Source organism: Roseococcus sp., assembly GCF_965227005.1.
GTDB lineage: Bacteria > Pseudomonadota > Alphaproteobacteria > Acetobacterales > Acetobacteraceae > Roseococcus.
Map to the genome: position 1 here is coordinate 1 of NZ_CBDDFJ010000032.1, position 54,659 is coordinate 54,659.

The window sequence follows — 54,659 nt, forward strand, 5'->3', positions numbered from 1 at the left end:
CCACCCCTGCCCGGTCGCCCAGGCCCGCATCCCCGCGCGCATGCCGAACTGGAAGAGCCGCGGAAAGGGCGCGGCAACCGGCCGTCCGACGATCAGCTGCTGGAGGATGGCGATGCCAGGCTCGGCATCCAGCGCGGCGACCAGCTTCAGCACGGCCGCCGGGGTCATGACGGAATCCGCATCGAGGCAGAGGAGGTAGTCGTAATCCGCGCCCTCGGCCTCGAGGAACTCCATGACATTGCCGGCCTTGAAGCCGGCATTGGCGGAGCGGCGGCGCAGATGGAGGCGCGCGGCATCGTCCGGCCGCGCGAGGCGGAAGGTCGCGATGGCCGCATCCTCCGCCGCGCGGAATTCCGGCTCGACGGTGTCGGAGAGAAACCAGAGTTCGAAATGGGTCGCGGGCAGGCCATCGAGCATCGGGCCGAGCGGCTGGAGCACGGGCGCCATGGCCTCGTTGCGCAGGCACAGGGCGATGGCCGTCCGCCCGCGCGGCGGGCCGGGCCGCAGGCCGCGCATCGCCGGCACCACATGGGCGGGCGGGTCGGGCGTGAAGAGCAGGATGGAGAGCCCGATCAGCGCATTGCCGGAGGCGAGCGCGATCCAGGGGCTCAGGAACAGAAGGGCCGCCAGGAAGGCGACGTCGAGCGGCGAGACGCCGTCGATGGCCAGGAGGCGAAATGCCACGAGGCCGGTGGTTCCGCAGAACAGGAGACCGAAGAGGAGAAGGGCGATGCGCCGGATCAGCATCGTCCCTGCATAGCGGGGATCCGCGCCGCAGGCACGGCGCATTCCATGACCGGGATCAGGCGGAGATGATCTTCCAGGCGACGTGCCCGAGAACGCCAATGAGGGCGGCCGCGGCGGCCATCAAAGTGAGGCGCAGGGCCAGCAGGACAATTTCACCGCGCTGGTTTTCAGAACGCCGCCCGAGTTTCTGGGACATATCTTCATTTCCTTGCACTGACAGGATCGCCTGCATCCCCCATACAGAAGAAATGCTGGATTCAAATCTGATATATCAAAGAAACCGCATTACATTTTCTTGTTGTATTCCGCTTCTTTTCCGGAAATTTCGGCAAAGGTGGGATTATGGCGCTAGTTCGCCGCGGAATACATCGAGCAACTTGAGTGTCCCGTCGCGTTGCACGTGATGCCAGAAGGTCCAGCCATTGCAGGAGGGCGCTTCCTGCACCGCAGCGCCCACCGCATGGATCGAGCCGCGCGCCGTGCCGCAGCTCACCGTCCCGTCGGGCATCACCGTCGCCGTCCAGCGGCGATGGCGGTCGGTCAGGGCCTCGCCAGCGGCGACGAGGCCGCGCTCCACCAGGTTCCCGAAGGGAATGCGCGGCTGCTCGCGGCGTGTCGGGGTGGCCATCGTCACCTCATCGGCAAGGGGCTGGATCGCGTTGACCCGCGCCAGCGCCGCGGCAGCATAGGTGGGATCGCGCTCGATCCCCACGAAATGACGCCCCAGCCGCCGCGCGACCGCCGCCGTCGTCCCCGAACCCAGGAAGGGGTCGAGAATCACGTCGCCGCGCTGCGTGCAGGAGAGGATGACCCGGTGCAGCAGGGCTTCGGGCTTCTGCGTCGGATGCACCTTGCCGCCCGTCTCGTCGCGCAACCGCTCATTGCCGGTGCAGAGCGGGATGAACCAGTCGCTGCGCATCTGCAGATCGTCGTTCAGGGCCTTCATCGCGGCATAGTTGAAACGGTACTTCGCCTCCTGCCCGCGCGCCGCCCAGATCAGCGTCTCGTGGGCATTGGTGAAGCGCCGGCCGCGGAAGTTCGGCATCGGATTGGCCTTGCGCCAGATCACGTCATTCAGGATCCAGAAGCCGAGATCCTGCAGCGCGGTGCCGAGCCGGAAGATGTTGTGATAGCTGCCGATCAGCCAGAGCGTCCCGTCCTTGCGCAGCACGCGGCGGCACTCGGTCAGCCACTCGCGCGTGAAGCGGTCATAGGTCGCGTAGTCGGCGAAGCGGTCCCAGTCGTCGTCGACCGCGTCGACGAGGCTGTGATCCGGCCGAAGCAGCGCGCCCCGCAGCTGCAGGTTATAGGGCGGATCGGCGAAGATCGCGTGCACGGAGGCAGGCGGAAGCCCCCGCAACTCCTCGATGCAGTCGCCCACCAGAATTTTGTCGAGCGGTACGTCGAGCCCAGCGCCCAAGAGACGGTTTTCCTTTGCGAATCGGGGCCGACAATGCGGTTGGCCGAGTCGCGTCGTCAACCGCCAGACGCGACCGCGACGAACCTTTCCGAAAATCCGTGGCGGAAGAGTCGCCCCTGCCTGGCACGACCGGGATCAGGCGGCGAGGCGCAAGGCCTCTTCCACCGGCGCGAAGCCGCGGCGGTGATGGGGGCAGGCGCCATGCTCGCGCAGGGCGGCGCGATGCTTCGCCGTCGGATAGCCGAAATGCCGCCCGAAGCCATAGGCGGGCCAGCGCAGGCAGAGCTTCTTCATCCCCTCGTCGCGCACCGTCTTGGCGAGGATCGAGGCCGCCGCGATCGACAGGCTCAACCCGTCGCCGCCCACGACGCATTGCACGCGGCAGGGCATGCCGGGCGACCGATTGCCGTCGACCAGCACCGCCTCCGGCGCCACGGCGAGGCGCTCCACCGCCCGGCGCATGGCCAGCATGGTCGCCTGAAGAATGTTGATTCGGCCGATCTCGGCGACCGAAGCCGCGCCGAGCGCCATCGTCAGCCAGCCCTCGCGGGCCGCCTCGCGCAGGGCCAGGACGGCGCCGAGGCGCTGCGCCTCGGTCAGGCGCTTCGAGTCATCGAGGAGATTCGCCAAAGCGGGCGGGCAAGGACGAAGGAAGAGGACGGCGCCGGCCATCACCGGCCCGGCGAGCGGCCCGCGCCCGGCCTCGTCCACTCCCGCGACGAGCCCTCCGATCGAGACTTCCAGGCTGAAATCCGGCATGGCGCTGCTGTAGCGCCGCCCGCGGGCCTCGCGCGAGTGATTCGCCGACACTTCCAGGCCTGAAGCACCAAAAATACAGCTAAAGGTTGCTGGAGTGTTAACGGCGTCGCGCGGCATCGTTCGAGGCATGATGCTCAACCAGATCCTCGCCGCGACCGCCCGGGCCGGATTTTCCGGCCAAAGGCGGGGCATCTTTACGAAGCCTTCATCCCTTCGATGGAAGGTGGTGCACATGATCAGCACCAACGCCCTCGCGGCCTTCCCGCAGGAGGTCTCGCGCATCCGACCCGGCGTGGAGCCCTCGCCGGTCCAGCGCAACGCCCGTGCCGATGACACGGCCGCCGAGCAGGTGGCGCAGCGCAAGCTGGAAGCCGTTCCGCCCGCACCGAATCGCCCCCTTCCGAGGGGTTCACTCCTGGACCTGCGGGTTTGAGGCCCCTTCCGGAGACCGCCCAGCCGACCGCATCACCTTCAGGCATAATGCCTGATTTATAATCATATCGCTCAGTCATGTTGCTGTCATGCAACACTATGCCTCTTTTATAATCTTCCGGCTTGCCGTTTACAGGTGTTTCCCGCCTTCATGGTCGCAGCACGTCCGACCAGAAAGGTTCTGAGAACTCATGCGCAAGCTCCTACTCGCCGCCCTCGCAGCGACCGGCCTGGCCACCGCCGCGCCAGCCTCGGCCCAGATCACCCTCGGTGAGGCCGGCCTGACCCTGTCGCCCACGGCCACGGTGGCCAGCGACTATCTCTTCCGCGGTATCAGCCAGACGCGCTCACGCATGGCCTATCAGGGCTCGGCCGAGCTGGTGCATTCCAGCGGCTTCTACATCGGCACCTTCATCTCGAACGTTCGCTTCGCGGGCACGGACGCCCGCCAGGAGATCGACGCCTTTGGCGGCTATCGCTTCGCGATCGGCCCGGTGAACCTGGATGTCGGCGCGCAGGGCTATTTCTATCCCGGCTTTTCGCGCGCCCCCGGCGTGCAGGAGATGGATTTCTACGAAGGCTATGTGAAGGGGACCTATGAGATCGGGCCGGTGAACCTGCTCGCCGCGGTCAATGTCTCCCCGAACTATTACGGCCGCTCGGGCACGGGCGTGTACATCGAGGGCGGCGCCGACTGGAAGACGGGCATCTGGGATCTCACGCTGGGCGCCCGCGTCGGCCACCAGTGGATCGAGCGTAACCCGCGCTTCGGCACGCCGGACTACGCCTGGTGGGGCATCAGCGTGAGCCGCGACTTCGTCCTGCCGGTGCTCGGCAACACGATCACGGCCAGCGTGGGCTATTACGACACCTCCATCAGCCGCGGCGACTGCATCTTCGGCACCCGCCAGGACATCTGCGGCGCGCGCGCCGTGGGCTCGCTCACCTTCAAGTTCTGACCCGTCCATACCCGGCCCGCGACAAGGCGGGCCGGCCCCTCCCCTGGCGTCGTTTCGCGGTCCGGCCATTGACCGGACCGCGACTCAGGGTCGAGGCTGCACGGCATCAAAGAGGATGCCTCACGATGCGTTTCCTGCCCCTCGCTTTCGCCTGCGCCCTCACCGCCTTCCCCGCTTTCGCCCAGGACCGCCCGGCCATCACCCCGACGCGCGACGTGTCGGTCGCCTATCGCACGGCCGGCCAGGGCCCCGCTGCCGGCGCCGAGCTGCGAATCTCCTGGAGCGCCGCCAGCGGCCTGATGCGCGTCGACATGCCCGGCGGCCAGGGCTTCATGGTGGCCGACATGCGCGGCACCACCCCCGGCTTCATGGTGATGGAGGGCCAGCGCATGATCATGGACGTCCCGGTCAGCCAGCTCCCGGCGACGGGCATGCAGCCCAGCGCCAGCGCCCGCTTCACACGCGAGGGCGCGGCGCGCATCGCCAATACCGACTGCGTGATCTGGCGCATGGAGGACCAGGGCCGGACCGGCCGCGCCTGCCTCACCGCCGACGGCGTGATGCTCCGCGCCGAGGGGGACGGCCGCCAGGGCCAGATCGAGGCCACCTCGGTGACCTATGGCACGCAGGACCCCGCGCGGTTCCAGCGCCCGAGCGGCTATCAGACCTTCCAGATGCCGGCGGGCATCCCGGGCGCGGCCGGCGGCATGCCCCGCGGCACCGCCCTGCCGCCGCCGGGCGTGACCCCGCGGTAAATCGCGGCGCGAATCGACGCCCAGGGCCTTTCTTTGGCCCTGGAGGAGCCCCACAAACATAAGATGAAACGCCGCACGCTCCTCGCCGTCCCCGCCCTCCTCGCGCCTGCCTCGCTCGCCGCCCCTGCTTTGGCGCAAAGCCAGGCCGAGGTGATCGGCCGGGTGGAGGCCTATTTCAACGCGATGACCACCTTCAAGGCGCGCTTCCTGCAGATCGCGCAGGGCGGCGGCTCGGCCGAGGGCACCGCCTGGATCTGGCGGCCCTCGCGCATGCGCTTCGAATACGATCCGCCGGAGCCGACCCTCCTGATCGCGGCCGACAACCAGTTCTTCCATTACGATCGCGAATTGCGGCAGCCGACCGTGGTGCCGCTTTCCTCCACCCCGCTGAGCGTGCTGCTGCGCTCGCCGCTGCGCCTGTCCGGCGACGTGACCGTCTCGGGCGTCGAGCGCGCGCGCGGGCTGGTGTCCGTCACCGTGTCGCGCACCGCCCAGCCGGCCGAGGGGCGCATCACCCTCATCCTGGAGGAGGACCCCATGGTCCTGCGGCAATGGTTGGTGGTCGACGCGCAGGGGCGCAGCACGCGCGTGACGCTGAACCAGATCGAGACCGGCGGGCGCTTCGCCTCCCTCCTCTTCGCCTTCAACGACCCCCGCTTCCGCGAGGAACTCGAACAGCGCCGATGAAAAAACCTGCCGGCATCGCTGTTCCCGCCTTGAATCCGCCGCGACGACTTGGTTTGTTGCGGATATGAGACCGCTGATCGGAATCTCCTGCTGCGTGAAGGCCTTTGGCGCCTTCAACACGCCCAATCACGCCGCTTCGGACAGCTATGTCCGGGTGGTGCTCGGGCCTGTGGGCGGGATTCCCGTGCTGCTTCCCGCCGCCGGCGAGGCGCTGGCGCCCGAAATGCTGCCGCGACTCGACGGCCTCATCCTGACCGGCAGCCGCAGCAACGTCTGGCCCGGCCATTACGACGGCCCCGCCCATGCGGAGGGCACGCCGGAAGACCAGCTCCGCGACTCGACGACCCTGCCGCTCATTCGCGCCGCCATTCAGATGGGCGTGCCGCTGCTGGCCATCTGCCGGGGCATGCAGGAGCTGAACGTGGCCCTGGGCGGCAGCCTCGACCAGCGCATCCAGGACCTGCCGAGCCGGATGGATCACTCCACCCCTTCCGACCAGCCGATCCCCTCGGTGCGGACGGGCAAGGCCCATGGCGTGCGGCTGGCCGCCGAAGGCATGCTCCACGAGCTGGCCGGGACCACCCAGATTCCGGTAAATTCCCTGCACAATCAGGGCGTTCAACGCCTGGCGCCGCGGCTCGACGCGATGGGCTGGGCGCCGGACGGCACCGTCGAGGCCGTGAAGGTGCGTGATGCGCGCGGCTATGCCTGGGGCGTGCAATGGCATCCGGAATACGATTGGGAGCGCGACGAATTCAGTCGTCGCATCTTCGAACGCTTCGGCGAGGCCTGTATGGCTTGGTCGCAGACGAGGTATGCGCGTCAGGCTGCAGAGTAACTGTCGGAATACACTTTGCGCCCGGATTAAGGCTGCGCTATGCTGCGCGGTGTCGATGGTAGTTCATCCACCGACAGGACGCGTCGGTTCCCCCTAATCGGCTCGCCCGACCATTGCGATCGCAAGTGAACTGTTGGGCGCCCGACCACCCCCCTGGTCGGGCGCTTTACGTTTCGGGGCCTCGTTTCCGAAGCCGCCGCCGGTCCCCCATTCGCAGAGCGCAAAACTGTCACCGCTTCCGAAGCCGGGTCAAGCAACAATCGCCCCCGATTTCCCTCCAGATCATTCTGCTTTAGACGCGACGGTGGATCTGTCCAGGAGCGTCTTGTGCCCGATTACGTGATCACCCCGCCCGCCACATCCGCCGTCCCCATCAAGGGCAGCGACAAGCTTTTCCCGGTCCGCCGGATCTTCTGCGTCGGCCGCAACTACGCCGAGCACGCCATCGAGATGGGCAGCGATCCGACGCGCGAGCCGCCCTTTTACTTCACGAAGCCCTTCGACGCGATCGTGACCGGCGGGGCCGACATGCCCTATCCCAGCGTCACCAAGTCGCTGCACCACGAGATGGAGCTCGTCGTCGCCATCGGGAAGGGCGGCAAGAACATCGCCATCGCCGATGCGCTGACCCACGTCTGGGGCTATTGCTCCGGCCTCGACATGACGCGCCGCGACATCCAGAACGAGGCCAAGAAGACCGGCCGTCCCTGGGACATGGGCAAGGGCTTCGACCTGTCCCGCGCCCATGGGCGACCTGATCCCGGCCGCCGGCTTCGACCCCTCGAAGGGCAAGATCGAGCTCAAGGTGAACGGCAAGGTCACGCAGACCTCCGACCTCTCCAAGCTCATCTGGTCGGTGCCCGAGGTGATCGCGAACCTCTCCGAGCTGGTCGAGCTGCAAGCCGGGCGACCTCATCATGACCGGCACGCCCGAGGGTGTGGCCGCCGTGGTGAAGGGCGACGTGCTGGAAGGCTTCGTCGAGGGCGTCGGCACGGTCACGACCAAGATCGTCTGATGTCGCGGACCCTCCGGGTCCGCGACCTGGAACATCAACTCCGTCCGCCTCCGGCTCCCCTTGCTACGGGAGCTGGACGCGCAGCTGCGGCCCGATGTCCTCTGCCTGCAGGAGACCAAGTGCCCGGACGACCTCTTTCCGCATGAGGGCATCCGGGAACTCGGCTTCGAGCACGTCGTCGCCAGGGGGATGAAGGGCTATAACGGGGTCGCGATCCTCTCGCGCATTCCCTTCACCCATCGCGGCAATGATCCCGACTGGTGCATGAAGGGCGATTGCCGCCATGTCGGCGTGACGCTCGACGCGCCGGGCGGGCCCATCGACCTGCACGACTTCTATGTCCCCGCCGGCGGCGATATCCCCGACCGCGAGTTGAACGTGAAGTTCGGCCACAAGCTCGACTTCATCGCCGAGGCCACCGCTTGGTTCGCGGCCCAGGGCGAGGCGAAGCGCTCCATCCTGGTGGGTGACCTGAACATCGCGCCGCTCGAGCACGACGTCTGGTCGCACAAGCAGCTGGTGAAGATCGTCTCGCACACGCCCATCGAGGTCGAGGCGCTGACCCAATGGCAGAAGGCCGCGAACTGGGTGGACGCGCTGCGCCACTTCGTGCCAGCCGACCAGAAGATGTACACGTGGTGGTCCTACCGCGCGAAGGACTGGGAGGCGGCCGATCGCGGCCGGCGACTGGACCACATCTGGGTCAGCCCGGACCTGAAGGGGAAGCTGGTGCGCCAACAGATCCTCAAGCCCGCGCGCGGCTGGACCCCGGCCAGCGACCACGTGCCGGTGCTGATCGAACTCGCGCTCTGACGCCGTGGCGGCGGGCTGACAGGGAGTGGGAACGCTCCTAAGCTCGCCGCCATGAGCCGCACCTTCCGCTACGTCACCCTCGATGTCTTCACCGATCGCCGCTTCGGCGGGAATCAGCTCGCCGTCTTTCCGGACGCGCGCGGCATCACCGATGCGGAGATGCAGTCGCTCGCGGCGGAGATGAACTACAGCGAGACGACCTTCGTCCTGCCCCCGGCCGATCCGGCGAATTCGGCGCGCGTGCGCATCTTCCACCGCACGGCGGAGATGCCCTTCGCCGGCCACCCCAATGTCGGCACGGCCTTCGTGCTGGCGGATCGGGCCAAGGACGACGTGCTGCGCTTCGAGGAGATCGCGGGCCTCGTCGAGATCAAGCTCGCGCGCGATGCCGCGGGGGCCGTGACCAGCGCCACCGTCGCCGCGCCGCAGGCGCTCACCGTGGGCGTGGAGATGCCGGTCGAACTAGCCGCCGCCTGCGCCGGAATCCCGGCCGAGGGCGTCGTCACCACCCGTCATGCACCGACCATCGCGCATGACGGCGGCAATCCGCGGCTGCTCTTCGAAGTGACGCCGGAGGCCATGGCGGCCGCCTCGCCCGACCTAGCCGCCTTCCGCCGCGCCGTGGCGGCGACGCCATCGCTCGGCGGCAAGCTCTCCGTCTACTTCTACCGCCCGGAAGGCACGGGGCTTCGCGCGCGGATGTTCTCGCCCCTCGCCGGCACCTGGGAAGATCCCGCTACAGGCAGCGCGGCCACGCCGCTCGCCGGCTTCCTGCTGAGTCTCAGCGGCGCCGAAACTGGGTCCTGGGACATCCAGCAGGGTGTCGAGATGGGCCGGCCGAGCCTGCTGCGCGCCGCCGCGAAGCGCACGCCGGGCGGCATCCGCGCGACGGTCGGCGGCGGCTGCGTGCCGATGTTCGAGGGATCGGTCACCCTTTAGCCGGAGGTGGTGCGGGAAATGGTTACCTCGCGATAGCCAGTGGGCGCGCGCGCCACCTTGCCGAGCTCGATGATCGACAGCGGCTTGTCCGGATAGCGCGCGCGGAAGCGCTCGATGGAATGGGCGCGGCAGGTGGGGCAGCAGTCGATTTCCGACACCAGGGTCACGGCCTTCACCGCCTGCACGGCCGGCAGCGCCTGCGCGCGGATTTGCGCCTGGCGTCGCTGCCCGGCCACGAAGTCGCGATAATCGGCAATGAGCTGCCCGGGAGGTACCGCGGCATGCTCGACCGGGGCGAAGGGTTGCTGGCGGATGGCGGGCTGCGCCGTCAGGAAGTTGAGGAGCTTCGGTTCGGTGTGGAGCTGCGCCATGCCGTCGCAGCCGAAGCGGCTGCCGGCGGGCAACAGCGCGTAGGTGTCCGGCACGAGGTCCAGATGCAGCCGCAGCGAATGCGGGATGGCGGAATCATTGGAATAGGCGGCCATGACCTGACTGCCGCCCGTCGTGAGATCGACCAGCGCGAGGCAGAGGTTATGACCGTCCGCGTTGTATTTCCTGCGGTAGGAAAGCGCCCGGTTCAGCTCCTCGCGCAGGATCGCGATGGCCATCTCCGCCTCGGCGCGTCGTGTCTCCACAGATGCCTGCAGGGCCATGGCGCCCTCCTCGTTCCCGAACGAGCAAGGCTAGGCCCGGCGGAACGTCCGCTTCAAGGCGTGGGAATGTATCGTGGGTCGCGCGGCCTCAGCCGCGCCGCTTCTCCTCGATGGCGTCCCAGATCGCCTTTTCCAGATGCACGCCGTCGAAGCGCGCCAGCTCCTGCAGGCCGGTCGGCGAGGTCACGTTGATCTCGGTGAGATAGCCGCCGATCACGTCGATCCCCACGAAGATCATCCCGAGCGCCTTCAGCTCCGGCCCGATGCGCTCGCAGATCTCGCGCTCGCGGTCGGTCAGCACGGTCTTCTCCGGCCGGCCGCCGACATGCATGTTGCTGCGCGCCTCGCCGGCGGCCGGGACGCGGTTGATGCCGCCCATGGCCACGCCGTCGATCAGGATCACGCGCTTGTCGCCCTGCCGCACGGAGGGCAGGTATTTCTGCACCATCAGCGGCTCGCGCGAGCGTTCGGTGAACATCTCCAGCAGCGAGTTCAGGTTGGAATCGTCGGGCTTGAGGTGGAAGACGCCCGCGCCGCCATTGCCGAAGAGCGGCTTCACGATGATGTCGCCGTGCTTGTCGCGGAACTTGCGGATCTCGCGCACGTCCGAGCTCACCAGCGTCTCGGGCATCAGCTCGGGGAACTTCAGGACGAAGAGCTTTTCCGGCGCGTTGCGCACGCTGGCCGGGTCGTTCACCACCAGGGTCTTGGGGTGGATATGCTCCAGCAGGTGCGTGGCCGTGATATAGGCCATGTCGAAGGGCGGATCCTGGCGCATCAGCACCACGTCGATGTCCTTGGCGAGGTCGAGCTCGACCGGCGCGCCGAAGGTGAAGTGGTTGCCCTTCTCGCGCCGCACCTCGACCGGATGGCCATGGGCGATGACGCGCCCGCCCTCCATCGAGAGATGCTTCACGTGATAATGCCAGAGCGCATGGCCGCGCGCCTGGGCTTCCAGCATCATGGCGAAGGTGCTGTCGCCATCGATGCCGATGCTTTCCATCGGGTCCATCTGGACCGCCACGCGCAATGCCATGCCCTCAATCTCCGCAAAACCTGACGGAGATGTGCCATGCGCCGCGGATCACGCCAACAGGCTGGTCCCGGTCATGGCCTCGGGCTGCGTCACGCCCATGAGATGGAGCAGCGTCGGCGCGAGATCGGCCAGGCGGCCATCCTGCAGCTTGCCGCCCGCCGGGCCGCCCATCAGCACGACCGGCACCGGGTTGGTGGTGTGCGCCGTGTGCGGGCCGCCGGTGACGGGGTCCTTCATCAATTCGGCATTGCCGTGGTCGGCGGTGAAGAGCAGCGCGCCGCCCATCTCCTGGATGGCGTCCGCGATGGCGCCGAGGCCGGTATCCACCGCCTCGCAGGCCTTGATGGCAGCAGCCAGGATTCCCGAATGGCCCACCATATCGGCATTGGCGAAGTTCAGGACGATGAGGTCCTGCTCACCGGATTTGATCGCCGCCACGGCCTTCGCGGTCAGTTCGGGCGCGCTCATCTCCGGTTGAAGGTCATAGGTCGCGACCTTGGGGGAGGCGACCATGATCCGCGTCTCGCCCGGATAGGGAACCTCCTCGCCACCGTTCAGGAAATAGGTGACGTGCGGGTACTTCTCCGTCTCGGCCATCCGCAACTGCTTGAGCCCGGCCTTGCTGACCACCGCGCCCAGGATGTCCGCCATGGATTGCGGCGGGAAGAGCGTGCCGAGCAGGTGGTTCAGCTCCGTCGAATACTGGGTCATGCCCAAGGCGGCGGCGAGCTTCACGACCCTCGGCCGTTCGAAGCCGGTGAAGGCGGGGTCGAGCAGCGCGGCCAGGATCTCGCGCACGCGGTCGGCGCGGAAATTGAAGGAGAGGAGGCCGTCGCCATCCCGCATCCCGGCATAGTCGCCGATGACGGTGGCGGGGATGAACTCGTCCGTGACGTCGCGGTCATGCGCCGCCTTGATGGCGGCCTCGGCATCCGGCGCGGTGGCCTCGCCCTTGCCCAGGGCGATCGCGGACCAGCCCTTGGAGACGCGCTCCCAGCGGTTGTCGCGGTCCATGGCGAAGTAGCGGCCGGTGACGGTGGCGACCTTCGCGCCCTCGGGCAGGGCCGCTTCCAGCCGCGCCATGAAATCAGGGGCCGAGCGCGGTGCGGTGTCGCGCCCATCGGTCCAGGCATGGAGCGCGACCTTGATGCCCGCCCCGGTCAGGATTTTCGCCAGCGCCGCCGCGTGCCGCTGGTGGCTGTGCACGCCGCCGCCCGAGACCAGCCCGACCAGATGCGCGGTGCCGCCGCTCGCCTTCATCTTCGCGATGAACTCGGTCAGCGGCGCCATCTTCGCCATCGAACCGTCCTGGATCGCCGCGTCGATGCGCGGCAGGTCCTGCATCACCACGCGCCCGGCGCCGATGTTCAGATGCCCGACCTCGCTATTGCCCATCTGCCCGTCCGGCAGGCCGACGTCGTGGCCCGAGGGCTTCAGGAAGGCGTGGGGGCAGCCGGCCCAGAGGCGGTCGAAATTCGGCGTTCTCGCCTGGCGGACGGCGTTGTCCGCCACCTCCTCGCGCCAGCCCCAGCCATCGAGAATCACGAGCATGACGGGGCGGGGAATGGACATTGCGAACCTTAACGCAGCGAAGGAGCGTCCGGTTTAACCCCGAAGCTGGGGATTGTCGAAAACCGGCTCGCGGTAGCGGCGCAGCGCGGATTCCAGCACGCGGGCCAGGTCCTCGCGCTCCTCGGGGGCCAGGAAGCGGCCGATCTCGATGGTCCTCTGGCGCTGGCCGATCAGCAGCTTCGTGCCCTCCCAGCGCAGGCGCGCCCAGAAGGGGTCGAAGCTCGCCTCCTCGCGCCGGCCGCCCTCGCGGCGGCGGATGATCAGGCGGCCCTCCAGCAGCGTCACCGTCTCGCTGCTGCCCCGCGCCCGGCGGCGGTAGAGCGCCATGAGGCCCAGGAGCAGCACCGCCTCCGTGCCCGCGAAGGCGGTGACCGGCCAGGCGCCCATCAGCGTCACCACGGTCCCGGTGAAGGTGAAGCCGAGCAGCAGCAGGCCCGCGAAGATCCGGAAGCCGCGCGCATCCAGACTGCTGAGCGGCGCCGAGCGGGCCTCGAACAAGGCGGGGGTTTCGGGCATCACCGCATCAGATAGGATGATGGCCCGCGATGAAAACCCCAAAACCTCTTCATGGTTCGGCCACGGAACCGCGCCGCGCCCGGATCATGTCGCGCGAGCAGGTGGGCCAATTCATCCGCGCCATCGCCCAGGAGAATCCGGCCCCCGAGACCGAGCTTCTCTACACCGACGCCTTCTCGCTGCTGGTGGCCGTGGTGATGTCCGCCCAGGCGACGGACGCCATGGTGAACAAGGTGACGCCGGGCCTCTTCGCCGCCGCGCCCGATCCCGCCGCCATGGCCGCGCTCGGGGCCGAGGGGATCGGCCAGCTCATCAAGCGGATCGGGCTCTGGCAGGGCAAGGCGAAGAACGTCGCCGCGCTCTCGCAGATCCTGGTCGAGCGCCACGGCGGCGAGGTGCCGCACGACCGCGAGGCGCTCGAGGCCCTGCCCGGCGTGGGCCGCAAGACGGCCAATGTCGTGCTGAACGTGATGTTCGGCGAGGCGACCATGGCGGTGGACACGCATATCTTCCGCCTCGGGAACCGAACCGGCCTCGCCCCGGGAAAGAACGTCCGCGAGGTGGAGGACGGGCTGGTGAAGCGCATCCCGCCCGAGCTGCTGCGCGACTCCCACCACTGGCTGATCCTGCACGGACGCTACATCTGCAAGGCGCGCGCGCCCGACTGCTGGCGCTGCAAGGCCGAGCCGTACTGCAACTACCGCGACAAGGTCCTGCACCCGCCGCTGAAGGGCTGAAGCGTTGCGCCGATCGTATTTTCCGGCATGAATTGCGGCCATGAGAAAGCTCCTCGCCGCCGCGCTGGCCCTGGGCCTCGCTTTGTCCCCTGCTCCTGCCCCGGCGCAGGACAAGCCGGCCGGCGTCCACCGAACAGAGATCCTGAATCGCGCGGCGCTGGAGCGGCTGCGCCGCAACAGCGGCCTCTCACTGCAATGGATCTCCTGGGACAATTCGCGCGGTCGCGTTCGGCTGGAGGAGCAGGACGGGCTCTTCCATCTCCGCGGCTCGCAGCAGCAGCGCAACGGGCCGGGCCGGCTCGAGATGGACGGGGTGGTGACGCGCATCGACGCGACGAGCTTCATCTTCCAGGGCCGCGTCGCCATGCGCCAGGCGCCGGAGAACCGCGCCGAATGCCTGCGCGAGGGCCAGCTGCACTTCCGCGTCACCGGCACCCGCCGCTATTGGCGCATGCAGGAGATGGAAGCCTGCGCGGGGCTGACGGATTACGTCGACATTTACTTCTGACGCCTGCGCTTCAGAAATCCCTCACCCGCACGATCGTCACCGAGCAGGGCGCATCCCGTGCCACCTCCGTCGGCATGCTGCCCAGCACGCGCTGGGTGATCCCGCCCGCCTTCGCGCCCAGGATCAGATGGTCCACCCGGTTCTGCGTGGCGTATTCGAGGATGGCGCCGCTCGCGCTCACCGCCTCCAGCACGTGATGGGTCAGCCGGTGTTCCGGCAAAGCGAGCGGCGCCGACCAGTGGCGCAGCTCCAGCAGGCGCTGCACGTGCTTGTTTCGCCCCTCGCGGTCGAGCGTGTTGTCCGGCCGCAGCAGGTTGGTGCGCAGCACGTTGAGGCAGGCGACGCGCGCATTGGGCCGGATGGCGAGGATGCGGCCCACCGTGTCGCGCAGCGCGGCGGACATCTCCTTGGAGATGTCGTCGATGTCGAGCGCCACGGCCATGATCGGCGCGTCGCGCTGCGGCAGGGCCTCGGCCTTGCGGCGCAGCCTGGGCTGAAACTCCGGGTTGAAGCGCCGCTGGATGCGCTTCGTCCAACCGTCGCGCTTCAGCTTCGCCGCACGCGGGCCGAGCGCGACCGCCTCGGGGTGCCGAAGGTCGAAGGCGAGATGCGCGGCGCTGGCGTGGCGGCGCTCGGGCGCGGGCTCCAGGCAGCGCAGGATCACCTCCTGCAGCCAAGGCGGGCATTCGGGCACGATGGCGCGCGGCGGCGTCGGGTCCGACCAGAGGCGCTGCTTCAGATCCGCCATGCGCTGCGGGTCGCCGAAGGGGCGCTTGCCGGTGAGGAAGAAGTACATCAGCACGCCGAGCGCGAAGAGGTCCGAGGCGGGGTCGCCGCGGATGCCCATGACCTGCTCGGGCGCCATATAGGGCGCGGTGCCGTAGGGGAGGCGGAACTCCTCCTCCATCAGGTCGGGCAGCAAGGCGGCGCGCGACAGGCCGAAATCCACCAGCACCATCGGCCCGTTCTCGCTGCCGCGACGCAGGATGTTCGAGGGCTTCACGTCCAGATGCACCACGCCCTGGCGGTGCAGCCCGTCCAGCGCATCGGCCACGCCGGCGCCGAGCAGGGCCACCTCCTCCGGCGCGCGCGGCAGGCGCTTGAGCAAGGGCAGCAGCGAGCCGCCGGAGATGCGCTCCATCACGATCCAGGGGACCGGCTCATGGCCCGCGCCGTAGCATCGGGGGACATGCGGGCCGGTGAGGCGGGGCAGGATCATCTGCTCCATCTCGAAGCTGACGATGGCGGCGGGGTCCTCGCCCTCGGCCATCTTGGGCATCTTCATCAGCAACGGCCCCGGATGGTCCGGATGGGTCGCCTCGCGCAGCACCGCCATGCCGCCCCGATGCACCACGGGGCCCAGCGTATAGCCGCCGATGATGGGCAACTCGCTCATGTGCCCTCGCTCATGTGGCCTCACTCATGTCCCGGTGAAGAGTCGCTCGGCCAGGAATTCCGGCAGCCCCGCCGCACGGATCTTCTGGGCGGCGGTGGCGATGTCATAGGGCACGCGCATCCAGCCGCATTCGCTGGTGTCGGTGTCGAGCAGGCCGTAGCAGGCGGCCGGATTGCCGTCGCGCGGCTGGCCCACGGAGCCCATCACGGCCAGCCAGCGCCGCGGCTGGAGCAAGGGCAGCATGAGGTCGGGCGTCGGGCGGTGCGCCACCAGCTTCTCCGTCGCCGTCAGCCCGAAGAGCGCGGGGCTGTGCGTGTGGCCGCAGAAGGTGAGTCGCGCCTGCGTCGCCTCCAGGCTGACGCGCGCGACGGCGGCGTCGGTGACGTAGATCCAGCCTTCCGGGTCCGAGCCCTCGGAATGGACGTAGAGGCGGTCCTCCTCCTCGTGGCTCATGGGCAGGCCGGCGAGGAAGCCGCGCGCGGCGGGGGTGAGCTGGGTCGCGGTCCATTGGATGGCGATGGCCGCCATGCGGGAGAAATTGCGCGGTCCGGTCAGCGCCGCCTCGTCGTGATTGCCGCGCAGCGCGACGGCGTCGCATTCCATCAGCTCCTGCACGCGCATCGTCACCTCGACGGGGTTGGCGCCATAGCCCACCAGGTCGCCGAGGAAGACCAGGCGCTCGACCCTCTGCGCGGCCGCATGGGCCAGGCAGGCTTCCAGCGCCTCCAGATTGGCATGGATGTCCGCCAGAAGGGCGATCCGCATTCCTTGGTGCTCGCTTGTTCGTCGGGCCGATGATGCGCCAAGCCGGGCCGGGGCGCATCCCCGTTCGCCGGATCGCGCCCTCGCGGCCCGCCTCGACACCTTTGCCGCAGTGCCGCAAACTCGTTCCGTCAGCGCGCCGGAAGCACAAGAAGCATGCCCATTCCCCTCCTCGTCCAGATCCCTCTCGACCCGGTGCGCCTCGCCCGGATCGCGGAGGCGGGCTTCGAGATTCACCTGGCCCCCACCCCGGCCGAACGGGCCGAGGCGATCCCCAGGCTGGCCCCCGTCCTGCGCGCCGTGCTGACCAACGGCGCCACCGGACTGACCGCCGAGGCGATCGCCGCCCTGCCCAGGCTGGAGATCATCTGCTGCGTCGGCGTCGGCCATGAGAACGTGGACCTGCGCGCCGCCAAGGCCCGCGGCATCAAGGTCACCAACGGGCCGGCCACCAACGACGTCACCGTCGCCGATCATACCTGGGCGCTGATCCTCTCCATCGCCCGCAACATCCCCTGGGCCGATGCGGCCGTGCGGCGCGGCGAGTGGATGCAGTCGCGCTCGCCCCGGCCGATGGTCTTCGGCAAGAAGCTCGGCATCATCGGCCTGGGCAATATCGGCCGCCAGATCGCCGAGCGCGGCGAGCGCGGCTTCGACATGGAGATCGCCTACCACAACCGCTCGCCCCGGCCGGAAAGCCCCTATGCCTATATGGCCTCGGTGAAGGCGCTGGCCGAATGGGCCGACTTCCTGGTGATCGCGACGCCCGGGGGCGCGGACACGCAGCACATGGTGGACGCGGCCGTCCTCGACGCTCTGGGGCCCAAAGGCTTCCTGATCAATATCGGCCGGGGCAGCGTGGTGGATACGCAGGCCCTGGTTGCCGCCCTGAGCGAGGGGCGCATCGCCGGCGCGGCGATCGACGTGGTGGATGGCGAGCCGGAGGTGCCCCCGGCGCTGGCCGCCGCGCCGAACCTCATCATCACGCCGCATATCGCCGGCCGCTCGCCCGAGGCGATGATGGCCACCGCCACCCTCGTCGCCGCCAATCTCAACGCGCATTTCGCCGGGGAGCCGGTGCGCACGCCGGTCGCCATGCCGGTGGACTGAGCTGTTGTTTCGACGCCGGCAGAAACCAGGCTGGCTCCGCCGGCGAATGCGGTAGCGTCACGTCATTGCCGCGGGCGCTTCGGCCGCGATTGGGAGATAACGCGATGTCCATGATCACCCGCCGCACGTTCCTGGCCCTCGGCGCCGCCATGGCCGCCAGCCCGGCCTTCTCCCCATGGGCCCAGGCCCAGACTCCGGCCCAGACTCAGCCCGGCCCCACCCGCATCCGCGGCACCATTCTCGAACTCGAGGGCAATGCGCTCGGCATCACCACCCGCGCCGGCGAGCGGGTCATCGTCAACCTCGCCGAGAACACGACCGTCGCGGCCCTGCGTCGCGTCACCCTGGCCGAGATCACGCCGGGCACGGCCGTGGGCGTCGTCGCCGAGCCGGGTCCGGATGGCGAGCTGCGCGCCACCGCCATCACCGTGCTGCCGCCCGGCATGCGCATCACCGAGCTCCAGAACGCCTGGGACACCGCGCCCGGCGCCACCATGAACAACGGCCCGGTCGAGGCGGCGGTCGACAGCGGCTCGGGCCGCGACCTGACGCTGAGCATCCTCGGCCGCCGCGTGCTGGTCCGCGTGCCGGCGCAGACGCCGATGCTCATGCCCATCGCCGCCGCGCGAAGCGACCTCGTGCCCAATGCCACGGTCTTCATCAATGCGACGCGCGGCGAGGATGGCCGCCTCTCGACCAACCGGGTGATGGTCAGCAAGGACGGCGTGGCGCCCGTTATCTGAACGGGTCATCCGGGCAGGTGGCCTGGGGCGCCGTCCCGAAGCGGAAGGCCGATTGATATTGGGCGCTCATAGGCCCTATCGGGGAATTGGGGCTAAATCGCCTCGATCGAAGCCACGTATGCTCGTGTCGATGCTGAGCGTCTCAGGTGGTTCAATCGGGGCGCCACCCCGTACTTGATCATCCTGAGATGTTCGTAACGCGACGCGAACAGACGCCGGCGACCGGCCAACCGAACTGGAGAGGGCCGATCGACACTTCTTACAGCACCCGTTCTGCCTTTCCGCTGGGCCAGACCTGCTTTCGAAACAGGCATGCGCCGGTGAAGCGAAATCCATACTTCGCGCAAACCAGCCGCGGCCCCGAAGATCGTCTGTGGACGCCCGCGCGCTCTGACCTGATAATGACTGGCCCGGCCGCCCTTGGCGGCGGGGCCCGTTGACTTGCGGAGGTCCCCGATCGGTGCCGGTCACTTTCGACGCTCGCAAACCCGCATGACCCGACCTCCTCGCAGCATGGCGGCGGGGGACGGGCCGACGCAACCTTTCCGCACCGAAGTTCCCGTATGATCTCCCTCGTCCGCATCGCGCTCGCACGGCCCTACACCTTCGTCGTGATGGCGGTGATGATCGTCATCGGCGGCGTGCTCGCCGCGCTCCGCACCCCGGCCGACATCTTCCCCGCCATCCCCGTCCCGGTGGTCGCCGCGGCCTGGTCCTTCAACGGGCTCTCGGCCGAGGACATGTCGGGGCGCATCCTCACGCCCTACCAGCGATCGCTGACCACCACCGTCAACGACATCGAGCATATCGAGGCCAATGCCATGCCCGGCCTGGGCATCGTGAAGGTCTTCTTCCAACCGGGCGCCGACGTGCGCCTGGCCAATGCGCAGATCACCGCCATCTCGCAGACCCTGTTGCGCCAGCTGCCGCCGGGCACCACGCCGCCGCTGATCCTGAACTACAACGCCTCGACCGTGCCCATCCTGCAGATCGCCCTCGCCGGGCAGGGGCTGAACGAGCAGCAGCTCTTCGACCTCGGCGTGAACTTCATCCGCCCGCAGCTGGTCACGATCCCCGGCGCGGCCATGCCCTTCCCCTTCGGTGGGCGCACGCGCCAGATCCAGATCGACATCGACCCCAACGCCCTGCAGTCCAAGGGACTGTCCGCGCAGGACGTCGGCAACGCCATCGCCGCCCAGACGCAGATCACGCCGGCCGGCTTCGTGAAGATCGGCGAGTTCCAGTACAGCCTCAACCTCAACAACGCGCCGGGCACGGTGGCCGAGCTCGCCGCCCTGCCGATCCGCACCGTCAACGGCGCCACCATCACCATCGGCGACGTCGCCAATGTCCGCGACGGCTCGGCGCCGCAGCAGAACGTCGTGCATGTGGACGGTCAGCGCTCGGTGCTGCTGACCGTGCTGAAGAACGGCTCGGCCTCGACCATCAACATCGTCAACGGGATCCTGGACCTTCTGCCGACGCTGCGGCCGAGCCTGCCGCCCAACCTCACCGTCACGCCGCTGAACGACCAGTCGATCTTCGTGAAGGCCGCCATCGAGGGCGTGGTCCATGAGGGCGGGCTGGCCGCGGTGCTGACCTCGCTGATGATCCTGGTCTTCCTGGGCTCCTGGCACTCCACGGTCATCATCGCGATCTCGATTCCGCTGGCCGTGCTCTCCGCGGTCTTCATGCTGGCGGCCTTCGGCCAGACGCTGAACGTGATGACGCTGGGCGGCCTCGCGCTCGCGGTCGGCATCCTGGTCGACGATGCGACGGTGACCATCGAGAACATCAACTGGCACCTGGAGCAGGGCAAGGACGTCCGCACCGCCATCCTCGACGGCGCGGAGCAGATCGTGGTGCCGGCCTTCGTCTCGCTGCTGTGCATCTGCATCGTCTTCGTGCCGATGTTCTTCCTGCCGGGCGTCTCGGGCTTCCTCTTCGTGCCGATGGCGCTCTCGGTCGTCTTCGCGATGATCTCGTCCTTCATCCTGTCGCGCACCCTGGTGCCGACCATGGCGATGTACCTGCTGCGCCCGCATGCCGGGGGCCACGGACACCACCGCCCGCCCACGCATATCTTCGGCCGCTTCCAGCGCGGCTTCGAGCGTGGGTTCGAGAGGATCCGCATGGCCTATGCCGGGCTGCTGCGCTTGGCCATCTCGGCCCGCGCCACGACCATGACGCTGTTCCTGGTTTTCTCCTTCGGCAGCCTCGCGCTGGTGCCGATCCTGGGCCAGAACTTCTTCCCGGCGGTGGATAGCGGCACCATCGCGATGCATATCCGCGCGCCCTCGGGCACGCGGCTGGAGGAGACCTCGGCGCTGTCCGACCGCATCCAGAACGAGGTGCGCCGGCTGATCCCGCCCGAGCAGATCCGCACCATCGTGGACAATATCGGCCTCTCCCAGAGCGGCATCAACGTGATCTACAGCGCCTCGGGCACCGTCGGCCCGATGGATGGCGACATCATCATCAGCCTCAACCGCGACCACACGCCCACCGCCGATCACGTGCAGCGCTTGCGGCTGGAGCTGCCGCGCCTCTTCCCGACGGTGACCTTCTCCTTCCTGCCGGCCGACATCACCAGCCAGATCCTCAACTTCGGCTCGCCCGCGCCCATCGACATCCAGGTGACCGGCCCCAACCCCGCCGAGAACCAGGACTTCGCGCAGCGCATCCTGCGCGAGGTGCGCGGCATCGACGGCCTGGTGGATGCGCGCATCCAGCAGCCCGCCAGCAGCCCCTCGCTGCGCTTCATGGCCGACCGCACGCGCATCAACGCGCTGGGCCTGGACGAGCGCGACGTGACGACGAGCCTCGCGGGCTCGGTCGCCGGCTCGTCGCAGACGGCGCCGGTCTATTGGCTCAACCCGGCCAATGGCGTGACCTATGCCGTCGTCGCGCAGACGCCGGAATACCTGACCGACACGATGGAGGAGCTGGAGGCCACGCCCGTCACCGGCCCGCGCTCGCCCGAGCCGCAGATGCTGGGCGCGCTCGGCAATCTGGTCCGCATCCCCGCCCAGGCCGTGGTCTCCCAGTACAACATCCAGTCGCTCATCAGCGTCTATGCCGCGACCCAGGGGCGCGATCTCGGCGCCGTCGCCGCCGATGTGCAGCGCGCCATCGCCCGCCTCGACGCCGACAAGCCGCCCGCCATCCGCGTCACGCTGCGTGGCCAGTACCAGACGATGAACATCGCCTTCGCGGGGATGGGCTTCGGCCTGCTGGGCGCGGTGGTGATGATCTACCTGATCATCGTCGTGAACTTCCAATCCTGGGCCGATCCCTTCGTCGTCGTCGCGGCCCTTCCCTCGGCGCTGGCGGGCATCGCCTGGATGCTCTTCGTGACGGGCACGCCGCTCTCGGTGCCGGCGCTGACCGGCGCCATCATGTGCATGGGCGTGGCGACGGCGAATTCGATCCTGGTGATCAGCTTCGCCCGCGAGAAGCTGGCCGAGCTCGGCGACGGGCGCATGGCCGCCTTCGAGGCCGGCGTCGCCCGCTTCCGCCCCGTGATCATGACCGCGCTGGCCATGATCATCGGCATGGGGCCGATGGCGCTGGGCCTGGGCGAGGGCGGCGAGCAGAACGCGCCGCTCGGCCGGGCCGTGATCGGCGGGCTCATCGTCGCCACCTGCGCGTCGCTCGTCTTCGTGCCCACCGTCTTCGCCCTGATCCACGGCCGCCGCCCGGCGCCCCGTACCGCCCGCCCCGAAGGTGTCGTCCATGCCTGAAGCACCCGTTCCCCACACGATCGAGCCCCAGGCGACGACCCCTGACACCATGTCGGCACCGGCCATGGCCAGCCCGCGCCGCGTCGGCCTCTTTTTGCTGCTCGGTCTGGCGGGGCTGGGCGGCGTGCTCTGGATCACCTTCTCCTCGCGGCTGGAGGCGCAGGAGAAGCTGCGCGAGATCACCGCCGCCGCCACCGTGCCCAGCGTCAGCGTGGTCCAGCCGAGCGAGGTCCGCCCGCGTCCGCTCACCTTGCCGGGCCGGCTCGTCGCCTGGGCCGAGGCGCCGGTCTATGCGCGCACCAGCGGCTTCCTCGCCCGCCGGCTCGTCGATATCGGCGACGTCGTCACGGCCGGCCAACTGCTCGCGGTGATCGACGCGCCCGAGGTCGAGCAGCAGCTCGCCGCCGCCACCGCGGCCCTGGCCACGGTGCGCGCCCAGCGCGACCTCTCCGCGCGCAGTGCCCAGCGCTGGAACGAGCTGGTGGCGCGCAGCGTCGTCTCGCAGCAGGCGACCGACGAGCGCCGTGGCGACCTCGCCGTGCGCAGCGCGCAGCTCACTCAGGCCGAGGCCGAGTTGAACCGCCTGCGGGCGCTGACCGGCTTCACCCAGATGGTCGCGCCCTTCGGCGGCACGGTGACCAGCCGCGGCACCGATGTCGGCGCGCTGATCAATGCCGGCGCCACGGCCTCCGCCGCGCTCTTCACCATCACCGACAGCAGCAAGCTGCGCCTCTATCTCCGCGTGCCCCAGGCCTATGCCGCGGCCATCGGCCCGGGTGTGACCGCGCAGTTCACGGTGCCCGAGCATGGCGACCAGGCCTTCACCGCCGAGCTGACGCGCACGGCCGATGCACTGGACGTGCAGTCCGGCTCGATGCTGGTGCAGTTCACGGTGGACAACGCGGCCGACCTGCTGAAGCCGGGCGGCTACGCGCAGGTGCGCCTCGAGCTGCCGCCGGGCACGGGCGCGAACCAGGTCCGCATCCCGGCGAGCGCGCTGATCTTCCGCAGCGCCGGCACCTCCGTGGCCGTCGTCGACGATCAGGGGAAGGTCTCGGTGAAGCCGGTGCGCATCGCGCGCGACCATGGCGCGCATCTCGACATCGGCTCCGGGCTGGAGCGCGGCGAGTGGGTCATCAACAGCCCTTCCGACGCCATCCGCAGCGGCGACATGGTGCGGCCCAACCGGCCCGCCCCTTAGAGCCTTCTTCGTTCGCAAGGGCTCACTTCGAAGTCTCTAGCTCTTTGTTTTTTTTCGAGCATCACCCCCGGTTGGTGAAGCGCGCATTTCCCAGCCCGGTGCCGATGGTCAGCACGCCCCAGCGCTCCACATCCTGCATATTGGGAATCTCGCTGAGGCCCTGAACGACCGCGTCGTTGTGCATGAGCACCGCCGTCGCGTGGTCGCCGATCTCGGGGAGGTGTTCCACCAGGGCGCGCGGCAGGTTGAAGCGGCTGCTCTCCCAGTTTCCCGGCAGGTTCTGCCCGCCGCGATCGATGGAGCCGTCCTCCTCGATGATCCCCGGGCAGCCGATGCCGATGAAGGGCGCCAGCATCCGCTTCTCGGACTTGGCCAGGGCGACCATCTTCTTCAGCATCCCCGCCATCCGCTTCACCGCCTCCTCGCGGCTGGGCTCCTCCTCCGAATGGGCCCAGACCTCCAGGCCCACGACCTTCGCGGCCGAGAGGTCCTTCTTCTTCAGGTTCAGTTCCACCAGCCCCACGCGGATGTTCGTGCCGCCGATATCCACGGCCAGCAGGCTGTCATGCCCGGCGAAGATCCAGCTCGGCGCCAGATGGGCCGCGCCGATCAACGCCGCCTCGTCGGGGTCGTGGGTGATGGGTACCAGCTCCAGGCCCAGCGCCTCGGCCCGGAGCAGCAGCGAGGCCCGCGCGATGGCGATCTGGCCGATCCGGCTGCCGCTCATCCCGCCGCCGACGGCGATGCGCTGCGTGTCCTTCCAGCCCTTGAGCTTGAGGAAGCGCCGGGTGACGCCGGCCAGCTCCTGCGCGAAATCCTCCACCATGCCGTGGATCAGCGCGGCGACCTCAGGCCGCTCGTCCTGCAGCAGTTTCTCGAGCTTGCGCTTGGAGACCTCCTCGGTCGGCTCCTCGCCGATCGGGTCCTCGTCGCCGAGTTCGCGCAGGCGATCGCGCCAGGTCTCGACGATGGACCAGAAGGCCTTCTTGCTGGCACGGTCGCCGATGAAGCCATCCTTGTCGCGGAGCTCCGCGTTATAGGTATCGATGACGACGCTGGTGAGCGACGCGGCGCCATGACCGGCGACGGGTGGCGCGGCGGCCTGTTCGGACATGGTTTCGTATGATCCCCTGATGCTGCGGGCAGAACGCGGCGGGGCATCGGTGGTTGTCAGGGGGGTTGCATCTGGTCTCGTCCGCCGCCCTCATGGCGGAAATCACCAACCGGGAGCGTCAGACATGAAGGCCGTCGCCTATACCCATTGCCATCCCGTGACCCATGAGGACGCGCTGGAGGATCTGGTCCTCCGCGACCCCTCCGAGCCGCGGGGCCATGACCTGCTCATCGAGGTCCGCGCCGTCTCGGTGAATCCGGTGGACGCCAAGCAGCGATCCGGCGCCGACCCCGCCGGCGAGCCGCGCGTGCTGGGCTTCGACGCCGCGGGCGTGATCGTGGCGCGCGGGCCGGACGCGCATATCTTCGGCACGGGCGAGGAGGTGTTCTACGCTGGCGCCATCAATCGGGCCGGCAGCAACGCGCAGTTCCAGCTGGTGGACGAGCGCCTCGTCGGCCCGCAAGCCGAAGACGCTGGGCTTCGCCGAGGCGGCCTCCCTGCCGCTGACCTCGATTACCGCCTGGGAGGCGCTGTTCGACCGGCTGCGCATCGCCCGCGGCGCGGCGGGGGGCGCGGTGCTCATCATCGGCGGGGCCGGCGGCGTGGGCTCCATGGCGATCCAGCTCGCGCGGCGGCTGACGAAGCTGACCGTGGTGACCACCGCCTCGCGCCCCGAGACCCGTGCCTGGTGCGAGGAGCTCGGCGCGCATCACGTGCTCGACCATGCGGGGGACCTGCCGGCCCAGGCCAAGGCGCTCGGCCTCGACTTCCCCTATATCTTCGCGACCACGCAGACGGTGAAGCACTGGCGCGCGATCTGCGAGGTGGTGGCGCCGCAGGGTGCGGTCTGCGCGATCGACGACTTCATGACCATCGATATCGGCCGGCTCAAATCCAAGGCGGCCAGCTTCCATTGGGAGGCCATGTTCGCCCGCTCCATCTACGCCACGCCCGATCTGATCGCCCAGCACCACCTGCTGAACGAGGTGGCGGACCTGGTGGATGCCGGGACCATCCGCCACGCGATGAAGAAGCATCTCGGCCGGATCGACGCGGCGAACCTGCTGGAGGGCCATGCGCTGGTCGAAAGCGGGGCCATGATCGGCAAGGCCGTGGCGGAAGGCTGGGACTAACCCGCCGGAGGCGGGGTATCGGGGGGCGTGAACAACGCCCTCGAACAAGCCCTGATCGACCTTCCCGTCAGCGAGGCCCTGCCGGCGCTGCGCGCGGCGCTCCTGACGGGCAGCAATGCCGTGCTCGTCGCCCCGCCCGGCGCGGGCAAGACCACGCTCGTCCCCCTCGTGCTGCGCGACGAGCCCTGGGCCAGGGGCCAGAAGCTGCTGGTGCTGGAGCCGCGCCGCGTCGCCGCCCGCGCCGCCGCCCGGCGCATGGCCTCGCTGCTGGGCGAGCAGCCGGGCGGGACCGTGGGCCTCTCCACCCGGCTCGACCGCGCGGTGTCCAAGGACACGCGGGTGGAGGTCATCACCGAGGGGCTGCTGGTGCGGCGCCTGCAATCCGACCCCGGACTGGAGGGTGTCGCCGCCGTGCTCTTCGACGAGGCGCATGAGCGGCATCTCGACACCGATCTCGGCCTCGCCTTGTGCCTCGACCTCCAGCGCGGGCTGCGGCCGGAGCTTCGCCTGATCGCCATGTCCGCCACGCTGGACGGCGGCGCTTTCACGAGGCTGCTCGACGCGCCGCTGATCGAGAGCGCCGGGCGCGCCCATCCCGTCCGCGTCGAGAACACCAAGCGCGACATCCTCGAGATGCGCGACCTGCCCGAGGCCATGGCCACCGCCATTCGCGGCATCATGGCGCGCGAGCCGGGCGACGTGCTGGCCTTCCTCCCTGGTTGGGGCGAGATCCGCCGCACGGCCGAGCGCCTGTCGGGCCTGGATGCCGACGTGATGCCCCTGCATGGCGAGCTCTCGCCCACCGAGCAGGACAAGGCGCTGAACATCGGCCCGCGCCGCCGCGTGGTGCTGGCCACCAGCATCGCCGAGACCTCGCTGACCGTGCCGGGCGTGCGCATCGTGGTCGATGGCGGCTACCGGCGCACGCCGCGCCTCGACGGCGCGACGGGCCTCACGCGCCTGGTCACCGTCCGCATCAGCCGCGCCGCCGCCGAGCAGCGCGCGGGCCGCGCCGGCCGGACCGAGCCGGGCGTGGCCGTTCGGCTCTGGAGCGAGGCCGTCCATCGCGGCATGCCGCTGCAGGACCGGCCCGAGATGCTGGAGGCGGAGCTCTCAGGGCTGGTGCTCGACTTGCGCCTCCTGGGGCGCCGATCCGGGCTCCCTGCCCTTCCTCGACCCGCCGCCCGAGGGGCCAGCTGGCCGCCGCGCGCGCGCTGCTGAAGAACCTCGACGCGCTGGACGACCAGGGCCGCATCACCACCATGGGCAAGCGCATGGCGCGCATGGGCACGCATCGCGCGCCTCGCCCGCATGATGAGCGCCGTGGAGAATGAGGGCGAGGCCGCGCTGGCCGCCGACCTCGCCGCTTTGCTGGAGGAGCGCGATCCCCTGCGCGGGCGCGAACCGCCGGCCGACATCACGCTGCGCCTGGACGTGCTGCACGGCCACGGCCATTCCGAGAGCGACGCCATCGCCCTCCGCGCCATCCGCCGTTCCGCCGCGCTGCATCGCCGCCGCCTGGGCGTGCACGGCAACGAGCCGCCGGAGGGCGATGCCGGCGCGCTGCTGGCCGCGGGCTTCCCCGACCGCATCGCGCTCAAGCGCGGCACGATGGATGGCGCCTTCCGCATGGCCTCGGGCCAGGGCGCGCGGCTTTCGGTCGCCGATCCGCTGGCCAAGCAGACGCTGCTCTGCGTGGCCGATCTGGAGCTGAAGGGCACCGAGGCGCGCATCCGCATGGCCGCGCCCATCTCCCGCGCCACGCTGGAGGGCGCGCTTCCCGGAGCGCTTCCGCACGGTGGAGGGCGCGAGCTTCGACGCACGCGCGGGCGGCCGTGCTGGCGCGCAAACGCGTGATGTTCGGCCCGCTGGTGCTGGAGGAGACGCCGCTGGCCGGCGTCGATCCCTCGCTGATGGCCGAGGCGCTGGCCGAGGCCGCCGCCGACGCGCGCCTTCCGCGACCTCGACTGGAGCGAAGGCGCCAAGCAGCTGCGCACCCGCATCGCGCGCATGCATGCGCTGGAGGGCGCGCCCTGGCCCGACATGTCCGACGCCGCTTTGGCCGCGACGGCAAAGGACTGGCTCGCGCCCTATTGCGCGGGGATGACGAAGCTCTCGGAGCTGAAGTCGCTGAACATCGGCCAGATGCTGCTGCCGCACGACCTGCGCCGCCGGCTCGACGCCGCGCTCCCCGCGCGGATCGAGCTGCCGCAGGGGCGCAGCGCCGGCGTGGATTACGCGGGGGAGATCCCGACGCTGGAGGCGCGGGCGCAGCATCTCTACGGGATGGGCGGGATGCCGCCGCTCGCGGAGGGGCGCATCCGCCTGCAGGTGGCGCTGCTGTCCGCCGGCGGGGCGGCCGATCGCCATCACGGCGGATCTAGCGGCGTCCTTCTGGGGCGCGGGCTGGGCCGATGTCCGCAAGGACATGCGCGGCCGCTACCCCTAGCACGACTGGCCCGAGAAGCCGGGCTGACCCGCCGGTCCTAAAGCGCGAAGATCAGATAGCTGAGGACGACCATCCCGCCGATCAGCAGCATCAGCGAGCGCATCACGGCCCAGCCTTCGCCCTTGGCCTCGCCCTCTTCGGGCTTGCTGTTTCCCAGGATCCCGGGCGCGACGGCGTCAGGCGCCTCGCCCTCTCCGGCCCGTGTCTTCCTCACCGAAGTGCGACATGGGGCGGGCCTGTGCGAAGAAGGGCGCATTCGGCCCAGAAACATTGCTTTGCCGCATAGGATGATCCCCGTCTGAGTCGCGGGATCGTGAGCCGCCAGATCAGGGAATGATTTCAGGAGCAAAAAGTAACGTCAGGAAATGCATCTATTTTTGGAGAAAATCCTCGACATTGGAAATTCCCGCCTGGCCGCCCGCCCCGAGAGCCATCCGGGGATACATCACGCCAGCGAATGGCCGCCATCCGGATCGAGCATTGGTGCAGATACACCACCCTGGTTATATGTATCTACACGAGACGGCCAATCCAGACCGCCCCGCCTTCTAAACGGGAACAGTTTCCATGATCCGCAACCTCCTCCTCGCCGCCGCTTTCTCGGGCCTCTCGACCCTCGCGGTCGCGCAGTCCAACCCCCACTTCATCGGCGAAGGCAGCAACCCCCACGTCGCCTATGACGCGCCCTCGGCCAATGTCGTCGGCAGCGCCGATGCCTTCGTGACCGGCGGCCCGGACTCGACGACGAGCTACGAAACCCGCCAGGTCTTCCGGACCCAGGCGCCGAGCCTCGCCCGCGATCCCTCGCAGATCGTGCCGCAGAGCAGCAACTGAGGCCCGTCCCGCTTCAAAACGACGGCCGTGTGGAGTCGATCCACCGGCCGTTTTCCGTTTCAGGGCGGCGTGCCGGCGATCCAGTCGCGGCCTGCCGGTCCGTCTCCGCCGGAATCGGCGTCCGCGGATCGGCCAGGAAGGCCAGGATGTCCCGGGCGATCTCCGCGCGGATCGAATCCCGCAGCAGCAGGTGCCAGCCCTCGGGATAGAAGGCCACGCGCGGAAATTGCGCGTCGCGCAGGGCCCGCCGGGCGATGCGCGTGGGCACCACCTCATCCTTGCCGCCAGCCATGAGCAGGACCGGCACGTCGCCGCAGCAATGCGGCAGGGCGGCCACGGCGCGGTCCATCAGCTCCACGATACCTGCCACCATGTCCAGGCGCACATTGTGCAGGACCAGCGGGTCGCTCGAGAAGCGGCGCAGCGCCTCCATGTTGTCGCTGGCCGTGATGCCCGCCGCGCCGGACGGCATGGCGAGCGGCCCCAGCGCATGCGACGCGCCCCAGAGCAGCCCCCGCAGGAACTTCGACAGATAGGGCCCGCCCCAGATGCCCGGCGAGGTGAGGATCACGCCATCGACATCGGTCGGGCCAGCCGCTAGGGCGACCGCGCCGCCCATGCTCTCGCCGAGCAGGAAGACCGGCACGCCCGGGTGCCGGGCGCGGAGGAGGCGGATCGCCTCGCGCGCATCGGCGATCAGCGCGTCGCTGCCGGGCCAGTAGCCTCGCGCGCGGTTCCAGCCGAAGCCGCGCTGGTCATAGGCATAGACGACGGCCCCGCCGGCGGTGAGCAGCGGTCCGCCCTCCAGCAGGAAGTTGCCGCCATGGTCGGTGAGCCCGTGCAGCGCCACCACCACGAAGCGCGGCGCGCCTTCCGGCCGCCAGACCCGCAGCGGCAGATGCGTCCCGTCCGGCATGACCAGCGAGGATTCCGGCCTGGGCCCCGAGGGCTCCGGCCGCGGCGGCGAGGGCGCCAGGGCATAGGCCGGCCAGGGATGCCAGGGCATGGGCGGCGCCACGAAGGGTTCGATGGCCGCCTCGCGGATCGGCGGTCCGGCCGGAACGACCACGGGGGCGCAGGCCCCGAGCGAGATCAGGGCAAGGAGCAGGGCAGTGAGCAGCTTCATGCTTCGGGCATATGGGCGTGCATGCGTCTGGTCCATCAGGAGGTGACAGCTTATGTTGGGCCAACCACGCGGCAAGGATGAAGGTTTCGCATGCGCGACCCGCAGATGACCGGCTACGCCCCCCACCTCACCCCCGGCGTGACGCCCGAGGACGTGATCCTGGTCGAGTCCCGCAAGATCGGTTGCGACGGCGGCGGCGGCACGCTGGGCCACCCCCTCGTCTATCTCCGCATCGAGGCGACCCAGGTCACCTGCCCCTATTGCTCCAGGACCTTTCGCCTGAAGGAAGGTGCCGGAGATGATGGACACCATTGAAGGCTCGGTGATCCCCGCGGCGGCGCCCAAGGCCCCGCCGCCGGGCGATCCGCATCTCATCCTCATCGACGGCAGCGGCTATATCTTCCGCGCCTATCACGCCCTGCCGCCGATGACGCGCCCCGACGGCACGCCGGTGAACGCCGTCTTCGGCTTCGCGCAGATCCTCGAGCGCTTCCTGAACCAGAACAGCTCCTCGCATATCGCGGTGGTGTTCGACACGGCGCGCAAGACCTTCCGCAGCGACATCTACCCCGCCTACAAGGCCCACCGCCCCGAGCCCCCCGAGGACCTGGTCCCGCAATTCGCGCTCATCCGCGAGGCGACCGAGGCCTTCGGCGTCGCGCAGGTGGAGCTCGCCGGCTTCGAGGCCGACGACCTGATCGCCTGCTACGCCAAGGCCTTCGAGGCCGAGGGCGGGCGCGTCACCATCGTCTCCTCCGACAAGGACCTGATGCAGCTCATCCGCGAGCGCGTCATCATGCTCGACCCGATCAAGCAGAAGCCCATCCGCGAGGCCGAGGTGATGGAGAAGTTCGGCGTGCCGCCGAACAAGGTCGCCGAGGTGCAGGCCCTGGCCGGCGATGCCACTGACAACGTGCCCGGCGTGCCCGGCATCGGCGTGAAGACCGCCGCGACCCTGCTCACCGAATATGGCGACCTGGAGACGCTGCTGGCCCGCGCCGGCGAGATCAAGCAGCCCAAGCGGCGCGAGCTGCTGCTGACCCATGCCGAGCAGGCCCGCATCTCGCTGCGCCTCGTCACGCTGGATTGCGACTGCCCCCTGCCCTTGCCGATCGAGGCGCTGGTCGCCCGCTCGCCGGAGCCGGTGCGCCTGGGCGCCTTCCTCGCCGAGAACAATTTCCGCGGCCTCATGGCCCGCCTCGGGGTGGGCCTGGGCGACGGCGGGCCGCCGAACCGGCCGCGCCCCGTCCTGCCAGCCGCCGTGAGCGAGGCGCCGGCCGACCCGCTGGCGACCCCCTTCGGCGGCTACCACTGCATCAGCGAAATGGCCGAGCTCCAGGCCTGGATCGCCGAGGCCCAGGCGGCCGGGGTAATCGGGCTCGACACCGAGACCACCAGCCTGGACGCCCTGGCCGCCGAGCTGGTCGGCCTCTGCCTCGCCGTCGCGCCCGGCCGCGCCTGCTACATTCCGCTGCGCCATGCGAGCCCGGACCTGCTGGTCGAGACGCCGAAGCAGCTTCCGCAGGACGAGGTGATCGCGGCCCTGCGTCCGCTGCTGGAGGACCCCGCCGTCCTCAAGGTGCTGCACAACGCGAAATACGACATGGAGGTCCTCGCCAATCCGGCGAATGGCGGCATCGCGGTCTCGCCCTTCGACGACACGATGATGATCTCCTACGCGCTGGAGGCCGGCGCGCATGGGCATGGCATGGACGAGCTCTCGCAGCTCCATCTCCAGCACAAGCCGATGAGCTTCGACGAGGTGACCGGCACCGGCCGCGCGCGCATTTCCTTCCAGCACGTGCCGCTCGACCGCGCGACCGCCTATGCCGCCGAGGATGCCGACGTCACGCTGCGGCTGTGGCAGACGCTCAGGCCCCGCCTGCGCGAGGTTCGCGCGCTCGCGCTCTACGAGCAGGTGGAGCGGCGGATGATTCCCGTCCTGGCCGCCATGGAGCAGGCCGGCGTGAAGGTGGACGGCGTCGAGCTCAAGCGCATCGGCACCGATTTCGGCGAGCGCCTGGTCGTGCTGGAGGCCGAGTGCCACCGCATCGCCGGCCGCACCTTCAATGTCGGCAGCCCCAAGCAGCTCGGCGAAGTCCTCTTCGACGAGATGGGGCTGAAGGGCGGCAAGAAGGGCAAGACCGGCGCCTATTCGACCGACGCCTCCGTGCTGGAGGACCTCGCCGCGCGCGGCGCGGAACTGCCGCGCGTGGTGCTGCAGCATCGTCAGCTCTCCAAGCTGAAATCCACCTATGTGGAGGGGCTCACCGCGCAGATCGCCGCGGACGGGCGCGTGCACACGGATTATTCCCTGGCCTCGACGAGCACGGGCCGCCTGGCCTCCACCGAGCCGAACCTTCAAAACATCCCCATCCGCAACGAGGAGGGGATGAAGATCCGCCGCGCCTTCGTGGCCGAGCCCGGCCATGTGGTGATGAGCGCGGACTACTCGCAGATCGAGCTGCGGCTGCTCGCCCATCTCGCCGAGGTGCCGAGCCTGCGCGAGGCCTTCGAGCAGGGCGAGGACATCCACAGCCGCACGGCCGCGGAGATCTTCCATCTCGACCCGAAGAACGTCGACAAGGAAGCGCGCCGCCGCGCCAAGACCATCAATTTCGGCATCATCTACGGCATGAGCGCCTTCGGCCTGGGCGGGCGCCTGGGCATCCCCTCGGGCGAGGCGAAGGCCATCATCGACGCCTATTTCGCGCAGTATCCGGGCATCCGCAACGAGATGGAGCGCCTCAAGGACGAGGCGCGGCAGAAGGGCTATGTGCTCTCGCCCTTCGGGCGGCGGCTGTGGATCCAGGACATCGCGTCCAAGGATCCCGTGCGCCGCGCGGGGGCCGAGCGCCAGGCGATCAACGCTCCCTTCCAGGGCGGCGCCGCCGAGATCATCAAGCGCGCCATGGTGCGCACGCCGGGCGCGCTGCGCGAGGCGGGGCTCAAGACCCGCATGCTCCTCCAGGTGCATGACGAACTGGTCTTCGAGGTGCCGGAGGCCGAGATCGACGCCGCCGGAGCCACGATCAAGAAGGTCATGGAAGGCGTCGCCGAACTGCGGGTTCCCCTGCTGGTCGAGGTGGGTCACGGCGCTTCCTGGGCGGAGGCGCATTGAGATCATGTCTTCCAGCTTCTCACGCGAGGAGAGGAGAATTCTCGTCTCCGTCTCCGGCGCGCATTTCGTCAGCCACCTGCACATCCTGGCGCTGCCGCCGCTCTTCCCGCTGCTGCGCGACACGATGGGCGTCTCCTTCCTGGAGCTCGGCTTCGCCCTCACGCTGCTGAACCTGGTCACCTTCTTCACCCAGGCGCCGATGGGCCTGCTGGTGGACCGGGTGGGCGCCAGGCGCACGCTGGTGGCGGGGCTGCTGCTGGGCGGCGCCGCCTTCGTGATGGCGGGGCTGGGCGGCACCTACTCCTGGCTGCTGGCGGGCGCGGCGCTCGCGGGCCTCGCGAACAGCGTCTACCACCCGGCGGATTACGCCATCCTGGGCAGCGCGATCGACGACGAGCATGTCGGCCGCGCCTTCTCGCTGCACACCTTCGCGGGCTATGCCGGCGGCGCCGCGGCGCCCTTCGTGATGCTCGGCGTGGCCAGCGTCGCCGGCGTGGCCGCCGCGTTGATCCTGGTCGGGCTGGTGGGCACGCTGGCCGCGATCCCTCTGCTGCGCGAGGCGCTGGACGAGAGGCCGGCCGCGCGCCGGCCCAAGGGCGCGGCCAAGGACGGCCCGCGCCTACTGAACGCCGCCGTGCTTTCCCTGCTGGTCTTCTTCGCCTTCATCGCCTTCGGCAACACCGCCATCCAGGGCTTTGCCGTCTCCTCCTGGGAAGCGGCGCACGGCCTCTCGCTGACGGCGGGCAATGTCGCCCTGACGGCCTGGCTGGCCCTGAGCGCGATCGGCGTCCTGGCCGGCGGCCATGTGGCGGACCGCACCAAGCGGCACGGCCTCGTCGCCGCGGTAGGGCTGGGCGCGGCCGCGCTACTGATCCTCGTCGCGGGCCTCGGCGACCTCGCGCCCGTGGCGCTGACCGTCGTGATGGGAACCTCGGGCTTCCTGTCCGGCCTCATCATGCCCTCGCGCGACATGATGGTCCGCGCGGCGGCGCCTCCGGGCCAGGCCGGAGCGACCTTCGGGCTGGTGAGCACCGGCTTCAGCGTGGGCGGCATTGTGGGGCCGCTGGGCTTCGGCTGGCTGCTGGACAACGGCGAGCCGCATGGGGTCTTCATGATCGCGGCGGCGCTGATGGGTGCGGCGGTGCTGATGTCGCTCGCGCAGGAAATGCGGCGCGGGCGGCGGATGGCGCTGGCGCCCGCGGAGTAGGACACGGCGGGGGATCGCCCGGCGCGAGCCGGCGATCCCCCCACTGCGCTGGCTACGAGGCCGGCGCCAGCTTGTCCTGCGTCTTCGTCTCGAAGTCGCTGGCATTGTGGCGCTCATGCAGCTGCATCGCCGGATCGCCCTGGACGCGATTGACCATCCGTCCGCGCTGCACAGCCGGACGCGCGTGGATCTGGTCGGCCCAGCGGTTCACGTTCTTGTAGCTCTGCGCGTCCAGGAAGGTCGCCGCCTCGCCGTAGCTCCAGCCCTTCACCAGCCCGCCATACCAGGGCCAGATCGCCATGTCGGCGATGGTGTAGTCGGGGCCCGCGATGAACTCGGACTCGCCCAGCCGGCGGTCCAGCACGTCGAGCTGGCGCTTCACTTCCATGGCGAAGCGGTCGATCGGATATTCCTGCTTGGTCGGCGCATAGGCGTAGAAATGCCCGAAGCCGCCGCCGAGATAGGGCGCGCTGCCCATCTGCCAGAAGAGCCAGGAGAGGCATTCCGCGCGCGCCGCCGGATCGGTCGGCACGAAGGCCCCGAACTTCTCGGCGAGGTAGAGCAGGATCGCCCCGGATTCGAAGACGCGGACCGGCGTGGCGTTGCTGCGGTCCAGCAGCGCCGGGATCTTGGAGTTCGGATTCACGTCGACGAAGCCGCTGCCGAACTGGTCGCCCTCGCCGATGCGGATCAGCCAGGCGTCGTATTCCGCGCCGGTCTTGCCCAGGGCCAGCAGCTCCTCGAGCATCACCGTCACCTTCACGCCGTTCGGCGTGCCCAGCGAATAGAGCTGGAGCGGATGCTCGCCGACCGGCAGCGCCTTGTCATGCGTCGGGCCGGCGATCGGGCGGTTGATATTGGCGAAGCGCCCGCCGCTGGCCTTGTTCCAGGTCCAGACCTGGGGCGGAACGTATTCGGTGTCGCTCATGGGATGGGGCCTCCACAGTGTTCAGGTCATCATGTGGAGCGGCCCCATCGCTTGCCAACCAGCCGCCCCCTGAGGGGGCGGACCGCGCTCTATCGCGGCCGCAGCAGCGGGCATTCGCTTTCGGCCGCGGGGCGGTAGGCCTCGTCGCCGGGAATGGTCTTCACCACGTCCAGAAGATCCCATTCGCCGCGCGACTGCGCGGGCGCCTTGGCGCGCATGAGGTACATGTCGCGGATGATGCGGCCGTCCTCGCGGATGCGCCCGTTGCGCGTCATGAAGTCGTTGATCGGCGTCTCGCGCATCTTCGCCATCACGGCCGGGGTGGCATCGGTGCCGGCGGCCTTCACCGCGTTCAGGTAATGCGTGACGGCGCCCCACATGCTGGCCTGGAACATGGTGGGCGGGCGGCCGTGGATACGGGCGAAGCGCGTCGAGAAGGCGCGCGTCTGCTCGTTCTGATCCCAGTAATAGGCCTCGGTGAAGACGAGGCCCTGCGCCGTCTCCAGCCCGATCGCGCGGACATTGGTGAGCAGGCAGAGCAGCGCGGCCGGCTGCATCCCGCGCCGAATCAGCCCGAACTCGCCCATCTGCTTCACCGCGTTGATGAGGTCGGTGCCCGCGACCGCGAGGCCCAGCACCTGCGCGCCCGATTGCGCGGCCCGCAGCAGATGCGCGGAGAAGTCGCTCTCGTTCAGCGGCGCGCGGGTGGAGCCCACCACCTCGCCGCCCAAGGCGCGCACGACGGCGGCGCCATTGGCCTCCAGTGAATGGCCAAAGGCGTAGTCGGAGGTGAGGAAGTACCACTTGCGCTTGCCCTCGGCCATCATGGCCGAAACCGTCCCGCGGGCGAGGGCGTAGTTGTCGTAAGTCCAGTGCAGGCCATTGGGCGTGCAGCCCGTGCCCGTGAGATCGGTGGTGCCGGCGGCAACAGTGACGTTGATCTTGTTCTTCTCGCGCGTGAGCTGCTGCACGGCGAGCGCCACGGCGGAATTGCCGATGCCGAAGATGGCGTCCACGCGCTCCTGGTCAAACCACCGCCTGGCGATGCCCATGCCGATATCGGGGCGGTTCTGCAGGTCGCCATAGACGAGCTCGATCGGCGCGTTCAGCACGCGCCCGCCGAAATCCTCGATGGCCATGCGGGCGGAGACCACGTCGCCCATGCCCTGCTGATCGGCGAAGACGCCCGACATGTCGTCGAGCACGCCGATCTTCACCATGTTGTCGGAGACCTGGGCCAGGGCGCGCCCGGCGGGCCAGATGGCGGCGGTGGCCAGGCCCGTGCCGCCCAGCATGAGGGTGCGACGGCTGGCCGCCATCCGGGCGTTGTCGGCGATCATGGTCGTTCTCCCAGCTGGCCCTCTACGGGGCCGATTATCTCTTGGAGATCATCCCCAGGATCGGATCCGCCGCAAGGGTTTCAGCGCGGCGGCAGGATTCCGGCCGCGCGATAGCCCTCGATCTGGCCGGAGAACATGGTCCAGCTGTTCACGAAGCCCTGGAAACCGGCCTCGCGCGCGGCGGTCATGGAGCAGAGCACGTCGTAATCCATGCCCATGAAGAAGTCGAAGAACGCCCAGCTCGCGACCTGGTCCAGCGGCAGGGCGAGGCCGTGCCGCGCGCGGATCCGCTCCCAGACGGCCTCCTTGCCCGCGCTCCATAAGGTCATGGAGCGGACGTTCACGCCCCCCGGCCGGCAGCCGAATTGCGCGGCCAGGAAGGGCCAGAGGTCGCACCAGCGGAAGGCGTCGCCATTGGTCATGTTGAAGGCGCGATTGGCGCAGCGCGGCTCGCCGAGCATCCAGAGCACGCCCTCGGCGAGGAAGGTCGCGTCGGTCACTTCGTGCAGCGCGCCCCAGGTGTCGGGCGTGCCGGGGAAGTCGAAGGGCTCGTCCAGCTCGCGGCAGAGGGCGGCATAGGCGCCCAGGGTCGAGACCATGTTCCGCGCGCGGCCGGGTGCGACGTCGAGCACGAAGTTCGGCCGGCTTGTGGACCAGACCCAGGCCTTGCCGCGCTGCCGTTCGGCGATGAAGTCCTGCTGGTCGTAGTAGAAATTCGGCGGCGGATGACGCGGATCGTCCTCGCGCGAGGGCGTGCGATAGGCGCCCAGATGCATCCCGTACCACTTCGCCCCGTGGATGAGATGGACATGCGCGAGGCGCGGCAGACTGGCCTCGGCCGCATCCACGAGGTTGCGCAGCATGCGGAGGTTGCCGGGCACGTCCTCCACGCCCGTCTCGCCATGCGGCGCGCGCGAGGCATAGACGATGCGGGAGATGTCGGGCCGCGTGGCCAGAGCCTCAGCCAGGCGCGGCGCGTCCTCCAGATCGGCGGCGATCCAGGCCTCCTCACCGGGCGGCCTGCGTCGGGAGAGCCCGACCAACGTCTGGCCCGGCTGGGCCCTGCCTCGCTCCAGGATGCGGCTCGCCGCCGCACCCGTCGCCCCCACGATCAGCGTGACGCGCGTGTTGTCCATCCGGGGATCATGACCCGGCGAGGGTCATCCCGTCGATGCGGATGCTGGGCGCGTCCGTGCCGCGCTTGTAGACGAGATCGTCCGCCGCGGTCATGGCGAGGAACATCTCGGGCAGCTTGCCGGCGATGGTGATCTCGCTGACCGGCTCGGCGAGCTGGCCGTCGCGGATCATGAAGCCGGCCGCGCCGCGCGAGTAATCGCCCGTGATGCCGTTCACGCCCATGCCGATGAGCTCGGTGATGTAGAGCCCCTCGCGGATATCGGCCATCAGCGCCTCGGGCGAGAGCGTGCCCGGCTGCAGCCAGAGATTCGTCGGCGAGGGGCCCGGCGGGCCGCCCGTGCCGCGCCCGGCGTGGCCGGTGGTGGTCATGCCCAGCTGCTTCGCGCTGCGGCCGTCGAGCAGCCAGGTGGTGAGCACGCCGTTCTCGACCAGCGCCCGGCGCTGGCCGCGCTGGCCCTCGCCGTCGAAGGGACGCGAGCGCATGCCGCGCGGACGCAGCGGGTCGTCCGTCACCGACATGGTCGTGGGCAGGATCTGCTGGCCCAACGCGTCCTTGAGGAAGGAGGTGCCGCGCGCGATGGAGGCGCCGTTGATGGCGCCGATCAGGTGGCCCAGCAGCGAATTCGCCACGCGCGGATGATAGATGACGCTGAGCATCGTGCTCTTCGGCCGCGTCGGGTTGAGGCGGGCCACGGCCTGCTCGCCGGCGCGGCGGCCGATGGCGGCGGCATCCTCGAGATCGGTGAGAAAGGCCGCGCTGGAATAGTCGTAGTCGCGCTGCATGCCCGTGCCCTCGCCGGCGAGGGCCGTGGCGGAGACGGAATGCGACGAGCGCGTGTAGCTGCCGAAGAAGCCGCGCGAGGTGGCCAGCGCGCGCGAGCCGCGCGACCATCCGGCCGAGCCGCCCTCGCTATTGGTCACGCCCTGGACGCCCAGCGCCGCCTCCTCCGCGACCGCCGCGCGGGCGAGCAGGGCATCGGCATCGGGCTCGGCCTCATCGGCGAGGTCGAGCGGGCCGGCATCGATCGGCTCGGGCGCGTCCAGCAGCGTGGCGTAGCCGTCCTCGGGCACGACCTGCGCCATGGCGACGGCGCGCTCGGCCAGGGCCGCGAAGCCCGAGAGCGAGGCGTCCGTGCCGCTGACGATGGCCATCCGGTTGCCGAGGAAGACGCGCAGCCCGATATCGGTGCTCTCCGAGCGCTCCAGCTGCTCGATCTGGCCGAGCCGGCGCTGAACGGCCAGCGAGGCCGAATGCACCAGCAGCGCATCCGCCTGCTCCGCGCCGGCCTTCCGCGCCGCGTCGAGCAGCGCAGCGAGCGTATCGTGATCGCTCATGCCGCGAGCTTCTCGGCGATATCGGCCAGCGTCGGCACCTTGCCGATCGGCCCCAGCGTGGCCAGCGTCGGACGGCCCTTGAAGAGCCGCACCGCCGCGCGCTGGATGTCGTCCACCGTCACCTCCGCGATGCGCGCCTTGGTCTCCTCGACCGGGATCACGCGGCCATGCACCTGCAGCTGCCGGGCGATCTGCTCGCAGCGGCTGCCGGTGCTCTCCAGCGACATCAGCAGCGAAGCGCGCAGCTGGGCCTTGGCGCGGTTCAGCTCGTCCACCGTGACGTCGAGCTGCACGCGGCGCAGCTCCTCGACCGCGACGGGGACCAGCTCGGCCACCTGGTCCTCGCCCGTGCCGGCGTAGAGCGCGAAGACGCCCGTGTCGTGATAGGGGCTCGCGAAGGAATAGATCGAATAGACCAGCCCGCGCTTCTCGCGGATCTCCTGGAAGAGGCGCGAGGACATGCCCCCGCCCAGCAGGGTGGAGAGCAGCTGCGTCGGATAATGGTCTCGATCGGTATAGGTCGCGGAGGGGAAGCCGAGCACGATATGGACCTGGTCCAGGTCGCGCTCCTCGCGATATTCGCCGCCGGTGTAGTTCGCGGCTTCCGGCTCATGCGGCGTCACGGTCGGCAGGTCGCCGAAGTGCTGGTTCACCAGTGAGAGCAGCTGCTCGTGCTCCACCGCTCCGGCGGCCGCGACCACCATGCGCGAGGGGCCGTAATGGCGCGTCATGTAGTTGGACAGCACGTCGCGCGGCATCTTCTCGATGATCTCTTCCGTGCCCAGCGTGGGGCGGCCCATCGCCTGGTCCGGGTAGCAGGCGTGCTGGAAGTGATCGAAGACGATGTCGTCGGGCGTGTCGTTCGCCTGGCCGATCTCCTGGAGGATCACGCCGCGCTCGCGCTCCAGCTCCTCGGGGATGAGGGTGGAGTGGCAGAGGATGTCGCCGATGATGTCGGCCGCCAGCCCCGTGTCCTCCTTGAGGACCTTGCAGTAATAGGCCGTCTGCTCGCGCGCCGTGTACGCGTTGATCTGACCGCCCACATCCTCGATCTCGCGCGCGATCGCCGCCGCGTCCCGCCGCGCCGTGCCCTTGAAGGCCATGTGCTCGAGGAAGTGCGAGGCGCCGTTCTCCACCGCCGTCTCGTTGCGCGTGCCGGCATGGACATAGGCGCCGATGGAGACGGTCTCGACCCGCGGCATAGTGTCGCTGACGACGAGGAGGCCGCTGGGGAGGCGCGTGACGCGGACGGAATCGGTCATATCGGGAGGGGGGCTTTCTGACTGGTCAGGCTCGGGTCATTCCTAGCCCGCTTCGGCCCGGGCCGAAACCTTGGGCGTGGCGTGGCCTGCCCCTCTGATATCGGGTGCCGCGCCCCGGCGTTTCAACCTTCCCGATGCGGCAATGGCGCAACCCCGGCCCGTCTTCGCTGTTGCACAACGGGACGGCGGGCCATCGGCGGCCGTCCCTTTCCGCGTGGCTGCCCCCGAGGACCGCGCCCCATTTGCGTCGCAAAGGCATCGCCCTCATGCCTTGGGCCGGTCGGATCAGGGTTTCATGTCGACACGTTCTCCACGCCTGATCGAGCTCGATTCCCTGCGCGGCATCGCGGCCCTCATCGTGGTTCTGCACCACGCCTACCTCTCCCTTCCGGATCTGCCGGGGTGGCTGCATTGGACCTTGGATGCCACGCCGCTTCGCCTCATCGGGAAGGGCCGGCCGGCGGTCATCTTCTTCTTCGTTCTCAGCGGCTTCGTCCTCTCCCGCGCACTGATCGCGCAGGAGGCCGCGCGCCCCGGCAGCGTGCTGAGCGCCCCCGGCTGGGCGCATTACGCAAGCCAGCGCGCATTGCGGCTGGGCCTGCCGGTTCTCGCCTCGCTGGTGCTCTCGGCGGGGCTGCAACTGATGCTCTGGGAGGGACCGTTGCCGGCCGAGACGCCGGGCCTCGTCGGCGCCGCGACGTGGTCGAGGATGTGGAGCTGGAAGGGCTTCACCGAACAGGCCCTGCTGCTGAGCTCGGGCAACGGCTACCAGCTCAATCCCGTGCTCTGGAGCCTCGTGCACGAATGGCGGATCAGCCTGCTGCTGCCCTTCGTGCTGGTCTTCCGCGGCCGGCTGGCGATGCTGATGGCAGTGGCGCTGGTGGGCGCGGCCATCGCGCGGCTGGCGGGCATGCCCGAGGGCGACGTGGCCCTGGGCAGCAGCCTGCTGAAGACCTTCGCGGCAACGGCGGGTTTCCTGCCGGCCTTCGCGGCCGGGGCCGCGCTGGCGCTCGGCCGCGTGCCCCGGCTGGACCGCGGCCAGGCGCTCGCGGCAGGCATCGCGGTGCTGGTCATGGCCATGGCGGCGCATGACTACGGCGTGATCCTGGCCTCGGTGCTGCTGATCCTGCTGGCGCAGCGGGACGGCCCCTTCGCGCGGGAGATGCGGCGGCCGTCGCTGGTCTGGCTGGGACGCGTGTCCTTCAGCCTCTATCTGGTCCACATGCCGTTGCTGGCGGCGGCGACGCACCTGCTGCGCGAGCAGGACGTGCCGGAGGTGGCCGCGCTGATCGCCGTGGCGCTGTCCTTCCCGGCGGCGGCGCTGATGTGCCGCTGGGTCGAGATGCCGGCGCACCGGCTGGCGCGGCGGATCCGTCCGCCGGCCACGCGGGCGCCGGCGGGCCTGCCCACCGGCGCTCTGCGATAAGGCGTCGGCTCAGGCCTCGGCGGTGTTCCGCCGCGCATGGGCACGCACCTGCGCCTCGACATCGGCCAGGGCGTTCGGCAGCACGGTGAAGCGCTCCTCCCGCGCATAGAGATCGGCCAGGGCCGGCGGCAAGGGCGGGCGGATGCCCGTGGCGCGCTCGACCGCGTCGGGGAATTTCGCGGGATGCGCGGTGGCCGCGATGATGACGGGCATCCGGGCGTCGAACAGCAGGGCGCGGGCCCCGGCGGTCGCGACCGCGGTGTGCGGATCGGCCAGATAGCCCACCTCGCGATACAGATGCGCGATCTCGGCCAGGGTGCCGGCATCGTCCAGCGTGAAGCCGGTGAAGAGCTTCGTCGCCTCGCGCCAGGCCGCGTCGGGGACGGGCATGCGGCCGGTGGCGCGGAAGGCCGTCATCTGCGCGGCGGTGGCGGCGGGATCGCGGCCCAGCAGCTCGAAGAGCAGGCGTTCGAAATTGCTGCTGACCTGGATGTCCATCGAGGGCGAGAGCGAGGGCTCCACCGGCCGGGCCGTCATGTCGTTGGCGGCGAGGAAGCGCGCCAGGATGTCGTTGCGGTTCGCGCCGATCACGAACTTCGCGATGGGCAAGCCCATCTGCTTCGCCGCCCAGGCCGCCAGCACATTGCCGAAATTGCCGGTGGGCACGGAGACGGCCACCTCGCGATCCGGCGCGCCGAGGTTCAGCGCGGCATAGGCGTAATAGGGGATCTGCGCCGCGATGCGGGCCCAGTTGATGGAATTCACCGCCGCCAGCCGCATCTCGCCGCGGAAGGGCGCGTCCACGAACATGGCCTTCACCAGGTCCTGGCAGTCGTCGAAGCTGCCCTGGATGGCGATATTGGCCACATTGGGCGAGAGCACCGTCGTCATCTGCCGGCGCTGCACCTCGCTGGTGCGGCCCTCGGGGTGGAGGATCACGATGTCCACCGCCGCGCGGTCGCGGCAGGCCTCGATGGCCGCGCTGCCCGTATCGCCGCTGGTGGCGCCGACGATGGTGATGCGCTCGCCGCGCTTGGCCAGGACATGGTCGAAGAGGCGGCCGAGCAGCTGCAGCGCCATGTCCTTGAAGGCGAGCGTCGGGCCGTGGAAGAGCTCCATCGCGAATTCATTGGTGCCGATCTGCACCAGCGGCACCACGGCCGGATGGCGGAAGCCGGCATAGGCCTCGCCGGTCAGGGTCCGCAGCTCGTCCAGCGTCAGGGCGTCGCCCACGAAGCGATGGATCAGCCGGGCGGCGAGCTCGGGATAGGGCAGGCCGCGCAGCGACCGCCATTCCTCGGGCGTCAGAGCCGGCCAGGATTCCGGCATGAAGAGCCCACCATCCTCGGCGAGGCCGGCGAGCAGGACATCCTCGAAGCCGCGCGGGGCGGCTTCTCCACGGGTTGATACGTAGCGCATGGGCCCTGTTTAGGTCGTTGCGGCGCGGCGCGGTAGGCCCTCCCCAGCCCACCATCCCACGATCGGAATTTTCCTTCCCTCGGCATAGGAAATGACCTACCGATAGGACGTTACTTACCTGATTGTTGAATTCTTCTGAATTTACCTTAGGGAAAGGGAGTGGCAAAATAATGGAAATCACAATCCAGCGACGGCTTATGGCCGAATTCATCGGAACCTTCTGGCTGGTCTTTGGAGGCTGCGGCGCCGCCGTCTTTTCCGCCGCCTTCCCCCAGCTCGGGATCGGCTTCCTCGGCGTGTCCTTCGCTTTCGGCCTGACCGTGCTGACGATGGCCTATGCGGTCGGCCATATTTCCGGCGGGCATTTCAATCCGGCCGTCACGCTGGGCCTCTGGGCCGCGGGCCGCTGCCACAACGGGCATGTCGTCCCCTATATCATCGCACAGGTGGTGGGCGGCCTCGTCGCCGCCGCGGCTCTCTGGGCGATCGCCTCGGGCAAGCCGGACTGGATCCCGGGCGGCTTCGCCTCCAATGGCTATGACGCGCTCAGCCCGGGCAAGTACAGCATGGCGGCCTGCTTCCTGGCCGAGCTGATCCTGACCTTCATCTTCCTGATGATCATCACCGGTACCACCTCGAAGGGCGCGGCCGTCGGCTTCGCGGGCATTCCCATCGGCCTGGCGCTGACGCTGATCCACCTGATCTCGATCCCGATCACCAACACCTCGGTGAATCCCGCGCGCAGCACGGCGCCGGCGCTCTTCGCGGGCGGAGAATATGTCAGCCAGCTCTGGCTGTTCTGGGTGGCGCCGATCGCGGGCGCGCTGATCGCGGGCCTCGTGGCCCGGGTCCTCTACGAGCATCCCGACCGTTGATGCCGAAGCCCGCTTCGGCGTGCTAGCCTGCCCCCTGGCCGGGAACCTCCGGCCAGGGAGGACCTAAAATGAAGATGAACCGTCGCCATATGGCCGCGCTCGGGGCCGCCACGGCCGTTGCCGCCGCCCTGCCCGCCATCGCCCCCGCGGCCTTCGCCCAGACCGCCGACGACCGGGCCGTCGCCCACGCCGTCGAGGCGCTGACCCGGGCCATGCTCACCCCCGACCGCGCCGCGCTGGAGGCGCTCGCCCATGACTCGCTGAGCTACGGCCATTCAGCCGGGCGCATCGAGAACAAGGAGCAGTTCGTGGGCAATCTGGTCGGGCGCGGCAATCCCTTCGGCGAGATCAACATCAGCGACCAGACCATCGTGGTCGTAGGGGACGACGCGATCGTCCGCCACAACTTCACGGGCAACACCACGGGCGGCGGGCGCGTGACACCGGTGCGGATCGGCATCCTGCAGGTCTGGAAGAAGCAGGGCGCGAATTGGCGCCTCTTCGCGCGGCAGGCCTTCACGCGGCCAGCCGCCTAGCCGCAACGCATCCGGGCAGCGTCCGCGCGGCCCGGATGCGTAATTTTCAGCCGACGCCGCTGGTCCGCAGCAGAACCTGCGGGCCGAGTTCGTCCAGCGTGTTCACGCCGAGCAGCGCCATGTCGCGGTCCAGCTCGCCCTTCATCAGCCCGATGGCGTGGCTGATGCCCTCCTCCTGCGCGACCGAGGCCGCGTAGAGCATCGGCCGGCCGACGAAGCAGAAATGCGCCCCCAGCGCGAGGGCCTTCAGCACATCCGTGCCGCGCCGGATGCCACCATCCAGCATCACCGTCATCTGGCCGGAGGCCGCCGCGATCTCGGGCAGGACGCGCAGCGTGCCGGCCGTGCCGTCGAGCTGGCGGCCGCCATGGTTGCTGACGACGATGCCGTCCGCGCCCTCGGCCTCGGCGCGGCGCGCGTCGTCGGGATGCATCACCCCCTTCACGACCAGATGGCCCGGCCAGCGCTTGCGGATCAGCGCCAGGTGCTCCCAGTTCAGATGGTCGCGGGCGGTGAAGTCGCGCAGCACGTTGCTCGCGAGAATCGGCGCGCCGCGTTCGGCGAAGCTGTTCTCGAAATGCGGCATGCCGTGCTTGTACCAGGTGTAGAGGAAGGACCCGAAGGTCCAGCGCGGATGCAGCATCCCGTCCCAGGCCAGGCGCAGCGAGGGCTTGAGCGGCGTGGAGAAGCCGTTACGCACGTTGTTCTCGCGGCTCGGCAGCACGGCGGTGTCCACCGTCACCAGCAGCGTGCCGAAGCCCGCGGCGGCCACCCGGTCCACCAGCGCCTCGACGCGGGAGGAATTGCCGGGGAGATAGGCCTGGAACCAGGCGTCGGGATTGGCCGCGATCACCTCCTCCATGCGGATCAGCGAGGAGCCGGAGAGAATATAAGGAACATTCGCCGCCTTGGCGGCCAGGGCCAAAGCGACGTCGCCGCGATAGGCGACCAGTGCCGCCATTCCCATGGGCGCGATGCCGAAGGGCGCGCTCCATTCCTGGCCGAAGACCTTGCGCTTGAAGCTGCGCGGCGAGACGTCGCGGAGCACGCGCGGGAGGAAGTGGAATTCCGAATAGGCCTTGGCGCTGTCCTCCAGCGCCGCGTTTCGCTCCGTGGCGCCCGAGATATAGCCGAAGATCGGGCGCGGCAGGCGGCTGCGGGACAGCGCCTCGAAATCATCGAGGCAAAGGGCGCGTTGGGCGATGGTGCTCATGGCGCGGGACTGTAACGTCTGGACGATTACGCGCCAGACGGTGCGCGCGAAATTGAGAGGGGACGCATCCCCCTCGCCGTCACGGCGGGTGGTTGGCGATCCAGTGCCGCGCGATATCCCCGCGCCGGCACACCCAGACCTGCGGCTGGTTCTTCACCCAGTCGAGCAGCTTCGCCAGCCCCGCCGCCCGGCCGGGATAGCCGATGATGCGGTTGTGCAGCCCGACGCTGAGCATGCGCCCGCCCGGCTCGGCCAGCATCAGCTCCACCGCGCCCTTGATGTACTGGAAGAACTCCTCGCCCGCCGTCAGCGCCGCGCGCTGGAAGCGGATGTCGTTATGCGCGAGGTTGTAGGGCAGGACGAGGCGGGGCCTGCCGTCGAGATCCGCCCAATAGGGCAGCTCGTCGTCATAGGCGTCGCTGTCATAGAGGTAGCCGGCCTCGGCCAGCAGCCGGCGCGTGTTCAGCGAGGGCGCGTAGCGGGTGTACCAGCCCAGCGGCGCCGCGCCGGTGACGCGGGTGATGATGGCGGTGGCGTCGGCGATGCGCTGGCGCTCGACCGCCTCCTCCATGCCGATATGCATCTCCCACTTCCAGCCATGGCCGCAGAAGTCCCACCCCGCCTCGCGCATGGCCGCGACGGCCTGGGGCGTGCGCTCCAGCGAGCGGGCGACGGCGAAGACCGTGCAGGGCAGGTCGCGCTCGGTGAAGAGGCGGTGCAGCCGCCAGAAGCCCACGCGGCTGCCATATTGGAACATGCTCTCGGCGCCGAGGTCGCGGCCCTTGACCGGCGCCGAACTGCCCTCGGTGAGCGCGTTTTCCGTGCGCGGATCGCCGTCGGGCACGCTCTCCTCGCCGCCCTCCTCGTGGTTGATGACGAAGTTGAGCGCCAGCTTCGCCCCGCCCGGCCAGCGCGGATCGGGCGGGTTGCGGCCATAGCCCTCGAAGTCGCGCGGGTGGCTCATACCTCGGAACCCGGCACGATGCCGCGCGGCAGGCCCGCCACATATTCCGCCAGCTCGCCCGGGCGCGTGACCCAGAGCTGGTCCCGATGCGCCATGATGTGGCGCAGCGCCTGGCGGAAGGCCTTGAGGCGATGCGGCTGGCCCAGGATGAAGGGATGCAGCACCACGCTGCACACCAAAGGCCGCTTCTCGGACTGGCGCAGCAATTCGTCGAACTGGTCGATGATCATCTCGGCGAATTCGCGCGCGCTGTGCTGGCGGGCGATGAGCGCCGGGCTATCGTTGATCTCGACCGAATAGGGGACGGAGAGGATGGGGCCGGCCCGCGTCGTCATCCAGAAGGGCTGGTCGTCCGCCGGCCAGTCCATCACATAGGCGAAGCCCGCTTCCCGCAGCAGGTCGAGCGTGACGTTGCTCTGGGCGATATAAGGACCGAGCCAGCCCAGCGGCGGCTTGCCGGCATGCTGCGCCAGGATGTCGCGGCTTTCGACGATGAGCCTGCGCTCGTCCTCCTCCCAGAGGATGTCCTGCCGCTCGGAATTGCTGCGGCCATGGCCGATGAACTCGTCGCCCCGTGCCCGCAGCGCCGGGCCGATCTCGGGGCAGGCTTCGAGCGCCGCGCTGTTGATGTTGTGCGCGGAGGGAATGCCGAGCTCGTCCAGCGTGTCGAGCAGGTTCCACAGGCCCACGCGGTTGCCGTAGTCGCGCCAGGCGTAGCTGCGCTGGTTCTGCACGGGGTTGAGCCCCGTGCTGTCCGAGCCCATGCCCGCCCGGAAGGCGAAGTGCTCGATATTGTTGACGACCAGCAGCGCGAGACGCTTGCCGCCGGGCCACTCATAGGTCGGCCGGCTGGGGATCGCGCTGTGCGCGTAACGGTGATGGGCGGGGAGCTTCATGGGACCGGATGCTGCTCCGCGAATCCCATTGATTCAACCCGTCCGCGCGCGGCTTCGATGCGGTCCGTTTACGGGGCCGCCGGTCTGTATCAAGAATGCGCCCCTCACTCCTTCAAGGGCCGTTGACCTTCATGGCATCCACTCCGCTCTGGCAGCTTTCCGCCACCGAACTCAGCAGCCGGATCCAGTCCGGCGAGATCAGCGCGGTCGAAGCCGTCCGCTCCTCGGTCGAGCGCATGCACGCGGTCAATCCGGGCCTCAACGCCGTCGTGACGGACCTCTCGGCCAGCGCGCTCGAGCGCGCCGCCGCGCTGGACGCCGCCACCGGACCCAAGGGGCCGCTGCACGGCGTGCCCGTGACCATCAAGATCAACATCGACCAGAAGGGCGAGGCGAGCTCCAACGGCGTGGTCGCGCTGAAGGATCTCGTCGCGCCGGACGACGCGCCGCTGGTGAAGAACCTGCTCGATGCGGGCGCGGTCGTGATCGGCCGGACCAACGTGCCGGAGTTCTCGCGCCGCTGCGACACGGACAACCCGCTCTTCGGCCGCACCTGGAATCCCTGGGGCAAGCATCTCAGCGCCGGCGGCTCCTCGGGCGGCGCCGGCTCGGCCGTGGCGGCGGGCATCGGCGCGCTGGCGCATGGCAACGACATCGGCGGCTCGCTGCGCTTCCCGGCCGCCGGCAATGGCGTGGTGACGGTGAAGCCGGGCATGGGCCGCATCCCGGTCTACAACCCCTCGGCGGGGGCCGAGCGCGGCATGCTGGCGCAGCAGATGTCGGCGCAGGGGCTGCTCGCCCGCTCGGCGCGCGACCTGCACCTGTCCATGCCCACGATGATCGCCCCCGATGCGCGCGACCCCTTCCACGTGCCCCTGCCCTGGCGCGGCCCGGCGCTGGAAGGCCCCCTCAAGGTCGGCTTCAGCCTGGAAGCACCCGACCTGCCCCTGCACCCCGAGGTGGAGAAGGGCGTGCTTGCCGCGAAGGCCGCGCTGGAGGAGGCGGGCTACGTCGTGGAGGAGGTGACGGCACCCTCCCTGCGCGAGATCCAGTTCGACGGCCGCAGCGCGCTGATGACCGAGAGCTTCGCCCTGATGGCCGAGGACGTCGCGAAATACGGCTCGCCCGCCATCGTCGCCGTCTTCGAGGAGAATTACCGCCGCTCGCCGCGGGTGGAGATGACCAAGCTGATGGAGCTGCTGGCCAAGCGCACCTTCTATGCGCGCCAGTGGTCGGTACTGATGGAGGAGTATCCGCTCTTCCTCTCGCCCTTCCACCCGCTGCCCTTCTACGCGCCGGGCCGCGACGCGGAGGGCCCCGAGGGCCTGCGCGAGACCATCGGCCAGGCGCATTGGTCCACGGTCGGCAACTACCTTGGCCTGCCGGCCGGCAACATGCCCGCGCGCCTCGCCGAGTTCCCCGAGGGACCGAAGCCGGTCAGCGTGCAGATCCTCGGCCGCCGCTGGCGCGAGGACCTGGTGGTCGATGCCATGGTCGCCATCGAGGACCGGCTGGGCACGCTGTCGAGCCAGCTCTGGTCGCGCATGGGCTGATGCGCCAGCGAGGGGGCGAAAGCCCCCTCGCCCCTATTCGATCTTCACGGCCGCCGCGCGCACCACCGGCGTCCAGCGGTCGTATTCCTCGCGCACGAAGCGGTCGGTCGTCGCCGCATCCATCCAAATGGGCTCGCTGCCGAGATCGGCGAGGCGCGTGCGCATCTGCGGCGTGTCCAAGGCCTCCTTCGAGATCTGCGACATCTTCTGGACGATCGCATCCGGCGTGTTCTTCGGCGCGAAGAGCCCGGTCCAGGAGCGCACCGCGTAATCGGGCACCCCGCCCTCGGCCACGGTCGGCAGGTTGGGCCGCAGGCTCACGCGCTGGCCGGTGCAGACGGCGATGATGCGGACCCGGCCCGCCTCGGCCGGCGGAATCACGGTCGGCAGGTTCATGAAGCCGAGCTTGATGGTGCCGCCGATCAGGTCGGCCAGGACCGGCCCGCCGCCGCGATAGGGCACATGCGTCATGTCCAGCCCGGTGCGCAGGCGGAAGAGCTCGCCCGCCAGATGGTTGGACGACCCCACGCCCGAGGAGCCGAAGCTCATCCCGCCCGGCAGCGTGCGGATATGGGCGATCAGCTCGGCCACGTTGGTCGCCGGCACGGAGGGGTGCACCGCGACCACATTGGGCACGTCCACCCACATCGCCATGCCATGGAAGGCCTCGCGCACGTCATAGCCGAGATCGCCCGAGATCAGCGGATAGAAGACGTGGTTGGAGGCGGAGGAGACGAAGAGCAGGTTGCCGTCCGGCCGCGCCCGCATCGCCTGCCCCATGCCGACCGAACCGCCGCCGCCGGGCTTGTTGTCGATCAGGAAGGGCTGACCGGTGCGGGCCTCGAAGCCGGGCGCGAGCAGCCGCGCCACGATGTCGTTCGAGCCGCCGGGCGCCCAGGGCACCAGCATGGTGACGGGCCGGTTCGGCCAGGCGTCCTGCGCAGAAGCCAGGGCGGGGGCGAGCAGCGCGGGGGCAGCCAGCAGGGCGCGACGCTTCATGGGTTCGTTCCTCGGTTTCTTGGACTTATGTACTATTTGAAGGAAGCTTCGGACGCCTCCGGCAGTATCTGCTTGGGATCGTACCAGGAGGCCGCGTCGGACCGCCAGATGTGGCCCTCGGCCCGCATCGTCACCGGTGTATCGAGGCAACCCAGGCGCAGAAGGATCTGGCTTCGCGCCGGCCGCTCGGCGAAGACCTGGGAGCCGCAATTGCGGCAGAACCGGCGGAACTTCCCCGGCGAGGATTCGAACTCGCCGAGATCGGCCTCGCCGCGCAGCCAGCGGAAGGCCTCGCGCGGAACCGCCATCACGCTGGAGAAGGCCGCGCCATGCGCCTTGCGGCAGGTCCGGCAATGGCAGTGGACGATGGGCCCGGGCGGCGCGTCCACCTCATAGGCGACGGCCCCCCAAAGGCAGCTTCCCGTGAGCATCCGGCTGACCTTCCTGATTTGTGTGATCCTCGCGACACCCTGACGCAATGGTTGCGCAAGTCCAGGCGCGTGCCACCGATGGTGCATGGCGGATCCCCGGCACCCGCGTTAAGCTTTCCGACACGTTGAGACAAAAGAGAGACAAGATGCGCGCAGCCCCTCTGTTAGTCCCTTTGGCCGTCCTGACGGGATTGCTGGGCGCCTGCGCCGCCAATCAGGGCATCCGCTCCGAGGGGGGCGACGTCTTCGTTCTCGAGACCAGCGGGCTGAGCGGCTCGCGCGCCGTCGAACGCGGCCTGACCGAGGCGCGGGACTTCTGCGCGGCCAATGGGCGGCAGTTCGTCGCGCAGGACAGCCGGGTCGGCTCCAGCCTCTACCAGCTTCAGTTCCGCTGCATCGCGCCCTATGGCGTCGGGCGCGCCGGCGGGGTCGACCCGCTCCTGGCCGCCGCCGCCACGCCGGTCGTCACGACCAGCGAGGCGCCGCGCCGCCGCCGCGTGACGCGCCGCGCCAGCGCGACCGACGCCTATGTCCCGCCCGCCGCGGAGACCGCCCCCTTGGCGGCTCCCGCCCGCCGCCGCACGCGCCGCATCGCCCCCGCGGCCGAGCCGACCACGGCGCTCGATCCGATGCCGGTGGCCTCGGCCTATCCCTCGCGCTTCGCCCGGCCCGATCCGGTCGCGCAGGAGCCGCAGGCCCTGCCGCCGGTCGCAACCTCGCCGCTCTTCAATCCGCGCGGCGCAAGCTTCCCCGCCCCGGTCGCCGTCCCCGCGCGTCGTTTCCCGGCCGATAACGGGCCCTTCACGCCCATCGAGCAGGCGGCCGTGCCGCAGCCCGTGGCCGCGCAGCCCATGGCCCAGCCCGTCGCCGCGCGCGCGCCGGTCAGCGACGCGCTTCCGCCGATCGTGCTGCCGCCCGCCGCCCCGGCCGCCGGGACCGGCTATGGCGCCGCGCTGCCCAGCCCTCAGGCGCTGCCGTCCGCCAGTTCCGCGCTGGCGCCGATCGCGAGCCCGGTCCGGCCGATGCCGGCGGCGGTGCCCGCCGCCAATCCGAACATTCCGCCGACCGGCTTCTTCAGCGGCGCCGGCCGGTAGCGCTCAGTCGTAAACCTGGCTGAGCGTCTCGGCGACGAGGCAGGGGCGCGGGCTGCCCTCCAGCTCCATCTCGTTCTCCACGGTCAGGCGCACGCCGCCCTGGATGGGGTCGCAGGCCTTCAGCGTGGAATGCAGCCGCACGCGTGAGCCCGAGGGCACCATCGCCGTGAAGCGCACCTTGTTGGTGCCGTAGTTGATGCCGCGCGACTTGTTCTTGATCGTGTAGATCATCGGCCCCATGCGCGGCAGCAGCGAGAGCGTGAGGAAGCCGTGGGCGATGGTCTTGCCGCCGGGCATTTCCTTCTTCGCGCGTTCGACGTCGATATGGATCCACTGGTGATCGCCCGTGGCCTCGGCGAAGAGGTCGATGGTCTTCTGGTCGACGGTGAACCACTCGCTGGTGCCGAGCTTCTTGCCGACCCAGTTCGCCATGTCGGCGGGCTTCTCGATTTCGAGCATGTCGTTCCTTCCCAAGGGCGTTCCGCGCGAGCTTGCCGCGAGGAAATGGGAACGACCAGCCCTCAACGGCGGATCGGCGGAAGCTCCAGGTGGGGCACCGTGTCGAGGACCGCCGGCTTGCGCTGCGCGGCCTTATAGCGCTCGGTCAGATAGGCGCCCGTGCCGATCGCGACGAAGGCCCCGACGAAGATCACCAGTCCCATCCGCCAGGCCGCCCATGGGTTGGGGGGAATGATCGCCGGCTGTGCCGTCCAGCCGCTCGCCGCGACCGTGCGGCGCGCGGATTCCTCCAGCCCGGCGACGATCCCCGAAAGCGGCGCCTCGGGCCTTGGGCCCTCATGGCCGTGCTCGGAGACCACCCGATAGGTTCCGCGCTCCAGGTCGAGCTCGGCTGAGAGGGCGCCGCCCTCGTGATAGCGCCGGAAGTCGAAGCCGACGCGGCGCGGGCCGGGGAAGTCGATGGTCGCGTCCCAATCGGTGTTCCAGAGGTCCAGCACGACACGCCCGGTCGGGACGTCGATCACGCGCGGGGAATAGACCCATCGCGAACTCCCCCATTCCACGGCCTCGACCTCCACGCGGATCGTACCGTCCGGCGAGACGCGCAGGATCGGGGGCGGCTGCGGCACGGCCGATGGTGGCGGGGCTGCGGCGGCTCCCGGCGCAGGAGCCGCCGCAGCCCGAAGCCGATCGCGAGGCCCAGCGCGCTGCCGATCAGCCAGGGCAAAGCCAGGATCGAGCTGATGAGCATGAAGCCATAGACGGCATTGCCCAGCCCGTAGCGGGTGGGCAGCGTGATGCTTTCCCATAGGATGACCGCCACATAGACGATCAGCGGCGAGACCAGCCAGAGCAGGATCGTCCGCCCCAGCCAGCGTCGTGGAACCAGCAGGATCAGGAGGGCGAGCGCGGCAATCGCGAGGCCGATTTCGGCCCAGATATTCCCCAACGCCTTCCCCTTGGGAGGTCAGCCCTCCAGGCCGACGAGGCTACGCGCGAAATCCCTCGCCTCGAAAGGCCGAAGATCGGCGGCCTTCTCGCCCACGCCCACGGCATGGACCGGCAGGCTGAATTCCTGGGCCAGGGCCACCACCACGCCGCCCTTGGCCGAGCCGTCGAGCTTGGTCACCACCAGGCCGGTGATGTTCACCATCTCCTTGAAGACCTTCACCTGGCTGACGGCGTTCTGGCCCGTGGTCGCGTCCAGCACGAGGATCGTCGAATGCGGCACGGCCTCGTCGCCGCGCTTGAGCACGCGCACGACCTTGCGCAGTTCCTCCATCAGGGCGGTCTTGTTGTGCAGCCGCCCGGCGGTGTCGACGAGGAGGACGTCGATGCCCGCCTCCTTCGCGCCCTTCAGCCCGTCGAAGGCGAGGCCGGCGGCGTCGGCGCCCATCTTGGCCGGGGCCACGACATGCGCGCCGGTCCGCTCGCCCCAGATCTGGAGCTGCTCGACGGCGGCGGCGCGGAAGGTATCGCCCGCGACCATCCAGACCTTCAGCCCGTCGGCGCGATACTGCTCGGCCAGCTTGGCGATGGTGGTGGTCTTGCCGGTGCCGTTCACGCCGACGACCAGCACGACATGCGGCGCATGGCGCGGCTCGATGACCAGGGGCCGGGCGACGGGGGCGAGGATGGCGGCGATCTCATCCGCCAGGGCCGTCTTCACCTCCTCGTCCGTGACCTCGCGGCCGAACTTCGTGCGCCGGAAGCTCTCGACCACGCGGCCGGCGGCCGAGACGCCCAGATCGGCGGCGATCAGCATCTCCTCCAGCTCCTCCAGCGCCGCATCGTCCAGCTTGCGCTTGAGGAAGACGGTGCCGATGGCGTCGGTGAGCTTGGCCGTGGAGCGCGACAGCCCCGCCTTCAGCCGGGCGAAAAAGCCCACCTTGGGGGCTTCTTCCGGCGCCGCTTCCACGGCTTCCGAGCGGGCCGGATCGGGGATCTCCGGCTCGCGGATTGGCTCGGGCGGGATTTCCGGCGTCGGCGGCTCGCGCACCGGTTCCGGCTCGCGGGGCGGCAGCTCGGGCGGGGGCACCGGCTCGGCCGGCGGCTCCTGCACCGGGGGGATGATCTCCGGCGTCGAGGGCGGGGGGATGTCGCTCGCCCGGTTCTCGGCGGTCTTGCCGGTGAGTTTTCCCCAAAGATCGCGCAACGCCATCAGGCTGCCTCCTCGGCGGTGAGCATGCGGCCGTCGGAGGCCGTGATACGGGCGCGCAGCAGCCGGCCGCGCGCGGCGCCCGCCAGCCGGACGGGCGCGAAATGCGGGGTATGCCCAATGCCGTCGGCCTCCATCAGCACCTCCTCGACCTCCCCGATGCGGGAGGCGAGGAAGCGCGCGCGCTCGGCATCGCCCGCCAGGCGCAGCCGCGCGGCCCGCTCGCGGCGGAGCGGCATCGGCAGTTGCGGCATGCGGGCCGCGGGCGTGCCGGCGCGGGCGGAATAGGGAAAGACGTGCAGGAAGGC

At 69.6% G+C, this 54,659-nt stretch carries 55 protein-coding genes and 2 pseudogenes (1 of these 57 running past the window's edge); 28 read left to right on the top strand and 29 right to left on the bottom strand.

The features are described from left to right. The 4 genes from ACO057_RS15475 to ACO057_RS15490 form a co-directional block, all read right to left on the bottom strand. Positions 1-789, bottom strand: a 789-nt coding sequence (locus ACO057_RS15475; RefSeq protein WP_421993319.1) for a glycosyltransferase, incomplete at its 3' end; no start/stop codon positions are given. Positions 790-802: 13 nt separating this feature from the next. Then, positions 803-943, bottom strand: coding sequence for a hypothetical protein (locus tag ACO057_RS15480; protein ID WP_421993321.1), 141 nt, complete (start codon positions 941-943; stop codon positions 803-805). A gap of 144 nt (positions 944-1,087) precedes the next feature. Continuing rightward, the gene (locus ACO057_RS15485) at positions 1,088-2,167 is read right to left on the bottom strand and encodes a site-specific DNA-methyltransferase (protein WP_421993323.1); all 1,080 of its coding nucleotides are present in this window, start codon (positions 2,165-2,167) and stop codon (positions 1,088-1,090) included. 135 nt (positions 2,168-2,302) lie between these two features. Then, positions 2,303-2,926: a ribonuclease HII gene (locus ACO057_RS15490; RefSeq protein WP_421993477.1), complete on the bottom strand. Its 624-nt coding sequence runs from the start codon at positions 2,924-2,926 to the stop codon at positions 2,303-2,305. A 232-nt stretch (positions 2,927-3,158) separates the two neighbouring features. On the opposite strand from ACO057_RS15490, the gene ACO057_RS15495 reads away from it, so the two are divergent. From ACO057_RS15495 to ACO057_RS15530, 8 genes and pseudogenes are all read left to right on the top strand, one after another. After that, positions 3,159-3,359 (top strand): hypothetical protein, encoded by a 201-nt coding sequence (locus ACO057_RS15495; RefSeq protein ID WP_421993325.1) that lies wholly within the window; start codon positions 3,159-3,161, stop codon positions 3,357-3,359. 190 nt (positions 3,360-3,549) lie between these two features. Further along, on the top strand, positions 3,550-4,317 hold the full coding sequence (locus tag ACO057_RS15500) for a TorF family putative porin (RefSeq protein ID WP_421993327.1): 768 nt from the start codon (positions 3,550-3,552) through the stop codon (positions 4,315-4,317). 125 nt (positions 4,318-4,442) lie between these two features. Next, positions 4,443-5,072 carry a hypothetical protein gene (locus ACO057_RS15505; RefSeq protein WP_421993329.1) on the top strand — a complete coding sequence of 210 codons (630 nt, stop codon included), beginning with the start codon at positions 4,443-4,445 and terminating at the stop codon, positions 5,070-5,072. Positions 5,073-5,135: 63 nt separating this feature from the next. Next, entirely contained in the window at positions 5,136-5,759 is a 624-nt protein-coding gene (locus ACO057_RS15510; protein WP_421993331.1) for a LolA family protein, read from the top strand. A 64-nt stretch (positions 5,760-5,823) separates the two neighbouring features. After that, the gene (locus ACO057_RS15515; protein WP_421993333.1) at positions 5,824-6,597 is read left to right on the top strand and encodes a gamma-glutamyl-gamma-aminobutyrate hydrolase family protein; all 774 of its coding nucleotides are present in this window, start codon (positions 5,824-5,826) and stop codon (positions 6,595-6,597) included. A gap of 327 nt (positions 6,598-6,924) precedes the next feature. Beyond that, positions 6,925-7,613: pseudogene (locus tag ACO057_RS15520) on the top strand (fumarylacetoacetate hydrolase family protein). 33 nt (positions 7,614-7,646) lie between these two features. Next, entirely contained in the window at positions 7,647-8,426 is a 780-nt protein-coding gene (locus ACO057_RS15525) for an exodeoxyribonuclease III (RefSeq protein WP_421993479.1), read from the top strand. Between the two features lie 51 nt (positions 8,427-8,477). Then, positions 8,478-9,365, top strand: coding sequence for a PhzF family phenazine biosynthesis protein (locus tag ACO057_RS15530; protein ID WP_421993335.1), 888 nt, complete (start codon positions 8,478-8,480; stop codon positions 9,363-9,365). Here ACO057_RS15530 and ACO057_RS15535 read toward each other — a convergent pair. From ACO057_RS15535 to ACO057_RS15550, 4 genes are all read right to left on the bottom strand, one after another. Further along, entirely contained in the window at positions 9,362-10,018 is a 657-nt protein-coding gene (locus tag ACO057_RS15535) for a hypothetical protein (RefSeq protein ID WP_421993337.1), read from the bottom strand. The two genes, ACO057_RS15530 and ACO057_RS15535, sit on opposite strands and share 4 nt — an antisense overlap. 88 nt (positions 10,019-10,106) lie before the next feature. Further along, entirely contained in the window at positions 10,107-11,054 is a 948-nt protein-coding gene (gshB, locus tag ACO057_RS15540; protein ID WP_421993339.1) for a glutathione synthase, read from the bottom strand. A 48-nt stretch (positions 11,055-11,102) separates the two neighbouring features. Next, positions 11,103-12,626 (bottom strand): 2,3-bisphosphoglycerate-independent phosphoglycerate mutase, encoded by a 1,524-nt coding sequence (gene gpmI / locus ACO057_RS15545; protein ID WP_421993341.1) that lies wholly within the window; start codon positions 12,624-12,626, stop codon positions 11,103-11,105. A 33-nt stretch (positions 12,627-12,659) separates the two neighbouring features. Then, positions 12,660-13,142, bottom strand: a complete 483-nt coding sequence (locus ACO057_RS15550; protein ID WP_421993343.1) for a DUF2244 domain-containing protein — start codon at positions 13,140-13,142, stop codon at positions 12,660-12,662. Between the two features lie 86 nt (positions 13,143-13,228). Here ACO057_RS15550 and nth point away from each other — a divergent pair, with 86 nt between their 5' ends. Together nth and ACO057_RS15560 are read left to right on the top strand one after the other, a co-directional pair. Next, entirely contained in the window at positions 13,229-13,879 is a 651-nt protein-coding gene (gene nth / locus ACO057_RS15555; RefSeq protein ID WP_421993345.1) for an endonuclease III, read from the top strand. Positions 13,880-13,919: 40 nt separating this feature from the next. Beyond that, entirely contained in the window at positions 13,920-14,387 is a 468-nt protein-coding gene (locus ACO057_RS15560) for a hypothetical protein (RefSeq protein WP_421993347.1), read from the top strand. 10 nt (positions 14,388-14,397) lie between these two features. On the opposite strand, the gene ACO057_RS15565 is transcribed toward ACO057_RS15560, so the two are convergent. Together ACO057_RS15565 and ACO057_RS15570 are read right to left on the bottom strand one after the other, a co-directional pair. Beyond that, positions 14,398-15,783, bottom strand: a complete 1,386-nt coding sequence (locus ACO057_RS15565; RefSeq protein ID WP_421993349.1) for a serine/threonine protein kinase — start codon at positions 15,781-15,783, stop codon at positions 14,398-14,400. Between the two features lie 24 nt (positions 15,784-15,807). Continuing rightward, the gene (locus ACO057_RS15570) at positions 15,808-16,548 is read right to left on the bottom strand and encodes a metallophosphoesterase family protein (RefSeq protein WP_421993351.1); all 741 of its coding nucleotides are present in this window, start codon (positions 16,546-16,548) and stop codon (positions 15,808-15,810) included. A gap of 153 nt (positions 16,549-16,701) precedes the next feature. Between ACO057_RS15570 and ACO057_RS15575 the strand changes: the two genes are divergently transcribed. The 4 genes from ACO057_RS15575 (at position 16,702) to ACO057_RS15590 (ending at position 23,342) form a co-directional block, all read left to right on the top strand. Beyond that, a complete protein-coding gene (locus ACO057_RS15575; protein WP_421993353.1) occupies positions 16,702-17,655 on the top strand; it encodes a 2-hydroxyacid dehydrogenase in 954 nt (317 codons plus the stop codon). Between the two features lie 104 nt (positions 17,656-17,759). Next, positions 17,760-18,398 carry a hypothetical protein gene (locus ACO057_RS15580; RefSeq protein WP_421993355.1) on the top strand — a complete coding sequence of 213 codons (639 nt, stop codon included), beginning with the start codon at positions 17,760-17,762 and terminating at the stop codon, positions 18,396-18,398. A 563-nt stretch (positions 18,399-18,961) separates the two neighbouring features. Then, positions 18,962-22,141, top strand: a complete 3,180-nt coding sequence (locus ACO057_RS15585) for an efflux RND transporter permease subunit (protein ID WP_421993357.1) — start codon at positions 18,962-18,964, stop codon at positions 22,139-22,141. Beyond that, a complete protein-coding gene (locus ACO057_RS15590; protein WP_421993359.1) occupies positions 22,134-23,342 on the top strand; it encodes an efflux RND transporter periplasmic adaptor subunit in 1,209 nt (402 codons plus the stop codon). The genes ACO057_RS15585 and ACO057_RS15590 overlap by 8 nt, the downstream gene beginning before the upstream one ends. 61 nt (positions 23,343-23,403) lie before the next feature. Here ACO057_RS15590 and ACO057_RS15595 read toward each other — a convergent pair whose 3' ends face one another. Beyond that, positions 23,404-24,456: an ROK family protein gene (locus tag ACO057_RS15595; protein ID WP_421993361.1), complete on the bottom strand. Its 1,053-nt coding sequence runs from the start codon at positions 24,454-24,456 to the stop codon at positions 23,404-23,406. 124 nt (positions 24,457-24,580) lie between these two features. Here ACO057_RS15595 and ACO057_RS15600 point away from each other — a divergent pair. The 5 genes and pseudogenes from ACO057_RS15600 to ACO057_RS15620 all read left to right on the top strand — a co-directional run bounded on the left by ACO057_RS15600 (position 24,581) and on the right by ACO057_RS15620 (position 28,079). Further along, positions 24,581-25,589, top strand: a pseudogene (locus ACO057_RS15600) (zinc-binding alcohol dehydrogenase family protein). A gap of 27 nt (positions 25,590-25,616) precedes the next feature. Next, a complete protein-coding gene (locus ACO057_RS15605; protein ID WP_421993363.1) occupies positions 25,617-26,810 on the top strand; it encodes a helicase-related protein in 1,194 nt (397 codons plus the stop codon). Between the two features lie 14 nt (positions 26,811-26,824). Beyond that, a complete protein-coding gene (locus tag ACO057_RS15610) occupies positions 26,825-26,923 on the top strand; it encodes a hypothetical protein (RefSeq protein ID WP_421993481.1) in 99 nt (32 codons plus the stop codon). Beyond that, a complete protein-coding gene (locus tag ACO057_RS15615; protein WP_421993365.1) occupies positions 26,904-27,446 on the top strand; it encodes a hypothetical protein in 543 nt (180 codons plus the stop codon). Before ACO057_RS15610 ends, ACO057_RS15615 begins: the two co-directional genes overlap by 20 nt. 153 nt (positions 27,447-27,599) lie before the next feature. Continuing rightward, positions 27,600-28,079 (top strand): ATP-dependent helicase C-terminal domain-containing protein, encoded by a 480-nt coding sequence (locus ACO057_RS15620; RefSeq protein WP_421993367.1) that lies wholly within the window; start codon positions 27,600-27,602, stop codon positions 28,077-28,079. Here ACO057_RS15620 and ACO057_RS15625 read toward each other — a convergent pair. Continuing rightward, positions 28,076-28,252, bottom strand: a complete 177-nt coding sequence (locus tag ACO057_RS15625; protein ID WP_421993369.1) for a hypothetical protein — start codon at positions 28,250-28,252, stop codon at positions 28,076-28,078. The genes ACO057_RS15620 and ACO057_RS15625 overlap by 4 nt on opposite strands. 353 nt (positions 28,253-28,605) lie before the next feature. Here ACO057_RS15625 and ACO057_RS15630 point away from each other — a divergent pair, with 353 nt between their 5' ends. Beyond that, positions 28,606-28,872 carry a hypothetical protein gene (locus ACO057_RS15630; protein WP_421993371.1) on the top strand — a complete coding sequence of 89 codons (267 nt, stop codon included), beginning with the start codon at positions 28,606-28,608 and terminating at the stop codon, positions 28,870-28,872. 13 nt (positions 28,873-28,885) lie between these two features. Here the strand turns inward: ACO057_RS15630 and ACO057_RS15635 are convergent, their stop codons facing one another. After that, on the bottom strand, positions 28,886-29,998 hold the full coding sequence (locus ACO057_RS15635; protein WP_421993373.1) for an alpha/beta fold hydrolase: 1,113 nt from the start codon (positions 29,996-29,998) through the stop codon (positions 28,886-28,888). 90 nt (positions 29,999-30,088) lie between these two features. On the opposite strand from ACO057_RS15635, the gene ACO057_RS15640 reads away from it, so the two are divergent. Genes ACO057_RS15640 through ACO057_RS15650 form a run of 3 tightly spaced genes read left to right on the top strand, consistent with a single transcriptional unit; the run spans position 30,089 to position 34,326 of the window. Beyond that, on the top strand, positions 30,089-30,313 hold the full coding sequence (locus ACO057_RS15640) for a zinc-finger domain-containing protein (RefSeq protein ID WP_421993375.1): 225 nt from the start codon (positions 30,089-30,091) through the stop codon (positions 30,311-30,313). Further along, positions 30,300-33,119 carry a DNA polymerase I gene (polA, locus tag ACO057_RS15645; protein ID WP_421993483.1) on the top strand — a complete coding sequence of 940 codons (2,820 nt, stop codon included), beginning with the start codon at positions 30,300-30,302 and terminating at the stop codon, positions 33,117-33,119. Before ACO057_RS15640 ends, polA begins: the two co-directional genes overlap by 14 nt. Before the next feature lie 4 nt (positions 33,120-33,123). After that, positions 33,124-34,326, top strand: a complete 1,203-nt coding sequence (locus ACO057_RS15650; protein WP_421993377.1) for an MFS transporter — start codon at positions 33,124-33,126, stop codon at positions 34,324-34,326. A gap of 52 nt (positions 34,327-34,378) precedes the next feature. On the opposite strand, the gene yghU is transcribed toward ACO057_RS15650, so the two are convergent. From yghU to ACO057_RS15675, 5 genes are all read right to left on the bottom strand, one after another. Further along, positions 34,379-35,254: a glutathione-dependent disulfide-bond oxidoreductase gene (yghU, locus tag ACO057_RS15655; RefSeq protein ID WP_421993379.1), complete on the bottom strand. Its 876-nt coding sequence runs from the start codon at positions 35,252-35,254 to the stop codon at positions 34,379-34,381. Positions 35,255-35,343: 89 nt separating this feature from the next. Beyond that, positions 35,344-36,594, bottom strand: a complete 1,251-nt coding sequence (locus ACO057_RS15660; protein WP_421993381.1) for an ABC transporter substrate-binding protein — start codon at positions 36,592-36,594, stop codon at positions 35,344-35,346. Between the two features lie 80 nt (positions 36,595-36,674). Continuing rightward, positions 36,675-37,730 (bottom strand): SDR family oxidoreductase, encoded by a 1,056-nt coding sequence (locus tag ACO057_RS15665; protein WP_421993383.1) that lies wholly within the window; start codon positions 37,728-37,730, stop codon positions 36,675-36,677. Positions 37,731-37,737: 7 nt separating this feature from the next. Continuing rightward, positions 37,738-39,066 carry a TldD/PmbA family protein gene (locus ACO057_RS15670; RefSeq protein ID WP_421993385.1) on the bottom strand — a complete coding sequence of 443 codons (1,329 nt, stop codon included), beginning with the start codon at positions 39,064-39,066 and terminating at the stop codon, positions 37,738-37,740. Then, positions 39,063-40,328, bottom strand: coding sequence for a M16 family metallopeptidase (locus ACO057_RS15675; RefSeq protein WP_421993387.1), 1,266 nt, complete (start codon positions 40,326-40,328; stop codon positions 39,063-39,065). The genes ACO057_RS15670 and ACO057_RS15675 overlap by 4 nt, the downstream gene beginning before the upstream one ends. A gap of 295 nt (positions 40,329-40,623) precedes the next feature. On the opposite strand from ACO057_RS15675, the gene ACO057_RS15680 reads away from it, so the two are divergent. Continuing rightward, the gene (locus tag ACO057_RS15680) at positions 40,624-41,754 is read left to right on the top strand and encodes an acyltransferase family protein (RefSeq protein ID WP_421993389.1); all 1,131 of its coding nucleotides are present in this window, start codon (positions 40,624-40,626) and stop codon (positions 41,752-41,754) included. Positions 41,755-41,763: 9 nt separating this feature from the next. Here ACO057_RS15680 and thrC read toward each other — a convergent pair whose 3' ends face one another. Then, the gene (gene thrC, locus ACO057_RS15685; RefSeq protein ID WP_421993391.1) at positions 41,764-43,173 is read right to left on the bottom strand and encodes a threonine synthase; all 1,410 of its coding nucleotides are present in this window, start codon (positions 43,171-43,173) and stop codon (positions 41,764-41,766) included. Positions 43,174-43,343: 170 nt separating this feature from the next. On the opposite strand from thrC, the gene aqpZ reads away from it, so the two are divergent. Both aqpZ and ACO057_RS15695 read left to right on the top strand, forming a co-directional pair. After that, positions 43,344-44,048, top strand: coding sequence for an aquaporin Z (aqpZ, locus tag ACO057_RS15690; protein ID WP_421993393.1), 705 nt, complete (start codon positions 43,344-43,346; stop codon positions 44,046-44,048). 68 nt (positions 44,049-44,116) lie between these two features. After that, on the top strand, positions 44,117-44,584 hold the full coding sequence (locus tag ACO057_RS15695) for a nuclear transport factor 2 family protein (RefSeq protein WP_421993395.1): 468 nt from the start codon (positions 44,117-44,119) through the stop codon (positions 44,582-44,584). 46 nt (positions 44,585-44,630) lie between these two features. On the opposite strand, the gene ACO057_RS15700 is transcribed toward ACO057_RS15695, so the two are convergent. The 3 genes from ACO057_RS15700 to ACO057_RS15710 all read right to left on the bottom strand — a co-directional run bounded on the left by ACO057_RS15700 (position 44,631) and on the right by ACO057_RS15710 (position 47,657). Next, positions 44,631-45,797: an alpha-hydroxy acid oxidase gene (locus ACO057_RS15700; RefSeq protein WP_421993397.1), complete on the bottom strand. Its 1,167-nt coding sequence runs from the start codon at positions 45,795-45,797 to the stop codon at positions 44,631-44,633. Positions 45,798-45,876: 79 nt separating this feature from the next. Then, a complete protein-coding gene (locus ACO057_RS15705) occupies positions 45,877-46,761 on the bottom strand; it encodes a polysaccharide deacetylase family protein (RefSeq protein WP_421993399.1) in 885 nt (294 codons plus the stop codon). Then, entirely contained in the window at positions 46,758-47,657 is a 900-nt protein-coding gene (locus ACO057_RS15710) for a polysaccharide deacetylase family protein (RefSeq protein ID WP_421993401.1), read from the bottom strand. Before ACO057_RS15710 ends, ACO057_RS15705 begins: the two co-directional genes overlap by 4 nt. A gap of 131 nt (positions 47,658-47,788) precedes the next feature. Between ACO057_RS15710 and ACO057_RS15715 the strand changes: the two genes are divergently transcribed. Further along, positions 47,789-49,210, top strand: a complete 1,422-nt coding sequence (locus ACO057_RS15715) for an amidase (protein WP_421993403.1) — start codon at positions 47,789-47,791, stop codon at positions 49,208-49,210. Positions 49,211-49,243: 33 nt separating this feature from the next. On the opposite strand, the gene ACO057_RS15720 is transcribed toward ACO057_RS15715, so the two are convergent. Both ACO057_RS15720 and ACO057_RS15725 read right to left on the bottom strand, forming a co-directional pair. Further along, entirely contained in the window at positions 49,244-50,209 is a 966-nt protein-coding gene (locus ACO057_RS15720; protein WP_421993405.1) for a Bug family tripartite tricarboxylate transporter substrate binding protein, read from the bottom strand. Between the two features lie 32 nt (positions 50,210-50,241). Beyond that, positions 50,242-50,640: a GFA family protein gene (locus ACO057_RS15725; RefSeq protein ID WP_421993407.1), complete on the bottom strand. Its 399-nt coding sequence runs from the start codon at positions 50,638-50,640 to the stop codon at positions 50,242-50,244. Positions 50,641-50,813: 173 nt separating this feature from the next. Between ACO057_RS15725 and ACO057_RS15730 the strand changes: the two genes are divergently transcribed. Continuing rightward, positions 50,814-51,734 (top strand): hypothetical protein, encoded by a 921-nt coding sequence (locus tag ACO057_RS15730; protein ID WP_421993409.1) that lies wholly within the window; start codon positions 50,814-50,816, stop codon positions 51,732-51,734. A 3-nt stretch (positions 51,735-51,737) separates the two neighbouring features. On the opposite strand, the gene ACO057_RS15735 is transcribed toward ACO057_RS15730, so the two are convergent. From ACO057_RS15735 to ACO057_RS15755, 5 genes are all read right to left on the bottom strand, one after another. Continuing rightward, complete coding sequence (locus ACO057_RS15735; RefSeq protein WP_421993411.1) at positions 51,738-52,193, bottom strand: MaoC family dehydratase; 456 nt, start codon at positions 52,191-52,193, stop codon at positions 51,738-51,740. A gap of 62 nt (positions 52,194-52,255) precedes the next feature. After that, positions 52,256-52,822 (bottom strand): hypothetical protein, encoded by a 567-nt coding sequence (locus tag ACO057_RS15740; protein WP_421993413.1) that lies wholly within the window; start codon positions 52,820-52,822, stop codon positions 52,256-52,258. Then, complete coding sequence (locus ACO057_RS15745) at positions 52,714-53,142, bottom strand: hypothetical protein (RefSeq protein ID WP_421993415.1); 429 nt, start codon at positions 53,140-53,142, stop codon at positions 52,714-52,716. The genes ACO057_RS15740 and ACO057_RS15745 overlap by 109 nt, the downstream gene beginning before the upstream one ends. An 18-nt stretch (positions 53,143-53,160) precedes the next feature. Continuing rightward, positions 53,161-54,354, bottom strand: coding sequence for a signal recognition particle-docking protein FtsY (ftsY, locus tag ACO057_RS15750; RefSeq protein WP_421993417.1), 1,194 nt, complete (start codon positions 54,352-54,354; stop codon positions 53,161-53,163). Continuing rightward, positions 54,354-54,659, bottom strand: the 3' portion of a protein-coding gene (locus ACO057_RS15755) for a MiaB/RimO family radical SAM methylthiotransferase (protein WP_421993419.1). 900 nt of this gene lie beyond the right edge of the window; only the last 306 of its 1,206 coding nucleotides appear in the window; its start codon lies off the right edge, out of view — the gene reads right to left on this strand; the stop codon is at positions 54,354-54,356. Before ACO057_RS15755 ends, ftsY begins: the two co-directional genes overlap by 1 nt.

What these genes read in the sequence shown, in the direction of transcription:
- ACO057_RS15480 (WP_421993321.1), bottom strand. Translation starts at nt 943, where the DNA reads ATGTCCCAGAAACTCGGGCGGCGTTCTGAAAACCAGCGCGGTGAAATT.
- ACO057_RS15490 (WP_421993477.1), bottom strand. Translation starts at nt 2,926, where the DNA reads ATGCCGGATTTCAGCCTGGAAGTCTCGATCGGAGGGCTCGTCGCGGGA.
- ACO057_RS15495 (WP_421993325.1), top strand. Translation starts at nt 3,159, where the DNA reads ATGATCAGCACCAACGCCCTCGCGGCCTTCCCGCAGGAGGTCTCGCGC.
- ACO057_RS15500 (WP_421993327.1), top strand. Translation starts at nt 3,550, where the DNA reads ATGCGCAAGCTCCTACTCGCCGCCCTCGCAGCGACCGGCCTGGCCACC.
- ACO057_RS15505 (WP_421993329.1), top strand. Translation starts at nt 4,443, where the DNA reads ATGCGTTTCCTGCCCCTCGCTTTCGCCTGCGCCCTCACCGCCTTCCCC.
- ACO057_RS15510 (WP_421993331.1), top strand. Translation starts at nt 5,136, where the DNA reads ATGAAACGCCGCACGCTCCTCGCCGTCCCCGCCCTCCTCGCGCCTGCC.
- ACO057_RS15515 (WP_421993333.1), top strand. Translation starts at nt 5,824, where the DNA reads ATGAGACCGCTGATCGGAATCTCCTGCTGCGTGAAGGCCTTTGGCGCC.
- ACO057_RS15530 (WP_421993335.1), top strand. Translation starts at nt 8,478, where the DNA reads ATGAGCCGCACCTTCCGCTACGTCACCCTCGATGTCTTCACCGATCGC.
- ACO057_RS15535 (WP_421993337.1), bottom strand. Translation starts at nt 10,018, where the DNA reads ATGGCCCTGCAGGCATCTGTGGAGACACGACGCGCCGAGGCGGAGATG.
- gshB (WP_421993339.1), bottom strand. Translation starts at nt 11,054, where the DNA reads ATGGCATTGCGCGTGGCGGTCCAGATGGACCCGATGGAAAGCATCGGC.
- gpmI (WP_421993341.1), bottom strand. Translation starts at nt 12,626, where the DNA reads ATGTCCATTCCCCGCCCCGTCATGCTCGTGATTCTCGATGGCTGGGGC.
- ACO057_RS15550 (WP_421993343.1), bottom strand. Translation starts at nt 13,142, where the DNA reads ATGCCCGAAACCCCCGCCTTGTTCGAGGCCCGCTCGGCGCCGCTCAGC.
- nth (WP_421993345.1), top strand. Translation starts at nt 13,229, where the DNA reads ATGTCGCGCGAGCAGGTGGGCCAATTCATCCGCGCCATCGCCCAGGAG.
- ACO057_RS15560 (WP_421993347.1), top strand. Translation starts at nt 13,920, where the DNA reads ATGAGAAAGCTCCTCGCCGCCGCGCTGGCCCTGGGCCTCGCTTTGTCC.
- ACO057_RS15565 (WP_421993349.1), bottom strand. Translation starts at nt 15,783, where the DNA reads ATGAGCGAGTTGCCCATCATCGGCGGCTATACGCTGGGCCCCGTGGTG.
- ACO057_RS15570 (WP_421993351.1), bottom strand. Translation starts at nt 16,548, where the DNA reads ATGCGGATCGCCCTTCTGGCGGACATCCATGCCAATCTGGAGGCGCTG.
- ACO057_RS15575 (WP_421993353.1), top strand. Translation starts at nt 16,702, where the DNA reads ATGCCCATTCCCCTCCTCGTCCAGATCCCTCTCGACCCGGTGCGCCTC.
- ACO057_RS15580 (WP_421993355.1), top strand. Translation starts at nt 17,760, where the DNA reads ATGTCCATGATCACCCGCCGCACGTTCCTGGCCCTCGGCGCCGCCATG.
- ACO057_RS15585 (WP_421993357.1), top strand. Translation starts at nt 18,962, where the DNA reads ATGATCTCCCTCGTCCGCATCGCGCTCGCACGGCCCTACACCTTCGTC.
- ACO057_RS15590 (WP_421993359.1), top strand. Translation starts at nt 22,134, where the DNA reads ATGCCTGAAGCACCCGTTCCCCACACGATCGAGCCCCAGGCGACGACC.
- ACO057_RS15595 (WP_421993361.1), bottom strand. Translation starts at nt 24,456, where the DNA reads ATGTCCGAACAGGCCGCCGCGCCACCCGTCGCCGGTCATGGCGCCGCG.
- ACO057_RS15615 (WP_421993365.1), top strand. Translation starts at nt 26,904, where the DNA reads ATGAGCGCCGTGGAGAATGAGGGCGAGGCCGCGCTGGCCGCCGACCTC.
- ACO057_RS15620 (WP_421993367.1), top strand. Translation starts at nt 27,600, where the DNA reads ATGCATGCGCTGGAGGGCGCGCCCTGGCCCGACATGTCCGACGCCGCT.
- ACO057_RS15630 (WP_421993371.1), top strand. Translation starts at nt 28,606, where the DNA reads ATGATCCGCAACCTCCTCCTCGCCGCCGCTTTCTCGGGCCTCTCGACC.
- ACO057_RS15635 (WP_421993373.1), bottom strand. Translation starts at nt 29,998, where the DNA reads ATGAAGCTGCTCACTGCCCTGCTCCTTGCCCTGATCTCGCTCGGGGCC.
- ACO057_RS15640 (WP_421993375.1), top strand. Translation starts at nt 30,089, where the DNA reads ATGCGCGACCCGCAGATGACCGGCTACGCCCCCCACCTCACCCCCGGC.
- polA (WP_421993483.1), top strand. Translation starts at nt 30,300, where the DNA reads ATGGACACCATTGAAGGCTCGGTGATCCCCGCGGCGGCGCCCAAGGCC.
- ACO057_RS15650 (WP_421993377.1), top strand. Translation starts at nt 33,124, where the DNA reads ATGTCTTCCAGCTTCTCACGCGAGGAGAGGAGAATTCTCGTCTCCGTC.
- yghU (WP_421993379.1), bottom strand. Translation starts at nt 35,254, where the DNA reads ATGAGCGACACCGAATACGTTCCGCCCCAGGTCTGGACCTGGAACAAG.
- ACO057_RS15660 (WP_421993381.1), bottom strand. Translation starts at nt 36,594, where the DNA reads ATGATCGCCGACAACGCCCGGATGGCGGCCAGCCGTCGCACCCTCATG.
- ACO057_RS15665 (WP_421993383.1), bottom strand. Translation starts at nt 37,730, where the DNA reads ATGGACAACACGCGCGTCACGCTGATCGTGGGGGCGACGGGTGCGGCG.
- ACO057_RS15670 (WP_421993385.1), bottom strand. Translation starts at nt 39,066, where the DNA reads ATGAGCGATCACGATACGCTCGCTGCGCTGCTCGACGCGGCGCGGAAG.
- ACO057_RS15675 (WP_421993387.1), bottom strand. Translation starts at nt 40,328, where the DNA reads ATGACCGATTCCGTCCGCGTCACGCGCCTCCCCAGCGGCCTCCTCGTC.
- ACO057_RS15680 (WP_421993389.1), top strand. Translation starts at nt 40,624, where the DNA reads ATGTCGACACGTTCTCCACGCCTGATCGAGCTCGATTCCCTGCGCGGC.
- thrC (WP_421993391.1), bottom strand. Translation starts at nt 43,173, where the DNA reads ATGCGCTACGTATCAACCCGTGGAGAAGCCGCCCCGCGCGGCTTCGAG.
- aqpZ (WP_421993393.1), top strand. Translation starts at nt 43,344, where the DNA reads ATGGAAATCACAATCCAGCGACGGCTTATGGCCGAATTCATCGGAACC.
- ACO057_RS15695 (WP_421993395.1), top strand. Translation starts at nt 44,117, where the DNA reads ATGAAGATGAACCGTCGCCATATGGCCGCGCTCGGGGCCGCCACGGCC.
- ACO057_RS15700 (WP_421993397.1), bottom strand. Translation starts at nt 45,797, where the DNA reads ATGAGCACCATCGCCCAACGCGCCCTTTGCCTCGATGATTTCGAGGCG.
- ACO057_RS15705 (WP_421993399.1), bottom strand. Translation starts at nt 46,761, where the DNA reads ATGAGCCACCCGCGCGACTTCGAGGGCTATGGCCGCAACCCGCCCGAT.
- ACO057_RS15710 (WP_421993401.1), bottom strand. Translation starts at nt 47,657, where the DNA reads ATGAAGCTCCCCGCCCATCACCGTTACGCGCACAGCGCGATCCCCAGC.
- ACO057_RS15715 (WP_421993403.1), top strand. Translation starts at nt 47,789, where the DNA reads ATGGCATCCACTCCGCTCTGGCAGCTTTCCGCCACCGAACTCAGCAGC.
- ACO057_RS15720 (WP_421993405.1), bottom strand. Translation starts at nt 50,209, where the DNA reads ATGAAGCGTCGCGCCCTGCTGGCTGCCCCCGCGCTGCTCGCCCCCGCC.
- ACO057_RS15725 (WP_421993407.1), bottom strand. Translation starts at nt 50,640, where the DNA reads ATGCTCACGGGAAGCTGCCTTTGGGGGGCCGTCGCCTATGAGGTGGAC.
- ACO057_RS15735 (WP_421993411.1), bottom strand. Translation starts at nt 52,193, where the DNA reads ATGCTCGAAATCGAGAAGCCCGCCGACATGGCGAACTGGGTCGGCAAG.
- ftsY (WP_421993417.1), bottom strand. Translation starts at nt 54,354, where the DNA reads ATGGCGTTGCGCGATCTTTGGGGAAAACTCACCGGCAAGACCGCCGAG.